51 protein-coding genes and 6 pseudogenes (1 of these 57 cut by a window edge) are annotated in these 55,364 nt (G+C 39.5%); 28 read left to right on the top strand and 29 right to left on the bottom strand.

Annotation, left to right across the window (positions count from 1 at the left end; all coding sequences use genetic code 11):
- The 7 genes and pseudogenes from JCM15074_RS24805 to JCM15074_RS05470 form a co-directional block, all read right to left on the bottom strand.
- Window positions 1-210: pseudogene (locus tag JCM15074_RS24805) on the bottom strand (hypothetical protein); the annotation flags it as partial.
- Window positions 210-1,181 carry a glycosyltransferase family 2 protein gene (locus JCM15074_RS21100; RefSeq protein WP_025820314.1) on the bottom strand — a complete coding sequence of 324 codons (972 nt, stop codon included), beginning with the start codon at window positions 1,179-1,181 and terminating at the stop codon, window positions 210-212. The gene JCM15074_RS21100 and the pseudogene JCM15074_RS24805, both read right to left, overlap by 1 nt.
- 291 nt (window positions 1,182-1,472) lie before the next feature.
- Window positions 1,473-2,420: an oligosaccharide flippase family protein gene (locus JCM15074_RS21095; protein WP_051536824.1), complete on the bottom strand. Its 948-nt coding sequence runs from the start codon at window positions 2,418-2,420 to the stop codon at window positions 1,473-1,475.
- Window positions 2,417-4,375 carry a polysaccharide biosynthesis tyrosine autokinase gene (locus JCM15074_RS21090; protein ID WP_234400165.1) on the bottom strand — a complete coding sequence of 653 codons (1,959 nt, stop codon included), beginning with the start codon at window positions 4,373-4,375 and terminating at the stop codon, window positions 2,417-2,419. The genes JCM15074_RS21095 and JCM15074_RS21090 overlap by 4 nt, the downstream gene beginning before the upstream one ends.
- The gene (locus tag JCM15074_RS24800; RefSeq protein WP_234400164.1) at window positions 4,321-4,599 is read right to left on the bottom strand and encodes a Wzz/FepE/Etk N-terminal domain-containing protein; all 279 of its coding nucleotides are present in this window, start codon (window positions 4,597-4,599) and stop codon (window positions 4,321-4,323) included. The genes JCM15074_RS21090 and JCM15074_RS24800 overlap by 55 nt, the downstream gene beginning before the upstream one ends.
- Before the next feature lie 46 nt (window positions 4,600-4,645).
- Window positions 4,646-5,080, bottom strand: coding sequence for an arsenate reductase/protein-tyrosine-phosphatase family protein (locus JCM15074_RS05475; RefSeq protein ID WP_025820313.1), 435 nt, complete (start codon window positions 5,078-5,080; stop codon window positions 4,646-4,648).
- A 72-nt stretch (window positions 5,081-5,152) separates the two neighbouring features.
- Window positions 5,153-6,373: a polysaccharide export protein gene (locus tag JCM15074_RS05470; protein ID WP_304621825.1), complete on the bottom strand. Its 1,221-nt coding sequence runs from the start codon at window positions 6,371-6,373 to the stop codon at window positions 5,153-5,155.
- A 1,169-nt stretch (window positions 6,374-7,542) separates the two neighbouring features.
- Between JCM15074_RS05470 and asnS the strand changes: the two genes are divergently transcribed.
- Complete coding sequence (gene asnS, locus JCM15074_RS05465; protein ID WP_025820311.1) at window positions 7,543-8,943, top strand: asparagine--tRNA ligase; 1,401 nt, start codon at window positions 7,543-7,545, stop codon at window positions 8,941-8,943.
- A gap of 52 nt (window positions 8,944-8,995) precedes the next feature.
- Here asnS and JCM15074_RS05460 read toward each other — a convergent pair whose 3' ends face one another.
- The 5 genes from JCM15074_RS05460 to JCM15074_RS05440 form a co-directional block, all read right to left on the bottom strand.
- The gene (locus JCM15074_RS05460) at window positions 8,996-9,580 is read right to left on the bottom strand and encodes an ATP-binding cassette domain-containing protein (RefSeq protein ID WP_025820310.1); all 585 of its coding nucleotides are present in this window, start codon (window positions 9,578-9,580) and stop codon (window positions 8,996-8,998) included.
- A gap of 163 nt (window positions 9,581-9,743) precedes the next feature.
- Window positions 9,744-10,490: an ATP-binding cassette domain-containing protein gene (locus JCM15074_RS05455; RefSeq protein ID WP_025820309.1), complete on the bottom strand. Its 747-nt coding sequence runs from the start codon at window positions 10,488-10,490 to the stop codon at window positions 9,744-9,746.
- 15 nt (window positions 10,491-10,505) lie between these two features.
- On the bottom strand, window positions 10,506-11,351 hold the full coding sequence (locus JCM15074_RS05450) for an ABC transporter permease (protein ID WP_025820308.1): 846 nt from the start codon (window positions 11,349-11,351) through the stop codon (window positions 10,506-10,508).
- The gene (locus tag JCM15074_RS05445; protein ID WP_159105272.1) at window positions 11,351-12,379 is read right to left on the bottom strand and encodes an ABC transporter permease; all 1,029 of its coding nucleotides are present in this window, start codon (window positions 12,377-12,379) and stop codon (window positions 11,351-11,353) included. Before JCM15074_RS05445 ends, JCM15074_RS05450 begins: the two co-directional genes overlap by 1 nt.
- Window positions 12,339-13,883 (bottom strand): ABC transporter substrate-binding protein, encoded by a 1,545-nt coding sequence (locus tag JCM15074_RS05440; protein WP_025820306.1) that lies wholly within the window; start codon window positions 13,881-13,883, stop codon window positions 12,339-12,341. Before JCM15074_RS05440 ends, JCM15074_RS05445 begins: the two co-directional genes overlap by 41 nt.
- A gap of 208 nt (window positions 13,884-14,091) precedes the next feature.
- Between JCM15074_RS05440 and nikR the strand changes: the two genes are divergently transcribed.
- From nikR to JCM15074_RS05375, 13 genes and pseudogenes are all read left to right on the top strand, one after another.
- Window positions 14,092-14,520 carry a nickel-responsive transcriptional regulator NikR gene (gene nikR, locus JCM15074_RS21085; protein WP_037469126.1) on the top strand — a complete coding sequence of 143 codons (429 nt, stop codon included), beginning with the start codon at window positions 14,092-14,094 and terminating at the stop codon, window positions 14,518-14,520.
- Window positions 14,521-14,766: 246 nt separating this feature from the next.
- Complete coding sequence (gene hyaA / locus JCM15074_RS05430) at window positions 14,767-15,906, top strand: nickel-dependent hydrogenase small subunit (protein ID WP_025820305.1); 1,140 nt, start codon at window positions 14,767-14,769, stop codon at window positions 15,904-15,906.
- Window positions 15,907-17,609, top strand: a pseudogene (locus JCM15074_RS21080) (nickel-dependent hydrogenase large subunit).
- Window positions 17,610-17,622: 13 nt separating this feature from the next.
- Window positions 17,623-18,309, top strand: coding sequence for a Ni/Fe-hydrogenase, b-type cytochrome subunit (cybH, locus tag JCM15074_RS05420; protein ID WP_025820304.1), 687 nt, complete (start codon window positions 17,623-17,625; stop codon window positions 18,307-18,309).
- Between the two features lie 6 nt (window positions 18,310-18,315).
- Window positions 18,316-18,854: pseudogene (locus JCM15074_RS21075) on the top strand (HyaD/HybD family hydrogenase maturation endopeptidase).
- A gap of 3 nt (window positions 18,855-18,857) precedes the next feature.
- The gene (locus JCM15074_RS05410) at window positions 18,858-20,582 is read left to right on the top strand and encodes a hypothetical protein (RefSeq protein ID WP_025820303.1); all 1,725 of its coding nucleotides are present in this window, start codon (window positions 18,858-18,860) and stop codon (window positions 20,580-20,582) included.
- Window position 20,583: 1 nt separating this feature from the next.
- The gene (gene hypF / locus JCM15074_RS05405) at window positions 20,584-22,881 is read left to right on the top strand and encodes a carbamoyltransferase HypF (protein ID WP_025820302.1); all 2,298 of its coding nucleotides are present in this window, start codon (window positions 20,584-20,586) and stop codon (window positions 22,879-22,881) included.
- A 40-nt stretch (window positions 22,882-22,921) separates the two neighbouring features.
- A complete protein-coding gene (gene hypB / locus JCM15074_RS05400; RefSeq protein WP_025820301.1) occupies window positions 22,922-23,671 on the top strand; it encodes a hydrogenase nickel incorporation protein HypB in 750 nt (249 codons plus the stop codon).
- Entirely contained in the window at window positions 23,671-23,910 is a 240-nt protein-coding gene (locus JCM15074_RS05395; protein WP_025820300.1) for a HypC/HybG/HupF family hydrogenase formation chaperone, read from the top strand. The genes hypB and JCM15074_RS05395 overlap by 1 nt, the downstream gene beginning before the upstream one ends.
- Window positions 23,911-23,914: 4 nt before the next feature.
- Window positions 23,915-25,048 (top strand): hydrogenase formation protein HypD, encoded by a 1,134-nt coding sequence (gene hypD, locus JCM15074_RS05390; RefSeq protein ID WP_025820299.1) that lies wholly within the window; start codon window positions 23,915-23,917, stop codon window positions 25,046-25,048.
- Window positions 25,032-26,045, top strand: a complete 1,014-nt coding sequence (hypE, locus tag JCM15074_RS05385) for a hydrogenase expression/formation protein HypE (protein WP_025820298.1) — start codon at window positions 25,032-25,034, stop codon at window positions 26,043-26,045. The genes hypD and hypE overlap by 17 nt, the downstream gene beginning before the upstream one ends.
- A pseudogene (gene hypA / locus JCM15074_RS21070) lies at window positions 26,045-26,388 on the top strand (hydrogenase/urease nickel incorporation protein HypA). Before hypE ends, hypA begins: the two are co-directional and overlap by 1 nt.
- A 385-nt stretch (window positions 26,389-26,773) precedes the next feature.
- Window positions 26,774-27,088 (top strand): glutaredoxin family protein, encoded by a 315-nt coding sequence (locus tag JCM15074_RS05375; RefSeq protein ID WP_025820297.1) that lies wholly within the window; start codon window positions 26,774-26,776, stop codon window positions 27,086-27,088.
- Window positions 27,089-27,158: 70 nt separating this feature from the next.
- On the opposite strand, the gene JCM15074_RS05370 is transcribed toward JCM15074_RS05375, so the two are convergent.
- From JCM15074_RS05370 to JCM15074_RS05345, 6 genes are all read right to left on the bottom strand, one after another.
- Window positions 27,159-28,820, bottom strand: coding sequence for an ABC transporter permease subunit (locus JCM15074_RS05370; RefSeq protein WP_025820296.1), 1,662 nt, complete (start codon window positions 28,818-28,820; stop codon window positions 27,159-27,161).
- Window positions 28,820-29,821 carry an ABC transporter ATP-binding protein gene (locus tag JCM15074_RS21065; protein ID WP_025820295.1) on the bottom strand — a complete coding sequence of 334 codons (1,002 nt, stop codon included), beginning with the start codon at window positions 29,819-29,821 and terminating at the stop codon, window positions 28,820-28,822. Before JCM15074_RS21065 ends, JCM15074_RS05370 begins: the two co-directional genes overlap by 1 nt.
- Before the next feature lie 16 nt (window positions 29,822-29,837).
- A complete protein-coding gene (locus tag JCM15074_RS05360) occupies window positions 29,838-30,830 on the bottom strand; it encodes a putative 2-aminoethylphosphonate ABC transporter substrate-binding protein (RefSeq protein WP_025820294.1) in 993 nt (330 codons plus the stop codon).
- A gap of 9 nt (window positions 30,831-30,839) precedes the next feature.
- A complete protein-coding gene (locus JCM15074_RS05355; RefSeq protein WP_025820293.1) occupies window positions 30,840-31,310 on the bottom strand; it encodes an adenylyltransferase/cytidyltransferase family protein in 471 nt (156 codons plus the stop codon).
- 229 nt (window positions 31,311-31,539) lie between these two features.
- Window positions 31,540-31,821 carry a peptidylprolyl isomerase gene (locus tag JCM15074_RS05350; RefSeq protein ID WP_025820292.1) on the bottom strand — a complete coding sequence of 94 codons (282 nt, stop codon included), beginning with the start codon at window positions 31,819-31,821 and terminating at the stop codon, window positions 31,540-31,542.
- Between the two features lie 577 nt (window positions 31,822-32,398).
- Window positions 32,399-34,348 (bottom strand): acyltransferase family protein, encoded by a 1,950-nt coding sequence (locus JCM15074_RS05345; protein ID WP_025820291.1) that lies wholly within the window; start codon window positions 34,346-34,348, stop codon window positions 32,399-32,401.
- 232 nt (window positions 34,349-34,580) lie between these two features.
- Between JCM15074_RS05345 and JCM15074_RS05340 the strand changes: the two genes are divergently transcribed.
- From JCM15074_RS05340 to JCM15074_RS05320, 4 genes and pseudogenes are all read left to right on the top strand, one after another.
- Entirely contained in the window at window positions 34,581-35,003 is a 423-nt protein-coding gene (locus JCM15074_RS05340; protein ID WP_025820290.1) for a secondary thiamine-phosphate synthase enzyme YjbQ, read from the top strand.
- 76 nt (window positions 35,004-35,079) lie between these two features.
- Window positions 35,080-35,493: an Ivy family c-type lysozyme inhibitor gene (locus tag JCM15074_RS05335; protein WP_025820289.1), complete on the top strand. Its 414-nt coding sequence runs from the start codon at window positions 35,080-35,082 to the stop codon at window positions 35,491-35,493.
- Window positions 35,494-35,904: 411 nt separating this feature from the next.
- A pseudogene (gene gloA / locus JCM15074_RS21060) lies at window positions 35,905-36,313 on the top strand (lactoylglutathione lyase).
- Window positions 36,314-36,367: 54 nt separating this feature from the next.
- Entirely contained in the window at window positions 36,368-36,796 is a 429-nt protein-coding gene (locus JCM15074_RS05320) for a GNAT family N-acetyltransferase (RefSeq protein ID WP_025820288.1), read from the top strand.
- A 73-nt stretch (window positions 36,797-36,869) separates the two neighbouring features.
- Here JCM15074_RS05320 and JCM15074_RS05315 read toward each other — a convergent pair whose 3' ends face one another.
- The 8 genes from JCM15074_RS05315 to JCM15074_RS05280 all read right to left on the bottom strand — a co-directional run bounded on the left by JCM15074_RS05315 (window position 36,870) and on the right by JCM15074_RS05280 (window position 43,706).
- Complete coding sequence (locus JCM15074_RS05315) at window positions 36,870-37,319, bottom strand: hypothetical protein (protein ID WP_025820287.1); 450 nt, start codon at window positions 37,317-37,319, stop codon at window positions 36,870-36,872.
- A 32-nt stretch (window positions 37,320-37,351) separates the two neighbouring features.
- Entirely contained in the window at window positions 37,352-37,873 is a 522-nt protein-coding gene (locus JCM15074_RS05310) for a hypothetical protein (protein WP_025820286.1), read from the bottom strand.
- Window positions 37,874-38,089: 216 nt separating this feature from the next.
- On the bottom strand, window positions 38,090-39,100 hold the full coding sequence (gene ruvB / locus JCM15074_RS05305) for a Holliday junction branch migration DNA helicase RuvB (RefSeq protein ID WP_025820285.1): 1,011 nt from the start codon (window positions 39,098-39,100) through the stop codon (window positions 38,090-38,092).
- A gap of 8 nt (window positions 39,101-39,108) precedes the next feature.
- Entirely contained in the window at window positions 39,109-39,726 is a 618-nt protein-coding gene (gene ruvA / locus JCM15074_RS05300; protein ID WP_025820284.1) for a Holliday junction branch migration protein RuvA, read from the bottom strand.
- The gene (gene ruvC, locus JCM15074_RS05295; protein WP_025820283.1) at window positions 39,723-40,244 is read right to left on the bottom strand and encodes a crossover junction endodeoxyribonuclease RuvC; all 522 of its coding nucleotides are present in this window, start codon (window positions 40,242-40,244) and stop codon (window positions 39,723-39,725) included. The genes ruvA and ruvC overlap by 4 nt, the downstream gene beginning before the upstream one ends.
- 8 nt (window positions 40,245-40,252) lie before the next feature.
- Window positions 40,253-40,999: a YebC/PmpR family DNA-binding transcriptional regulator gene (locus JCM15074_RS05290; RefSeq protein WP_025820282.1), complete on the bottom strand. Its 747-nt coding sequence runs from the start codon at window positions 40,997-40,999 to the stop codon at window positions 40,253-40,255.
- 74 nt (window positions 41,000-41,073) lie between these two features.
- Complete coding sequence (gene aspS, locus JCM15074_RS05285) at window positions 41,074-42,852, bottom strand: aspartate--tRNA ligase (protein ID WP_025820281.1); 1,779 nt, start codon at window positions 42,850-42,852, stop codon at window positions 41,074-41,076.
- 188 nt (window positions 42,853-43,040) lie between these two features.
- Complete coding sequence (locus tag JCM15074_RS05280) at window positions 43,041-43,706, bottom strand: GGDEF domain-containing protein (RefSeq protein ID WP_025820280.1); 666 nt, start codon at window positions 43,704-43,706, stop codon at window positions 43,041-43,043.
- 170 nt (window positions 43,707-43,876) lie between these two features.
- Between JCM15074_RS05280 and cmoA the strand changes: the two genes are divergently transcribed.
- The 8 genes and pseudogenes from cmoA (at window position 43,877) to trhA (ending at window position 52,389) form a co-directional block, all read left to right on the top strand.
- The gene (gene cmoA, locus JCM15074_RS05275) at window positions 43,877-44,608 is read left to right on the top strand and encodes a carboxy-S-adenosyl-L-methionine synthase CmoA (protein WP_025820279.1); all 732 of its coding nucleotides are present in this window, start codon (window positions 43,877-43,879) and stop codon (window positions 44,606-44,608) included.
- Window positions 44,605-45,597: a tRNA 5-methoxyuridine(34)/uridine 5-oxyacetic acid(34) synthase CmoB gene (gene cmoB, locus JCM15074_RS05270; RefSeq protein ID WP_025820278.1), complete on the top strand. Its 993-nt coding sequence runs from the start codon at window positions 44,605-44,607 to the stop codon at window positions 45,595-45,597. The genes cmoA and cmoB overlap by 4 nt, the downstream gene beginning before the upstream one ends.
- Before the next feature lie 23 nt (window positions 45,598-45,620).
- Window positions 45,621-46,382, top strand: coding sequence for an ATP-dependent zinc protease family protein (locus tag JCM15074_RS05265; protein ID WP_025820277.1), 762 nt, complete (start codon window positions 45,621-45,623; stop codon window positions 46,380-46,382).
- 11 nt (window positions 46,383-46,393) lie between these two features.
- A pseudogene (locus JCM15074_RS21055) lies at window positions 46,394-47,899 on the top strand (inactive transglutaminase family protein).
- Between the two features lie 2 nt (window positions 47,900-47,901).
- Window positions 47,902-48,846, top strand: coding sequence for an alpha-L-glutamate ligase-like protein (locus JCM15074_RS05255; RefSeq protein WP_025820276.1), 945 nt, complete (start codon window positions 47,902-47,904; stop codon window positions 48,844-48,846).
- The gene (locus JCM15074_RS05250) at window positions 48,821-50,533 is read left to right on the top strand and encodes a M3 family metallopeptidase (protein WP_025820275.1); all 1,713 of its coding nucleotides are present in this window, start codon (window positions 48,821-48,823) and stop codon (window positions 50,531-50,533) included. Before JCM15074_RS05255 ends, JCM15074_RS05250 begins: the two co-directional genes overlap by 26 nt.
- Entirely contained in the window at window positions 50,508-51,530 is a 1,023-nt protein-coding gene (locus JCM15074_RS05245; RefSeq protein ID WP_234400169.1) for a DUF3541 domain-containing protein, read from the top strand. The genes JCM15074_RS05250 and JCM15074_RS05245 overlap by 26 nt, the downstream gene beginning before the upstream one ends.
- A gap of 181 nt (window positions 51,531-51,711) precedes the next feature.
- Window positions 51,712-52,389 (top strand): PAQR family membrane homeostasis protein TrhA, encoded by a 678-nt coding sequence (trhA, locus tag JCM15074_RS05240; RefSeq protein WP_025820273.1) that lies wholly within the window; start codon window positions 51,712-51,714, stop codon window positions 52,387-52,389.
- Here trhA and JCM15074_RS05235 read toward each other — a convergent pair.
- Together JCM15074_RS05235 and def are read right to left on the bottom strand one after the other, a co-directional pair.
- Window positions 52,375-52,857 carry a DTW domain-containing protein gene (locus tag JCM15074_RS05235; protein ID WP_025820272.1) on the bottom strand — a complete coding sequence of 161 codons (483 nt, stop codon included), beginning with the start codon at window positions 52,855-52,857 and terminating at the stop codon, window positions 52,375-52,377. The genes trhA and JCM15074_RS05235 overlap by 15 nt on opposite strands.
- A 59-nt stretch (window positions 52,858-52,916) precedes the next feature.
- Window positions 52,917-53,411, bottom strand: coding sequence for a peptide deformylase (gene def / locus JCM15074_RS05230; protein WP_025820271.1), 495 nt, complete (start codon window positions 53,409-53,411; stop codon window positions 52,917-52,919).
- A 158-nt stretch (window positions 53,412-53,569) separates the two neighbouring features.
- Here def and JCM15074_RS05225 point away from each other — a divergent pair, with 158 nt between their 5' ends.
- Window positions 53,570-53,914: an MGMT family protein gene (locus JCM15074_RS05225; protein ID WP_025820270.1), complete on the top strand. Its 345-nt coding sequence runs from the start codon at window positions 53,570-53,572 to the stop codon at window positions 53,912-53,914.
- Between the two features lie 10 nt (window positions 53,915-53,924).
- Window positions 53,925-54,668 carry a DUF3108 domain-containing protein gene (locus JCM15074_RS05220; RefSeq protein WP_373278874.1) on the top strand — a complete coding sequence of 248 codons (744 nt, stop codon included), beginning with the start codon at window positions 53,925-53,927 and terminating at the stop codon, window positions 54,666-54,668.
- Here the strand turns inward: JCM15074_RS05220 and JCM15074_RS05215 are convergent.
- A protein-coding gene (locus JCM15074_RS05215) for a class II glutamine amidotransferase (RefSeq protein WP_025820268.1) crosses the window boundary here: on the bottom strand, window positions 54,657-55,364 show its 3' portion. 63 nt of this gene lie beyond the right edge of the window; 708 of the gene's 771 nt are visible here — the last part of the coding sequence; its start codon lies beyond the right edge, outside the window; the stop codon is at window positions 54,657-54,659. The genes JCM15074_RS05220 and JCM15074_RS05215 overlap by 12 nt on opposite strands.

The raw sequence follows: 55,364 nt of genomic DNA, 5'->3' as shown, positions 1-55,364 counted from the left end.
ATAAAAGATAGGTTCTAATTGCATAAAATTAAAATTATCATTACTATTCTTATATACTGAATAATAATTAACCCAATCTACACCATTTAAAAAATTACCACTTAAAGCAATAAAGAATACAATAGCAGAGGCAATTCCTAAAAATCTAGTTCCATTCCTATCTAAAATAGCAAGAATAACCAATACAATTAAAAAAAAATCCCAATACATTATATTTTCTCAATGTAATACTTTTTTATCTTACTGAATAATATGAAAACCTGTGGAAAAAATACAACCAACAATGCTTTTTTATTATATTTACATAATATTGATTTTACAATTCTTCGCTTAATTAATTTCAAAGAATCTTTAAAGCATTCAGTACAATTATTTTTATCATTAGATGAAATGTAAATATACTTTAAAACAGGAGCCGAACTAATAGTTGCAATACTCCAAAGGTTCCTTTTATATAAACTATTACTTATACTTTCATTAACTCTATTTAGTGCATACATAATATCAGTTATGTCTGATATTTTAGGATTGGATGTAATTGAATTAGGGTTATATCTATAACCAACCAATGGCTCTTTAATGCTCATTAGAACTTCAGCATTCAAATATAAAATGGGAATGGTTGCAATATCTTCAAATCTACGATGCTCAGGAAAATATATATTTTTAAAAAGCGAAGACTTATAAACTCTTGACCAAGCAAACCATTGATTACGTCTAAAAATATTAAGTAACACATCAAAACAACAATTATTAGTTCCATTATTTGAAACAAGCTTTATATAATTATCATTATAATCTAGGTCTTTAACATCATTAAATCTAATCGCATCAAATTCTATAATATCAGAAATATACAATTTTTTTGAAATCACTTTAAAATAATCATCTAACCATATATCATCACCATCTAGAAATGTTATATAATCGCCATGAGATTTTTTTAACCCCACATTTCTAGCATCACTTAACCCACCATTACTTTTATTTATGAGAATTATATTTTTATCAATTATATTACTTATATAATTGGTTATAATATCTTCTGTATGATCCGTAGAACCATCATTAACAATAATTACCTCTACCGTACAATCTACTTGTTTAATAACTGAATCTAAGCAATCGACTATATATTCAGAAACATTATACGCTGCTATTATCACTGAAAGCTTTATCATACTTTTAACCACTCATAAATTATTTTTGTATTAAATAATATTCGTATATATATCAAAAAAGTTAATATTTCTATCATTAAGATCGATAGTGCACCGCCAATTGCACCAAATTTATAAGTTAAGATCGAACATGTGAATATATGAATCAATGCAGCAAATACAGGTAATAATGTATAGGTTTTTTTATAACCTAATGGTAGTAGGATATAATTACCAAAAACAACAGACTGCGTAATCAAAAAAAATAAAGGTGACAATACCTTAAGCACTATAATTGAATTATAGAAACCTTCACCGAGAATTAACCTTATTATTTCTCCTGCAAAGATATAAACCAAAATCGATACAGAAATAGTAATCAAGCCTTGATATAAAAATAATTTTTCTAACAAAAGCAAACGCTTTAACTCTAGATTCAGAGAACAAGTTATTAACCCTTGGATATAAGGCATGCCCCATTATCAAAAATATACCTAACCCCGCTGATTTTAATTTATCTGCACCAGTAAAAAATCCAACTTGTTCAATAGAAGAAAAGGTTTTTATAATTATTGGTGTACTAATCGAATATAAACTTATGGCTAAACCAGCAATATATATTTGATAACTATCTAGATATGATTTTTTTATGTCACAAAATGAAACTTTTACCAAACTAATTATTTTATAACTATAAATCAATATTAATGATATTATTCCAGTTGTAAAATATGAAATTGACTGTAAAAATATCGCTATATCTAAATCCTCAGAGTTTTTTACAAAAACAAATATCCATGGAAGTGTTAATAATTTACCTGAAATACTAGCAACTGTTATTAATTTCATTTTTTCTATTCCTTGAAAAAACCAAATAGGAAACAAAACAGTACCGATAATTTGAAAAGAACTAAATATAATTAAATTTGAAAGATGGGACTCACTCAAGAAGTGATATAAAAAAACTAATAATAACACAAACAAAGATAAAATTGACTTAGCTATTATTGTCTGAAAAAATATCTTAGATATCTTTATATTGTTATTTTTTGCCTCAACGATCCTTTTAGATGCAGATAAATTATATCCAAAGTCAATAAACAAAACTAAATATTGAGTAATTGCAAAAATCAATCCATAATATCCAAATGATTCTACTTGCAATATTTTAGCTAAATATGGGAATGTAACTAATGGAATGATATAATTACTTCCTTGTAATATTAAGAGTGCAAAAATATTTTTACTCAAAATATTCATTTAAAATTTTTCTCATTAGTACAATAACCATACTGATAATAACCATAGCTGCCGTAATAACTGCTAGCTTTACGCTCGACTGCATTTAAAATAAAACCCTTCACCTCAATGCCGTTTTGTTCAAAACGTTGCTTAGTAATTTCAACTTCTTTTAATGCGGTTTGTTCAAAGCGTCCCACAATTAAACTAGTGCCCGCTAATCGGCCGACAATGGCGGCATCGGTTACTGCAAGAATTGGCGGCGTATCGACAACGACCATATCGTAGTGCTTGCTTGCCCACTCAAGTAATTGCGCAAAACGAGGATGCATTAGCAGCTCTGAAGGATTTGGTGGTACAGCACCGCGGCTAATAAAATCTAAGTTATCTACAGAGGTGGTTTTAACCAATTCGGTTAATGGCAATTGACCACTTAAGTAATCAGATAACCCTTGACTGCTACTAAGCCCTAGTTGCTGTTCAATACGGCCCTTACGCATATCTGCATCAATAATGAGGACACGCTGTTCTGCTTTAGCAATCACGGCTGCCATATTAGCTGATACAAATGACTTACCGACAGCAGGACTTGGACCAGAAATCATCAGCACATTATTTTTGGCTTCCATCATGGCGAAATGTAAGCTGGTGCGTAGTCCGCGAAATGCCTCTACCGCTAAATCAGCAGGGTTAACCTTGGCCAGTAGAACTTGTTCAACCTTTGGCTGCCTCATCGTCTTAATCTTTTTAGCAATACTCAGTTGAGTATCAGACAATGGAATTGAAGCATAAACAGGTAAACCAATCACTTCTACTTGCTCTGGACTTTCAATGCCGCGATTAAAAGCTGCTTTTAATAGTGCAATTGCCACGGCTAACATTCCACCGAGTAAAATGGAGATAACCACAATTAATGGCTTTTTAGGTTTAACAGGTGCTGAATATGTTTGAGCACTGTCTAAAATACGCACATTACCGACTGTACTAGCTTTAACAATATTAAGCTCTTGTACTTTATTCAGCAATTGGATATATATTTGCTGATTAACTTGTACATCACGCATTAAACTTAACACTTCACGCTGGGTTTTTGGCAGCTGCTCTACCCGCTTATTTAATTTTGATTTTTCATGAAGTAAGACATTACGTTTATCAAGTAATGCAATATATGCAGGATGATCTTTGGTAAAGCGCTGTGAAATATCACTCTCTTTGAAAGTTAATTCATTTAATTGCGCTTCTAGCTCTACCATTGTTTGCAGTGTTGCTTTAGTTTCTAAATCTAAGTTGACAGATTCATTTGCTTGTCGATATTTATTTAATTGCTCTTCTGCAGTATTTAACTGCTTTTTAATTTCAGGTAGATGACGTTTTAAAAATACTAGGCTATTTTCAGCTTCTGCCGCATTACGCGCCACATTCTGTAATAGATAGTTTTCGCTAATATCATTTAAGATAGCTTGAATTTGTGTAGGGTTAGCCCCCATAAAGGTTAACTGTAAAATACCGGTTTGTTTGCCCCGTTCGCTAATTGATAGATTAGCTTGTAACCATTGAATAGCATTTAAACGACTACGCTTAGCAAGCGTAAAACTATCACCATTTTCAGCATTCAATGAATTAACTAATAATTGGTATTCACCTGTTGCAGTATTGGCTGTCGCTAATTTACCCACTTCTCCGGTTAATATAGGTTCATCTTCACTATTTAATAGTTGATATAGTCCTTTGGTTTGGTCTTTCACGACTAATTCAACTGGATTAATTTCATGCTTTGGTAATTCAAGCTCCTCAACATCAATACTTTGTTGTTGGCCTAATAAACGGGCAATGCCTTTACCCACAATAGGAAAGTAATTGGCAGAGGTTACCGTGGTTAAATTAAGCTGTTCTACCGTTTTGCCCAACACCATACGTGATTTTAAAATCTCGATTTCGGTGGTTGCAGATGACTCTGACGAAAACAGATCCGCCATATCGCCACCAAGGCTGGCATACCTGTTGATTTTTTCTCTACTTGAACTAAGGCATCGGCTTTATAAACAGGTGTGGCGAGTAGTGCATAGCTAACACCTACGATAGCAAACACCATAGTGACAATAATAATCATCCAACGATTATCAATTAAAATGCCAAATAGCTTACCTAAATCGATTACATCATCTTGTGTTTGTGCGGTTTTAGAAACTAAAGCTGTCATAAAAATTATTACTCAACGGAGGTAATATAAATACAAATATCGAACGCTATTGATTAAAGCTTATCAGCCACGCTTGGCATGACTGTTCAATCAATTGATAAGCAAATTCAAACGCTTCTTTACTTTGTTTGTAAGGGTCTGGTATTTCAATCTGCCCTTGCCATTGCCCCAGCAGCATGGTTTTGCCCCTTGCCTCTGGTGCAATGCGGGTGACAGATTCAATATGCTTTTTTTCCATCACTAGAATTAAATCATATTGGCTACATAGTTCACGGGTCAGTTGCTGTGCTTGGTGATCTTGTAAACTGACCCCATTTGTTGCAGCAACTTCTGTTGCCATCGCATTAGCTTCACGCCCGACTAATGCTCCCACACCTGCTGAATCGACAATTAATTGCGGTTTTAATTGTTTTAACAATCTTTCAGCCGTAGGTGAGCGACAAATATTGCCGACACACACCACTAGAATTTTATTGAACATTTATTGCTACTCACTCAGCCAATAGAATTGCCTTTTATTAAGGCATCCATTCTAAAAATAAGATTTTATTTATTACCAATGGCGAATACGTTGTGAACCTTCAGATAACTGATTAAAGCCAGTAATAGTTGGTAATAATTGAGTGATTACACGGTTCCAACGGCTAATAGGTGCGGCGGTTACATACACAACATCGTAGGGTCGCAGTTCAAACTCTGTGCCTAATACTAATGCTGTGGCATCCTGCATATCGAGTTGATAAATATCTGCTAGCATTTGTGGCTGTTTATTGTCTTTTATTGAGGCTTCAACTTTGGCTTTACGAATAACAAAAATACCTGTTGCATCTGCATTTAACTGATCAATACCACCGACTTCACTGAGTGCTTCAGTTAGGCTCATACCAACGCGATCAATTTTTAGGGTTTTAGCATCTTTAACTTCACCCATTACAAACACTTTTTGATTATCGTTTAATGGCACATGCACAATATCGCCATTTTGTAATAAACGGTTTTGAGTCAAATCGCCTTTTTGAATTAAGCCATAAAGCGATATTTGTTGCTCTTTACCATCACGAGTAAGTGAAACACTGCGCCAATCTGCATCTTTACTAATACCGCCTGCTTTATTAACCGCATCTAACAAAGTAAGTGGAATATTACTAATAGGCTGTGCACCTGGCGTTTTAACTTCACCTGTAATATAGGTTTTTTGTGAGCGAAACGCTGCTACATTGACATCGACTTGCGGTGACTCAATATATTTCGCAAGTTTTTTAGCAATAGTGTCACGTACTTGTGTCACTGTTTGACCAGCTACATGGACACGACCAATATAGGGATAGAATATGGTGCCATCTGCATGAACCCAGTTACCCGCTTCTGCACTACTACGGTATGATCCGGCTGGAATGGTTAATTCAGGATGATCCCAAATCGTAATATTTAATACATCACCACTACCAATATGATATTCGTATTGAGTTAATGCTTGCTCAAGTTGCGGGTTAGCTTGGGTAACGGGTTGCTTTGAGTTTTGTTTTAACTGATTAACCAATGTTGGTGTGACTGGGTATACCTTCACTAAATCATCTAATGATGGTTGTTGCTGTTGATTGGCCACTACCACCTTATTACTGGTTGATAAATGGTTACCCGGCATAACGGTACAACCACCTATACTGGCTAGTGCTAGCATGGTAACCAGTAACTTTTTACGCGATGTAAAAATGGGCTTGAATGATACTTGCGACAGGGATAGTACCCCAAAACGTTTTGCTTGTTGCAACAAGAGGAATCTCCAACCAAGGTATTTCAGACTGAAAGGTGTAACTGACTTATAAAACTGTTCGTCAACAGTAATCTAATATAGATATAAGAAGTAATATATTTAAATTTAAAAGTGAGAGGTAGATTTAACTCAACAATGAATAAACGTGATAATTATCACAAATATTTTTATTTAGATATAGCTACCGCACGGAATTGAGGATTTCCGATTTCCAAAACTATTCACAAATAGTTTAGTAAATAAACAAAGAGAATATTTACAATAAATTTTTAGTCAAAATATACGCGGCAATACATAAGCAATATCTTAATTGAGAGTGCCTAATATTATTCACATCCGTAAATTTAATGTAGTTATTTTAGCATAACTAAACATACAATTTGTTTAGTCCTTAATTATGTGCGAGATTATATAGAATATTAGTTCGTTTCACGATATTTCATTTAGTTATTAAAAATAATACCAACGGACTACACACTACATTAAGCACGCAACCCTAGTAACATTTTTAACCAGAACATCACACACACACTCACCAGATTGATTAATTTTGATACACAACATATTTTAAAAAATTTATATCAAGCAGCAATTAACATGATAGAAACAAATACATTTTATTAAAGTTTTAAGAAAATAGAGATCAATCACACTTTATCTTTTACAGATCAATTTAATAAGGGTCATTTTGTACAAATAAATAGCATTACTTACTTATTAATTAGTCGATTTATTCATAACCCCATTATATATTTGATTAATATAACTACACTTATTTATCCCTGCGGTTCATTATTAAGCACATCAAGATTAAAACTCCTAAGATATTACCAGCAATTAGTGATTTGCTAATGTACTGATACATTTTGTCTATTGTTATGACTAATTAGCGATATAAACAATCTTTTTTGCTAGCGTCATACACTTTTTGCGATTGTTATGTTGTTTGAGGACATTTGTAGATACACTGGCTTTTATAGCAAAAAAGGCATAACCTGCCCCTCTTTTGAATACAAAAAGCACACTTCCTCATCTATTTGCTGTTGTTCCGCTTTATACCTTGCAATTTATCGCACATATCCGCATTTTTAGGCTTGTTAAAAGCTGCCAGCAAGGTAATATAACGTCCAAATTTCTTTATAATTGTTTCGTTGGAGAACTAAGCAACAATGAGCATTGCATCTGTCGCTTCTGTATTTAAAGGTGAACATGCGGTTGGTTCGCAAGTCACTGTACGCGGTTGGGTTCGTACTCGCCGTGATTCTAAGGCCGGTATTTCTTTTTTAGCCGTTTATGATGGTTCTTGTTTTGACCCTATTCAGGGCGTAGTGCCAAATAGCTTAGACAATTATAATGAAGAAGTTCTAAAGCTAACTACTGGTTGCTCTGTTGAAATGACTGGTGAGATTGTTGAATCTCCAGGCCAAGGTCAAGCATTTGAAATGCAAGTGACTGCAGTTAAGCTTGTGGGTTTAGTTGATGATCCTGATACTTATCCAATGGCTGCTAAGCGCCACTCTATTGAACATTTACGTGAATTAGCGCACTTACGCCCTCGTACCAACATTATTGGTGCAGTGGCTCGCGTACGTAACTGTTTAGCGCAAGCAATTCATCGTTTCTATCATGAGAATGGTTTTATTTGGGTGTCTACACCTCTTATTACTGCATCTGACTGTGAAGGTGCTGGTGAGATGTTCCGTGTATCAACATTAGATATGGAAAACTTACCGCGTACTGACGCGGGTAAAGTTGACTATGATAAGGATTTCTTCGGTAAAGAAGCATTCTTAACGGTATCTGGTCAGTTAAACGCTGAAACTTATGCTTGTGCCCTTTCTAAAGTTTATACTTTTGGCCCAACATTCCGCGCAGAAAACTCAAACACTAGCCGTCACTTAGCTGAATTCTGGATGGTTGAGCCTGAAGTGGCTTTCGCAACTTTAGATGATGTTGCAGGTCTTGCTGAGCAAATGCTTAAGTATGCATTCAACGCTGTACTTGAAGAGCGTATGGATGACCTTGAGTTCTTCAACCAACGTGTTGATAAGACTGTGATTGAGCGTTTACAACAGTTTGTAAGCAGCGACTTTGCACAGGTTGACTACACTGATGCAGTGACCATTCTTCAGAACTGTGACAAAGTATTTGATTACCCAGTTGAATGGGGTATCGATTTACAATCTGAGCACGAGCGTTACCTTGCTGAAGAGCACTTTAAAGCGCCTGTTGTTGTTAAGAACTATCCGAAAGACATTAAAGCTTTCTACATGCGTCTTAACGAAGATGGTAAAACCGTTGCGGCTATGGACGTATTGGCTCCAGGCATTGGCGAAATCATCGGTGGTTCTCAGCGTGAAGAGCGTTTAGACGTACTTGATATGCGTCTAGCTGAAATGGAACTAAGCAAAGAAGATTACTGGTGGTACCGCGATCTTCGTCGTTACGGCACAGTACCCCATTCAGGTTTCGGTCTAGGTTTCGAGCGTTTAGTGTCTTATGTGACTGGCGTTTCAAACATTCGTGACGTTATCGCATTCCCTCGCGCTCCACGTAGTGCAAGCTTCTAATTAACAGCGTTAATTAATGCGAACAAAAACGCTCCTTTTTAGGAGCGTTTTTTTATGGGAGGGAAGTAATACTCTCACATAAGACTTGCAATAGCTGCTGATCATGTGACACCACTAATAAGCCGATGTGATGCTTTTTAGCGTGTAGCATCAGTGATTGCCAAATCTGTTTTTGAGTGATCATATCCAAATGCGCGGTGATTTCATCACATAACAAAAACTGGGTTGTGGGTAATAATCCTCGAATAATGTTCAACCTTTGTAATTGCCCACCAGATAACTGCTGTGGTCGCCTTTGTAACCACTGTAATTCAATATCAAAATCATCAAACAGCGCTTGGTACTCATTTGCTCCCCACGCTTCATTTAGTGATTGCTCGATGGTTAGTCGCGGATTAAACGCAAACTCAGGTTGCTGAATTAACCACTGTACCGGATTAGCACCAGACTGATATTGAGGTCGATTTAACCGCCCTACTTTTAAAGGAATGATACCGGCTAACGTTTTAATCAGTGTTGTTTTACCGCAACCACTATCACCGCATAAGCCAATCACTTGCCCTTGCTTAATCGCGATATTAGGTAAGGTTATTAAGCTTCCTGCAATATCAATTTGAGCATTTTTTATTTCAAGCATCAACGGCCTCATGGTTACTCTTGTTTGCTTTTATGAAAGTCATTTTTTAACACTGTTTTTATCAACACTATTGTGGGTGTCTTAATAAAAAAGCCTTGTTAAACATACCATTTATTATGGGTGGCTTGATAAAAAGAGCTAATGATATAAGTAGCATGTTCAGTTAGGCCACTTGTTGTTTTGGCGGCGTTATTGACCAGTTTTCGGGTAGTGCTTGCCATAGCGCTTGCGTGTAAGGATGACAGCTATTGCTTTTAATCGCCTGTGGACTGGTTTGCTCAACCATAGTGCCTGCCTTTAATACAATAATGCTATCGGCATAATGCATCACTTGGCGCAGGTTATGGCTGATTAATAAGATGCCCTGCTGTTGTTGCTTGGCTAAATAACTCAAATTGTCATACATCTGCGTTGCAGCGTTATCATCTAAGCCATTGCAGGGTTCATCAGCAATAAGAAAATCGGTTTGTTGGATGGCAGCTTGAGCTAACAAAGCTTTTTTAGCCATTCCACCCGACAATTGATGACAACATAAGCTGCCGATGCTGTCATTGATTTGTAATCTGGCTAAATCTTGCGATGCTAGATATTGTTGCGGTTGGCGATGGTACAGTCTTTGTTTTAAATGACTAAAAACAGTACGCAGTGGATCAAATACACTCGCTGATTGTGCAGCCAGTGCAATTGTGTGTTGGCTCACTGCACCATGACCAGATTGATGGGCACGGCCGACAATGCTAAATCCTGTTGGGGCATCGCCAAGTAACGCTTGTGCTAACAGACTTTTACCTGCGCCGCTTTCGCCAATAATGGCAACGATTTCGCCTTTGGCTAAAGCAAAAGATAATGGCGTAACAATATAGTCACCAGAGGTATTATCCATCACTCCAAATTGCTCTACTTTTAACATTGAGCGCTCCATAAACTAGCCTGATACCTTTGCCGTTGCACATCTATAGCCTTGATTAACTCGCCTTGCAAATGACCACATCAATAATAGTAAGCCTAATAATAATACGCCCGGTAATACAGCTAACCACCAATAGCCTAATAAAAGGTATTGATTTGCTTGAGCTAACAAGCCGCCAATTGAAGGCTCCGTTGGGTTTAATCCAAAACCTAAAAAGGTTAATGCCGCCATATGGGTTAATGCGTGTGGCAACATAATTAATAACGCCATTAATAACTGCGGCATAATATAAGGCAATAAGTGCCGACGCATGACGACCAAACGTGAATGGCCAAATTGCTGTGCTAATTGATAATAAGGGGCATGGGTGGTGGTTTTCATTTCATAAATGAGTAGACGAGTCAGTTTTGGCCAATGGCTCAACACTAATGCCATTAACAAGCCAAATTGTTGACCACCAAACGCCAGTGATAACAACAATAACAGCAATAAATGCGGTAATGACATAAATAAGTCAATCATAAACTCGACGATTGCCTGCCACAGACGATTAATTTGCGCCAAACTGGCCAGTAATAATGACAACAGACCACTGAGTAATACGGCTGATACGCCGATATAAAGGCTGACGATCAATGAATGTAGCGATCTGGCTAACATATCGCGCCCCAGCCAATCTGTACCAAATGGGTGCTGCCAACTTGGGGCTAAATTTTTACTGAGTAACGAAATGCTATCGGCCGTTACAGGCCAAAATAGTGCTGCCAGTAAAATCAGAATAATCAATGCCAGTTGCCAATACTTTTGGCAATATTCGCGGCAAAAATCCCACACACAATGTGGAGCCATTAATTGATTCATTAATGCACTCCCTTTGGCAACAATTGATAACTGAATAAACGGCCGAAATTACTGCTAATAAATACAATCACAGCAAACAAAATACTGATTGCCAATAATAATGCGGTGTCATTTGCCATCGCGGCATTAACTAATGTTGAGCCTAATCCCGGAATATTAAATACCGTTTCAATCATCATAGTGCCACCTAACAACTCCGCAATGGCGGCAAACTGCAACACCACTGCGGGTAACATACTATTAGCAAGCACATGAAACTTAATGGTTTGCCATGGTTGCTGACCATGTAATTGGCTGTATTTAACGTAATCGCTATTAAGTACATCAATCACTTTTTCATGGGTATGCAGTGCAATGGGCGCCATATAAATCAACACTAGGCTGATTAATGGCAGTGCAATATGCATCAATAAACTTGCCATTGATTGCTGTGTCCATAACACCCCAAGCGGCGCAGCGCAGCAGCTTGGAAACCAATGTAATTTAATCGCAAAAATTGCCACCATCACCATCGCCAGCCAAAATGGCGGAATAATGGTTAATGTGAGCGTTAGCCGATGTAAGCCCTTCGCCCACCATGAATGCTGTTTGATAGCCGTCGCTAAGCCGATTAAATAACCGCAAATTAAGGCACATAACCAAGCTGAAAAGACCAATATCAGCGACAAGCCCATACGCTCGCTGATGACTTGGCTGACCTCTTGATGATAGAGATTTGAAAACCCTAAATGGCCTTGTATGGCTTGGCTAAACCAGTGCCAAAACTGTTGAGGCAGTGATTGATTAAATCCTAACTGATTAATCAGTTGCTGTTTTTGTTCACCTGAAACCGCAGATAAATTACCGCCCAAATAAGCGGTAATAGGATCTAATGGCGACATGGCGATTAATGCATAGATTAATACCACTAGTGCCATTAATAGCAACAATAGACGCACTGTAATCAATGCGCCATGTTTCAGCATCTGCATGCTATTTGGTTTCATATTAATGGCAAGTCCAGCGCCAATCGGTAATGTTATCGACAATTGGCCAGCCGTGACCATGAGGTTCTATACCCGGCTTGGCGAGATCTAAACATGGATTAGCGGCATAAAGATGCTGCAAGTTAACCAACCATAACCATGGATGATCTTGCGCAATCTGTTTTTCAGCTGCTTGCCAATAAGGTAATGATTGTTGCCATGTTGTCGATTGCTGCGCTTTATCTAATGCCTGATCAACCACCTTATTGTGGTAATAACCTGCATTATAAAAATCTTGGCCTTGGTAACGGCTATGGTAGGTATAAAGCACTTCTGTCGCGCTATGGCTACCAAAACCAAATAACACGGGATTGGCGTGCATCACTTTGCTGATCTGCTCCCAACTTTCACCATGGGTTGTCATTTGAATCCCCAATGGTTTAAGCATTTGCGCAACGGTTAATGCTAATTGCTCACGGATACTGTCGCCTGACTTGTAATAAAGATCTAACTTGGCTTGTAGTTTTCCTTTAGTGAGTACGCCATCTTTAACCTGCCAGCCCGCTTTAGCAAGAATAGCTTGCGCCTTTTGCAGTTTTTGCGCCGCCGTTAACTTTGATGCTGGGTAACTAATGCCCCAAGGTAAACCATCCGCAATTGAATAAGCGGGTTGAGCGTAACCATCAAGTAGTTGATCCACCAACATAGCGCGATTAATCACTAACTCAGCTGCTTGTCTAATGGCTGGATCAGCGGTGACATCATTACCAATATTATGACCATTTGATTTCACCATTGGCCATGCTACGCCACGGTTATCAACACTTTGTACTCGCCATAGTTTATAAGGTGCAGGTAATTGCAATGCATATCTTGGTGGTAATGCGGCTAAATCAAGTTGCCCTGCTAATAACTGCGCAAAACGAGTATCTTCACCACTAAATACAAATATAAGCTGCTTGAATTCAGGTTTATGGCCGTAGTAGTAAGGGTTAATTTTTAAAATTAGCTGCTGACCTTTGTCCCATCTTACAAATTGATATGGGCCACTGCCGATTGGATGTTGGCCGTACTCTTTACCATAAGCGTGTTTTGGCACAATCGCTAAATTGGCTAAATTATCAATAAAGGTAATATCAGGTTGTTTCAGGGTAAATTGAATCGTTAACGGATTAATGGCCTGAACATCGGCTAAATTGGTTAAATCATGCAGCGTCACCGCATGTTTGGCTTGATTAAAGGTAAAAACCACATCTGTTGCAGTAAGTGGTTTGCCATCACTAAACTTAATATTGGGCTTTAAATTAACGGTCCATACCAAACGGTTATCTGAAAGTTGCCACTTGGCGGCTAAGTCACCAGTAAAATGTATATCACCGGTACGAGTTAATAACGATGATTGAATAAGCGGATTATTAAATTTACCCCAACCTAGAATAGGATCAAAGCCTGTATCAGGCGCTGCTGCAATAGAAATTGTTAAGTGATTAGGGATTGAACTGGCAAAACTGCTAAATGAACAAAAACTTAAGTAACATGCCACTAAAACTATGTACAATCTAGACATGAATGTAACCAAATAAAATATGATGCCAGTAATACTACTTTCACAAAAGTAATACTGCAATCAAGTATAAATAGTTCATGGATAAATATGCATTTTTTTGAATGGACGATGATCTACATCACAAACACCTTTTGTTTATGACTCTAAATTTAATATAGAGATAACAAATTGATATTGAATTTTGCACTTTCAGATAACTTGAGGGTATATGACTGATTTAACAAAGAAAGCAAATAACGCAGATGAGACGATCCGCTTTACCGTTTCACTGCCTAAATCTTTATTTGATGAAATGGAAGTGGATTTAACCAACAAAGGTTATGGTTCACGATCTGAATATATTAGAGATCTTTATCGTGCCCGCTTAATTGATCAGCAATGGGACAACAGTAAACAAGACGTAGTTGGCGTATTAACCTTGGTTTTTGACCATCATCAACGTGGTCTTGCTGAAAAACTGATTGAGATCCAACATAACCACTTGATACAAGTGTTATGTAGTACTCATGTGCATATAGACCACCATAATTGCTTGGAAACAATTATCATCAAAGGTAATCCTAGCAGTGTTAATTCACTGGTAAATCAGATATCCGTCTTAAAAGGAGTAAAATCTGCACGCCTAAGCCGAGCATAATTACCAATAATTACAATATCTAATATACAAAACAGCAAAATAAACCAGATGGACATTTTGTCCACATTAAAAAATAACTGAGATACATCTCACAAATTCTTCTACACTCTTTGCATTTATTCACAAAATAGAAAAGTAAGGTGATCTAGATCACATTTGAATATGACTTTGCAAAGTAAACTTTGCAGGTATTTGTATCATTGCATCCCGTAATGGTACCTCACGTGACTTTAACAAGGTTGGCCCATGGATACACATGCAGCCCTTTATGAGCAAGGACTTGCGCGAATTGCTAGTTTACGTAAATTAGCACCACGTAAATCAAAAACACTACAACAAGTTATGGAAGATCACGGCATAACCCGTCGTGACTTTATGAAATGGAGTGCTTCAATTTCTGCAATGCTTGCATTGCCATTACCGTTCAGTACTTTAGTGGCGGAAGCTGCTGAAGTCGCAGACCGAGTACCATTGCTCTGGATTCAGTTAGCTGAATGTACTGGTTGTTCAGAATCATTATTACGTGCTTCAACGCCCGATGTTAGCACCCTAATCTTTGATTATGTGTCATTAGAATACCAAGAAACATTAATGGCAGCTGCCGGTTGGCAAGCAGAAGAAAATTTAGAAAATGCCATGCGTGATAACCATGGTAAATACTTATTAGCCTTTGAAGGTGCTGTACCGACTGCCAATAATGGTGCGTTTCTAACTGTTGGCTGTAAAGGCCATACTGGTCTTGAAATTGCGAAGAAAGCAGCAGAAGGCGCTGCCGCAATTATCTCTGTTGGTACATGTGCTGCATTTGGTGGCGTTCAAGCTGCCGCACCTAACCCAACAGGTGCCCAAGGTATTCATACCATTGTCGACCGTCCAGTAATCAACTTAGGTGGTTGCCCACCAAGTGAAGTCAACATTGTTGGTACATTAATGTACTTCATCATGTTTGGTAAATTACCAGCGCTTGATATGTTTAACCGTCCTAAGTGGGCTTATGGCGCTCGCGTGCATGATAACTGTGAACGTCGTGGTCACTTTGATGCTGGTGAATTCGTTGAAGAATTTGGCGACCAAGCAGCTAAAGATGGTTATTGCTTATATAAAGTGGGTTGTAAAGGTCCATACACATATAACAACTGCCCTACTGAACGTTTTAACGCTCATACAAGCTGGCCTGTACTTGCAGGACACGGCTGTATTGGTTGTTCTGAGCCTGATTTCTGGGACACCATGCGTGACTTTGAAAAGCCACTTGGACAACAAATACTTCACGGTTTAGACGCTGATGCGGATACCGTTGGCGCAGTAATTTTAGGTGTAACCGCTGTAGGTATCGGCGCGCACGCAATCGGTAGCATTTTTGCTGGCAAGCACGAGGACAAATAGATGACTAAACGCGTAGTTATTGACCCGATCACCCGTATCGAAGGCCATCTTCGCATTGAAGTTGAAGTTGACGAGAACAACGTCATCAGTAAGGCTTGGGCTTCTTCTACCCTATTTCGCGGTTTAGAGATTATTCTAAAAGGCCGTACCCCAATGGACGTTGGTTTATTAGTTCAACGTATTTGTGGTGTATGTACTTTCTCTCACTACCTTTGCGGTACTAAAGCTGTTGAAGATGCGATTGGCGCACAGGTACCATTAAACGCACAATACTTGCGTTCAATGATGCTTGATGCACTTCACATTCACGACCATATCGTTCATTTCTATCTTTTACATGGTCTTGACTGGATTGACGTAGTATCTGCACTAAGTGCTGATCCTGCTAAAGCCGCTCAAGTGGCAATGAAGTATTCAGACACCCCTTACAATGTAGGTGAAGGTGATCTTCGTGCTGTACAAGAGAAAGTTCAAAAGCTAGTTGCAACAGGTAAGCTTGGCCCATTTGCTAACGCATACTGGGGTAACAAGACTTACAAGTTCACACCAGAACAGAACTTGATTGGTGTTGCTCACTATTTAGAAGCACTTAAAATTCAGCGTACTGCTGCAGAAATGATGGCGATTTGGGGCGGTAAAAACCCACATCCACAATCAATCGTTGTGGGTGGTATCACTTCTGTACGCGACATGCTTAGCCCTGCTCGTTTACAAGAATGGGCACAAAAGCACGCTAACGTACAAGACTTCGTTGTTCGCGCTTATCAAGCTGACCTTAAAATGGCGGCCGATGCGTATAAGACTGAGCCAAGTGTTCTTGGCGGCGTTAACGTTAAAAACTTCATGGCAATTGATGAGTTTTTAATTAGCGAAAACAAGTACCTATTTAAAGGCGGCGTTATTCGCAATGGTGACCTAAGCAAGATTGAGCCTGTTAACCCAGACTTAATTGAAGAAGACGTTACTCACGCTTGGTACAACGCTGACAAACCACAACATCCATTTGATGGTACTACGATTCCTGAACATACTCCGTTTGTTAAACGCGACACTGTTTATGGCGAATTACCAACAGTTGATGGTGCAGGTAAATACTCTTGGGTTAAATCACCACGTTACAATGGCGAGCCTGTAGAAGTAGGTCCATTAGCTGCAATGTTAGTGAACTATGGTCACGGCACACCAGAAGTGTTGAAGCGGTTAATGACTTCTTAGGCGCAACTGGCCTACCAACTGAAGCGTTATTCACCACCCTTGGTCGTACTGCAGCTCGTATGCTTCACGCATTGGTATTGTCTCGTCATGCTGACCAAACTTTCCAATCATTGTTGACCAATATCCAATCTGACGAAACCACTTATATCGCACCAACTATTGATCCTGATAAGGAATACAAAGGTTACGGTATGATTGAAGCACCACGCGGTCTATTAAGCCACTGGTTACGCATCAAAGGCGGTTTAGTTGAAAACTACCAAGCGGTAGTACCAACCACTTGGAACGCAGGTCCAATGGATGGTAATGGTAAAGTTGGCCCATACGAGGCTTCATTAGTTGGCTTAAAGATTGAAGATCCAACCAAGCCACTTGAAGTTATACGTGTTATTCACTCATTTGACCCATGCATGGCGTGTGCTGTACACGTAATGGATTATAAAGGCCAATCTTTAAGTGAGTTCCGTATCGATCCCAACGCATTGTAATTAAGGGGTTATCATGACAAAAGAAACGATGTTGTATACCAGAGATTTAATCTTCTCGGCCATCATTCGTGTCTGTCACTGGTTACGTGCGCTGTCGATCGTGGCTTTGGTTATCACAGGCTTTTATATTGCTTGGCCGTTTTTAGTCGCGCCGCAAAGCTCAGATGTGCTAGTACAAGGCTGGATCCGTATGGCACATGAGATCTTTGGCTTTATTCTAGTAGCGGTAACATTGGCGCGTGCTTATCTGTTCTTCTTTAGTAAGAACAACATTGAGCGCCGTTCAATTAAAGATGTGATCAGCCCTAAAGCTTGGTTTACCCAACTTAAAGCATACCTTTGGATGGGTAAAGCACCTCATTCAGGCGCATATGGCCCGCTACAGTTCGTTACCTATATGGGTATCTCTGTAGCAGCGTTCTTTATGTGTGTGACGGGTTTGGTGCTATACGCTAACGTATACCACTTAGGCTTAGGTGGCTTGCTATGGGAACCTTCAGCATGGATCACCCAAATGATGGGCGGTTTAGCTGTTGTGCGCTTATGGCACCACTACATTACATGGGTATTTATCATCTTCGTACTTATCCACGTATATATGGCTGTTTGGATGGGCATTCGCTTTAAACATAACTCAGTCGATTCTATCGTATCTGGTTATGACTACCATCCACATCATGATGAGCATGAAGGAAAATAATACTTAATGAAGATATTGCTATTAGGTATTGGCAATGTCCTGTACGCCGACGAAGGAGTCGGCGTGCATTTTGTCAACTACATTACCGAAAACTACCGACTAAGCCACCCAGAACATCAAGTTGATTTGATGGACGGTGGCACTTTAGCTCAAGGCCTTACCCCCATTCTTTGTCAATATGATCATCTTTTGGTTGTCGATACCGTAAACGCTGCTGGCGTTGAACCTGGCCAAGTGTATTATTTTGATTTTGACAATGCCCCGCCAGAGATTGATTGGCAAGGCAGCGCCCATGAAGTTGAGATGCTACAAACCTTAACTATGATGGAAATGGTGGGTGATCGTCCAAAACTTATGTGTTAGGGATTACTCCGACCGTGCTTGAGCCTATGCATTTAGGCTTAACCAGTAAGATTAATGCTGCTATTCCAACCATGGAAAAGGTATTTTTCAAACATATGGATAGCTTGGGAATAAGCTATGAACGTGTTGCTAACATTGATATTAATGAATTAATTCCAGACTCTTATAAACGTGGTAGCTAATTAATGAAGCTGATCCGATTTGAATTTACTTGTGCAAGACAAGTGCCCTTTTACGCCCATCTATGTAACCAATATTTGGCTTACCCTGATGCTGAAATCAGCATAGGTTATCTGCATAATTGTTACTTTATAGAAGCTTTGGGCAATCAAGCTACACTGGAATTCTTGGCCGACAAAATCGCCCAAGAATTTCTTGTTTCTAGCTGGTTAACTGACAGCAAGATTACCCTGATTGAACAACGTGCAGGTTCCACTACCCCATTACAGCATGGCGCAGTAGAACTTGAGTTTTGCCAGCAGTGTCATGACCATTTTGCAGATAATCAATCTGCCAACTTCGGTGATATTAATTATCATTGTGACAGCTGCCATGGCGAGCAGTATCAGCAAGGGATCACCTTTACTGATATTCAAGCTTGGGCAAAAACCTTGCTCGATGATGGTGCTGTGGTCTTTAATCTAGGCGCACTCACTTATAAATTCAGTCGCTCAGCTTTATCTTTTGAGCACTACCAAAGACAACAAGTATTGATCTGTAACCCAAATCGTTTAAATGCGCATTTTGCGGTTTATGATCATCATGTGTTGGCACTATCAAGCATGGAAAAACCACGCTTAACCGTGCGTCCATGTATTGAACACAGCGAATTATCTTTACCACTTTACGATATCTGTTTTAGCTATAACCGCGTTATCACGATTTTTGCTGAACTATTACGCCAACGCGGCGTGGATTACTTGTACTATTGCGCCGATCAACTACCAATGCATTTAACTTGGATTGATGGTCAATGGAGTGAATTAAATCAATTACAAGCAAATACCATTAGCCATGATATTGAAGCCGATGAGCCGCTGCATGACAGTGCGACCATTAGCCAACGTAATGCCAGTTGGAAAAAAGGTAAAATTCATTTTACTGAATCCAATCAAGCTGGAGATGTTCACCCAGATTACCACGCCATTTGTGCGATGCATGCGGGTAACATTGAAGCAAAACAAAATAAAAACAGTGCTGTTTTATACTTTAATCAGGCATCACAAGGCCAAATTGCGACGCTGGATAAAAGCAAAGAGACAGAGCTGTTTTTTGGCTTACCCAGCCTGCCAAGCAATGGCTATGAAATCTATCATCAACTAGAACAATCACCACAGCAAAGTGTATTAGAGAAATACAAAGCTCGATTTGCTGATGATTACAATGCGCTGCTTGATTTAAAGCTGAGCGGTAATACTAACAATTTAAGCAGTTTATTTGCTGTTGCCGCCGTTATTTTAGGTCTGCATCATAGCGATTACCCAAGCAATACCGATTATTTACGTGACAGCCTATTAGCTTGCTCAATGAAAAATAAAGGGCATAACTCGCAACGTATCGACTTCCCGCTTACCCGTGGTGAAGCCCATCGTAGCCTAAACTGGTGTAAAACCTTAGGCAGTATGATGAGTTTTAGATTGGCGAGTAATGAAGATATTAGTACCAAATTAGCCTTTGGTATGTTTGATTCTTTAGCTGATTATTTAGCTAACTGGATTGAACATCTTGACGGTAATATCGGCGTCAAAAATGTGGTATTAGCAGGTGATGAATTTGCTAACGATATTTTTGCCCACCGCTTATCACTGCGTTTGGGTAAAAACTACCCATTGACGGTTAATCGTCAACTTGCCATTGATAGCACTAATTTATGTGCAGGCGCACTGTATCTGAAAATGCGTCGTCGTTAATATGCAAGATACCAGTCCAAACCATAATACCGAACTCAAACGGGTACGGCTTATCGTTAACGGGATTGTACAAGGGGTCGGATTTCGGCCCTTTATCTACCGCCTAGCCTGTGAATTCAACCTCACAGGCTTTGTGCTAAATAATCCCCAAGGCGTAATTGTTGAATTTCAAGGTCAAACAGAGGCGCTCGATAGCTGTTTACAGGCGTTGCCATTACAGCTGCCACCGTTAGCGCGCGTTGACCATATTGAACAGCAATGCCTTGCTGTAATAGATACAGAAACAGACTTTAGCATTCATGCCAGTAGCCATAGCCAACAAGCCATTGCCGTCATTAGCACTGACAAATCATGCTGCCAAGATTGCGTTAATGATATTAATCATCCCCAAAGCCGATTTTTTGGATACCCGTTCACCAATTGTACCAATTGCGGCCCAAGATATACCATTATCAATAGCTTACCTTATGATCGCCCCGCTACGGCAATGGCTGATTTTATGATGTGCAGTGAATGCCAAGCGGCATATGATAATCCGCTAGATAGACGTTACCATGCACAGCCAATTAGTTGTCCAAACTGCGGCCCACAGTTACGTTTATTAACGGCAACGGGTGAATTAGTTGCAAACAAGGAAGCGGCATTAAGCCAAACCGTCAATGCCATTAAACAGGGTAAAATTGTTGCCATAAAAGGGTTGGGCGGTTTTCATTTAGTGTGCGATGCCAGCAACAACCAAGCGGTTGCCCTATTACGTCAGCGTAAGCATCGGCCGCATAAACCATTGGCAATTATGGTGGCAGATGTTAAGCAAGCAAAACAATATGCCCAAGCAACAGATAATGAGTGGAAACTGCTTGCCAGCCAAGAGCGCCCTATTGTTTTACTGAATAAATCAAACCAATGTGACACGCTATTAAGTGAACACGTTGCGCCTAATATCAACAAAATAGGCATATTCCTGCCTTATACGCCGCTGCATCAATTACTGTTTAACCAGCTTGATTGTCCGATAGTGGCCACTAGCGCCAATATTTCTGGTGAACCGATTATTGCAGCAAGCGAACAGATCATCAGCAAGTTAGGATCTGTGGTGGATCTGATCTTAGATCACAACCGCCCTATCATTAATCCATGTGATGATAGCTTGGTACAATTGATTGATGATGAACTGTTAGTGATCCGCCTTGCCCGTGGTTACGCGCCATTAACGCTACCGCTGGTACAAAAACTGCCTAAAACCTATTTAGCCGTTGGTGCTCAACAGAAAAATACCGTGGCGCTCGGCTTTGATAAACAATTATTAATTAGTCCCTATATAGGCGACCTATTTACCATTGGCAGTGAGCAACGTTTTCAGCAAACCATTACGCTCTTGCAAGAGTTATATCAGTTACAGGCAGAGCAAGTGATTAGCGATTGTCATCCAGACTATTTTTCTAGCCAATTTGCGCAAAGCCAAGGTGTAGCAAACCAACAAGTACAGCACCACTACGCCCATGTATTAGCGGTGATGGCGATGCAACAATATCGCGATAACGTGATTGGGATCAGCTTTGATGGCACGGGTTTAGGTGATGATGGTACGTTATGGGGCGGTGAAGCATTACTGGCCGATGTACATGGTTACCAACGGCTGGCACATTTGACGCCGTTTAAATTAATCGGTCGTCAACAAGCGATAAAAGAGCCGCTGCGAATTGTATTATCACTGCTACTGCAGCATTACTCGTTAGCCGAAATTGAGCAATTACAATTAAGCTGTTTTAAGCAAGTACCAAAGCTTAAATTAACCCAACTGACTCAGTTATGGCAGCTGCCACAATGCATTAGTAGCAGTTCAATGGGACGAGTATTTGATGCCGTTGCAGTATTACTGGGGTTAATTGAACAAAATCAGTTTGAAGGCCAAGCCGGCATGTTATTGGCACAAGCAGCATATCAAGCAGATAGCCCTTATTCATTTGAATTAACCTTAGTCAATGACCAATGGCAACTGCATCGCTTATTTAAACAAATTGTCGATATCGTAAGTAGCCAACCGCTGACAGACACTGTGATTGCCAATATTGCCGCAGGATTTATGCAAGCCATCGCCCATGCAGTAGTGACCTTAGCGCAACAACACGCCGAGTTACCGATTGTGTTATGTGGCGGCGTACTGCAAAACGAATATCTATTAAGCTGCTGTAACCAGCAACTTAAACAAGCAGGAATTAACAGACTATACCAACAAACGCTACCGCTAAATGACAGTAGCATTGCCCTTGGGCAGCTTTGGTATAGCATACATAATTGATTGAAAAGCAATAATTTGCTTTAACCTTTGGAGACAAACCATGTGTAAAGATTGCGGTTGTTCATTGCCACGTCACGGACATGATCATCATCATGGCCACCACCACGAACTGAACAGCAACCCACAACTTAATGATGTTAAGACATTGTCGGTTATCCATAAGATTTTAGATAAAAATGATGTTGAAGCGGGCCATAACCGTGAACATTTTGAAGCACAAAATATTACGGCAATTAACCTAATGAGCAGCCCTGGTAGCGGCAAAACCACCTTGCTTGAGCATCTGCATCAATACACACCGCTTAAATATGCGGTAATTGAAGGTGATTTAGAAACCTCACGCGATGCCGACCGTTTAACCGCTCAAGGCGTACAGGCTTATCAAATCCAAACAGGTTCTGCTTGTCACCTAGATGCCTTTATGGTGCATGGTGCACTGCATCACGTTGAACTCGCCGATCTGGATATCTGTTTTGTTGAAAACGTCGGTAACCTTGTTTGTCCTGCCAGCTATGATGTGGGTACCCATAAAAATATCGTATTGTTATCAATACCTGAAGGCGATGACAAAATTGAAAAATACCCAGTGATGTTCCGTAAGGCAGACCTTGTATTAGTCACTAAATGCGATCTTATGCCTTACTTTGATTTCAGCATGGATGAAGCGCGTGCGCAGCTTAAAAAGCTTAATCCAAATGTCGAAATTATGGAGATTTCAGTGAAAGATCCACAAACTCTTGCGCCGTTATGCCAATGGCTTGCAGACAACCAAGTAAAAGGTAACAACTAATGTGTTTATCTATTCCATCACAAGTCGTTGAATTACACGATGAAGACAATAGCGTAACGGTTGACACCTTAGGAGTTAAGCGCCGCGTTAGTCGTCATTTGATCACCGATGAATTACTGATTGGCGATTATGTGCTGATCCATATCGGCTTCGTGATGAATAAAATCGATAAACAAGATGCGTTAGAAAGTATTGAACTTTATCGTGAAATTATCGAAAAAATGGATGCACAAGAGTAAACCTATGTTAGAGCTAAAACAGCTATACGAAGATTTTCGTGATCCAAAAATTATTGCCAAGCTTGCTGAAGAAATTAAAGCTCATGCGGCCTTAGTTGATGACAAAATCAATATCATGGAAGTGTGTGGAGGTCATACCCACACCATTATGAAGTTTGGTCTAAAACAGTTATTGCCTGACAATATCGAGTTTATTCATGGCCCCGGTTGCCCTGTGTGCATTATGCCGAAAGAGCGTATTGACCATGCCGCAGCGCTAGCAAGCCAAGACAATGTGATTTTGGTGACCCTAGGCGATATGATCCGTGTGCCCGGTTCAAAAGGTAGTTTGGCGCAATTTAGAGCCAAAGGCTGTGATATTCGCCCTATCTATGATCCGCTTGATACGCTTAAGATTGCACAGGAAAATCCTACTAAAACAGTGGTATTTTTTGCCATTGGTTTTGAAACCTCAACGCCAATGACCGCCATTTTGTTGAAACAAGCTGAAGCATTAAAAATCGATAATTTGCTGTTTCATATCAATCACGTATTAGTCCCACCTGCAGTTGATGCCGTGATGGCTGATCCTGCGGTAAAAGTGAACGCCTTTATTGGGCCATCTCATGTTAGTGTGATTCAAGGCAGTGAAATTTACCGCCCTATCGTTGATGATTACCACACACCAGTGGTGGTATCAGGTTTTGAACCTGTCGATGTGATGGAATCAATTCTACGGATCACTAAACAAAAAGCACAAGGCATTGCCGAATTAGATAATCAATACTCGCGGGCGGTATCACCACAGGGCAATCTTGCTGCACAGCAAGCTGTAAACGATTGCTTTATGGTTAGACCTTCATTTCGCTGGCGTGGTTTAGGCCCGATTGAAAACTCGGCATTAAAGTTACGCCCTGAATTCAGCCACCGTGATGCCGAAGTGGTATTTGCCGATATTCTTCCCACAGCTGAAATTGATGATCATAAAGCGTGTCAATGCGGTGATATTCTCCGCGGCTTAGCCAAACCACAAGATTGCAAAGTCTTTGGTCGCGGTTGTACCCCACAAACGCCACTTGGCAGCTGTATGGTGAGCTCAGAAGGCGCATGTAATGCCTACTATCGTTATCAAGGTGTAGTAAATGTCAGAAATGTCTAAAAAAAGTATCCAACTAAGCCATGGCGGCGGCGGACAAGAGATGAATAAGCTGATTAAAGGCTTATTTTTTAAAGCGTTCGACAACAGCATTTTACGCCAAGAGGAAGATGCTGCGGTATTAAGCTTTAATGGTAAAACAGCTTTTACCACTGACTCATTCACCGTGTCACCGCTGTTTTTTGCTGGCGGTAATATTGGGCACCTTGCTATTGCAGGTACAGTAAACGATCTCGCCATGATGGGCGCAGAACCTCAATACTTAAGCTGCAGCGTGATTATTGAAGAAGGTTTTGAGTTCGATAAGCTTAAAACCATTGTTGATAGCATGGCCAATGAGCTAAAAACCAGTGGTGCCAAGATTGTATGTGGCGATACCAAAGTGGTACCTAAAGGTTGCGCTGACGGGATTTTTATCAATACCACAGGTATTGGCGAAATCAAGCAAGCTGATATTTCAATTCATAATATTAAAGCTGACGATGTGATTATTGTTAGCCGCGATATTGGTCGCCATGGTGCAACCATTCTAATGAGCCGTGAAGGTTTATCATTAGAATCCGATCTAAGCTCTGACTGCACGACCCTTTGGCCAGCGGTAAAAATATTAATCGATAACGATATTGATATTCATGCCATGCGTGATGCAACACGTGGCGGTTTGGCCGCAGTGTTAAATGAATGGGCACAAGCTTCAAACGTGGGCATTAGCGTTAATGAAGCTGATATTCCAGTTTGTGATGAAGTCAAAGGTTTATGTGAGTTATATGGCTTTGAACCGTTTGATCTTGCTAATGAAGGCACCTTCATTTTAGCGGTCAGTCAAGCACAAGCAGCAAGCGTGATTAGTCTATTACAGCAATTTGATTTCTGCCCGCAAGCCGCAATCATTGGCACAGTGAGCGATGAACATGCAGGCAAAGTGATCTTAAATACCCCTTGGGGCAGTAGCCGTTATTTAGATTTGCCACAAGGTGAATTGCTACCAAGGATCTGCTAATGCACGAATATTCAATTGTGAGCTCTTTGATTGAACAATGTGAACAACATGCCCGTGAGCAACACTCGACTAAAATCACCCGTGTAGCGATTAAAGTAGGTGTGCTTAGTGGTGTTGAACCTGAACTATTAAAAACCGCATTTGAAACCTTCAAGCTTGAAGCGTCTGCCATGATGCCGTGTTAGAGATGAATATTCAGCCATTGATTATCGCTTGTCATCAATGTGGCGTCACCTCCACCTTGGACGAGCGCACTGTTGTTTGCCCTAATTGCCAAAGCACAGACACTCGCGTACTCGATGGCGAAGATATGATGCTAATGCAGTTGGAGTTAGAGCAATAAAGCTCAGCATATTATGCTCTTCTATAAAACGGCAGCGTTTATCTATAAATAAACGCTGCCGTTTTTTATTAATCAAAATCAAAGATCTATACACAATAAAATAAGGAATATTATCAATAATATCTAAAGACTTAAAAAATACGTGTATACAGATAAAATGAATAATTTAATTTTATTTACCCCGCAATACGCACTCTTGATCATCTCAACAGCCCTTTTATCAAGAATGAACAAGCCTTGCTAAAGTGCTATATCGTTGTTAGCTTGTTATAAAATCTAAATAAAGTAGCGTTTTAATTCCTTTTAAATCAAAACTGATTATAGAGTTAAACTGAAGTCACGCTAATAGACTGTTCACTTTTCAACAAAGAATAGGTTATGGCTAATGAAAAAATTAATCTTTGTGGCTTTACTTGTACTTATAATCCAGAAATGGGATGTCATTACAGCTAAGCCCATCACCCCCAATTCACAGGTTGAACTATATACAACCTCATGGTGTCAATACTGCAAGAAAGCAAGAGGTTTTTTACAGGACAAAGGTGTTAAATACACTGAGTATGACATAGAGAAATCAGCTATAGGGCGACATAAGTACAACCAAATAGGCGGCAGTGGCATACCCGTATTAGTCATTAACGGTGAAATTATCCGAGGTTATGACTCGACAAAAATCCTCAAAGCATTAACAAAAACATGATTTAAGACTGACTAATATTGTCACCATAGTTTGGGTAAAGATAACGTCTTAAATGCTGATAATAAAACAGTTACAAAATACGAGTTGATTTACCTAATAACTGAATCAAAAACATATGCGTCCCTTTTACGCATAACGCAGTTAACAATAATACCGTACCCATTGCTGAGGCTGCTGCAATATTGCCTGCATCATCCATATTTAAAATAACAACAGAAGCTAATACTGTATGCGTACCATACAAAAATACCACTGCAGAAACGGTTGTTAATGCATTCACAAATAGATAAAAGAAAATATCTAATATACTCAACTTTGATAGTGGCACAATCACTCGCATAACGGTTTGCCATTGCGGCACAGATAACGAACATCCCACTCGCTCATAATTAGCATCCAGTCGCGTTAATGTGTTATTAAAAGTCAGGTACGCTACTGAAAACAGATGCGCTATGCTATTAAATGCCAAAATAACAAATGTCCCTTGTAGCGTGTTTAACCATGAGTCAGGTCGATTAAAAGCAAAAATATAGGCTAAACCTAACACGGTACCAGGAATGCTCAACGGTAATAATGCTAATAAACGCATAAAACCACTTAAGTAAATTGATGTATCTACTCTTGTAGTAAGATAACTGCTCGCAAAGGTGATGAATGTGCCCAATATTGCAACCAAACTTGCTAAAATCAATGAATTCCAATAGGGCTGCCAGCCATATCCAAACGCATCAAAGTCATAATTTGCCAGAGTAAAGCTAAAATCATAGGGCCAATAAGCAATCAATGAGCCCCACACGACGACACCAATAACGGCAATAATCAATAGACATGGTAACCAGCAAACAAGTGTAAATACCCAATCTCTGACAGGTGATTTATCCACGGTCTGATAAATTTGGTTATTGGCTAAGCGAGCTTGTTTTTTACGTGCCCAGCTATCAACAGCAAACGCAATACAGGTCGGTATCACTAGAATTAAACTGATAGTCGCCCCCATTGAGAAGTTCTGCTGGCCAATGACTTGTTTGTATATCTCTGTCGCCAGCATGGAGTAATTCCCTGCCAACACCTTTGCAATACCAAAGTCTGTCATGGTTAATGTAAACACCACAAAACAAGCGCTAATGATGCCGTAAATACTATTGGCTAACGTGACAGTGACAAACTGACGCCAAGCCCCTGCTCCTAGCGTACTTGCTGCTTGATATAAACGAACATCCACACCACGCAATGTAGTAACGAGCATTAATACCGCATGAGGTAAGGTAAAAATAATCCCGCCTAAAATAACCCCAACTGGGCCATACAAATTAAAATCAGTTAAATAGCTTGAGATAATGCCTTGACCACCAAACAAGTAAATCAATCCAAGACAGGGAAATATCGAAGGGACAAACAGTGGTATTTGGATTAACGCTTGTAACCATGATTTACCCAATAACTGGCTACGGACTAAACCATATGCCAAAGTAAACGCAGTTGATACACTCACCAACGTCACAATAACACTGACAAATACAGAGTGACTTAATGCAGAAACCAAACCTACATCTGCAAAGTAACTGCTAAAGTTGCTCAAGCCGATATATTGACCATTATTGTCAGTCACACTGCGAACAAGCAATTGCGCAACGGGAATAAGCACGCCATTCCATAAAAATAGCAAAGGCAAAAGTAACAACAAACCAGCGAGATAACGGCTTTGATTACACTTAAAATGAACAGATAACATTAGAATAAACACCACGCCAACATTGGAATGGTGATCGCTAATAATGTTTGATTTGCTAATCCATCATGATTGAATTGATGACAACTGACATCGGCATAAACGATTGTTGTTTGATCGCTGAGCAACAATTCTAGTCGATAAAATGCCCCTAACAGTTGATAGCCTTGTAACCGTGCTACCAAAGTATATTCTTGTGCTAACGCTAATTCTGTAGCAAGTTGCACTTTGACTTGTTCATAGCGAACACCAATAGTCTTATTAGCATTCCATTGCGGCAGCTGTAATATGTTCATGCTACCAACAAACTCAGCAACAAAGCGGCTGGTGGGATTAAAATATAACGCTTGAGGCACTCCCACCTGCTCAATACGGCCATCATTCATCACCACAATTCGGTCAGCCAGTGCCATCGCCTCTTCTTGGTCATGAGTGACCATAATCACGGTTATACCAAGCTTACGCTGCAACTGCTTTAACTCATGTCGCAATTGCACTCTCACTTTGGCATCAAGCGCTGACAAGGGTTCATCCAGCAGTAATAATTGTGGACGATTGGCAATTGCACGGGCCAGTGCAACCCGTTGTTGCTGGCCGCCAGAAAGCTCTAGCGGAAAGCGCTGCGCAATATGGGTTAATCCGATTAAATTAAGCAGTTCATCAATACGGTCACTGATTCTAGCTGTGGTCCACTCTTTACCACGCAAACCATAACTGATATTTTGCGAAACGGTAAGATTAGGGAATAACGCATAGTTTTGAAAAACCACACCGAAATTTCGCTTAGCTGGGGTTAAATAAGTAATATCTTCATTAACACAGCTCACTTTCCCCATATCAGGGTAATTTAAGCCTGCAATAATGTTTAATAATGAGGTTTTACCACAGCCAGAAGGCCCTAAAAAGCAGATAAACTCACCTTGTGTAATCGACAAAGAAATACCGTGCAAAGCACGGTATTGTTGGTAATCTTTGACGACATGTTCAATCGTTAAAAAGCTCACGCATCTCTCACTCTATTTAATTAGCTAATTCGTATTTTTGACGCCATTGTTCAATTAATTGTGAGCGATGCTCTGCAGCCCAAGCTAAATCATTATCAATCATGGCCTGATAGCTTTTTTTGCCTGCAGCTGACATAAAAGATTCACGCGCAGTAATACCAGAGAATTTTACACCGAGCTTAGCAACATCATCAGAACTTACCCAATCTAATAGCTTTTGTGCCGCTTGCAGATGCTGAGTGCCTTTGATAATAGCAGCCGCTTCCATCTCCCAGCCGATACCACCTGCAGGAAGCACTACATCGATAGGTGCACGGCGCTTGATTAAATTATCGGCAAAAGATGAAGATGAGATGCCAATAGCTACTTCTCCTTGAGCCGCCATGCTGCAGGGCTTAGTACCAGAATGGGTATACATCTTGATGTTTTTATTGAGACCATCCATATAAGCCCAAGCTTTTGGCTCTCCCCACATTTGGATCCATGCAGTAAGATTCATAAAACCAGAACCCGATGACGCAGGGTTTGGGGCTGCAATTAGGCCTTTATAGATGGGATTAGTTAAATCTTGCCATGTTTTAGGAGATGGCAAATTATGTTTTTTCATTACAAACTTATTAATGCATAAACCTGTCGCCCATGCATCCATTCCGACCCAATGTGGATTTGAATTATTGTCACGCATTTTAGTTGATAACAACTCATAGCCCATCGGCTTATAGCTTTGTAGTAATCCCTCCTTTTTTAAAATTAATAGACTACTGGCGCCAACACCAAATGCGACATCAGCTTTAGGCGCTGCTTTTTCAGCTAATAATTTGGCAGTAATCACCCCTGTAGAGTCACGAACCCAATTGATTTCTATCTCAGGATTGATTTTCTCGAAAGCCGATTTATATGAAGCTAACCTATCGTTTTCAATTGAGGTGTAAACCGCCAATTGAGTGTTAGCAAAAGAACTAGTACTGGCTATTGCCATGCAGCAGCTGATAAACAAAATCCGTTTCATTTAATCTCACTAATCTAATTTGAATTCATTTTTTATAGTATTGATTAACATATGAGCTATCTTCTCTGACGGCCCTTTATTACCACTTAAATTAATATCAACCAAACTGTCGAGTACGCGCTCACGTAGTTCAGAGCTACTCACCCCTTTGGTTCGCGGGAAAATAACTAATTTATCTTCAGGTATATGGTTAACATTGTCACATCCATGAACAAGCAAATCTATATGGTGTTCGATGAGAAAATCATTATCAATCAGCCAATTACATGGTACAACCTCATCAACATAGCGAACACTTTCAAGTATTTCTTTACGTTCTTGATAGTTAAGCTCCGCGGTATACCCCTTTTTTGAGCGAATCTCATCATCTGTGGTTAATGCCACTACCACATAACCCATTTCATGAGCTTGTTTTAACAAGCGAATATGGCCGTGATGTAATAAAGTAGCCGACATATCGACCATAATTCTTTTTTTCATACTAACTCAACTCAGTGATTTTGTTGATAATAACTAAAATAGTAAAAACAGCCAGAGACACAAATCACAAGTTTTATACATATACGCAACATTCGGGAGTAATTAGTCTATAACGACTATTCATCCATCGAGGATTAAGCGAAGTAGAAAGTGAGCTTAATTGCAACATAAAAAGTGGGCTGATTATCACTAATCAGCCCACTCAAATTTTTCTTTATCACAAAGGATATTAAGTGCGGTACAGCACCTTAACTACATGCCATCCAAACTTGGTTTTCACCAGTTGTGGTACAAGGATTTCGCCAGTAAAACAGGCTTTATCAAACTGAGGTACCATTTGACCTTGTCTAAACTCACCTAAATCGCCACCATTTTTGCCTGATGGACAAGTAGAATGCTTTTTAGCCAGCATATGAAACTTACCGCCATTATTAAGCTGCTTAATAATGTCTTCAGCTTGCTCTTTGTGTTTCACTAAAATATGTAGTGCTGCCGCAGTACGTGGAGCCATAATTTTTTAATCTCAAATATCAAATTTTGCACAGCCAATCGAAAGAAAAGCCTGCATTTGTCTATAATGCGAGGATTATATCCCCAAACAACCTGAAGTTGCTATTTTCAATATCAATTAGCTAATTGTAGAGAGCTTTACTTTAACTAGCATTTATAGCATTTTGTCCAATGACTCAAATCGATATAGCTGAACTTATTATCTGCGTTTTAAGTAATGTATTTATTATGCGTGTCTTAATAAGTTTTACTACTATTACCTAATCTTACCTAAGCTAAATCAGAATTAGTTTAGCTCATATTTACTACACCCCATCTTCGCGCCAACAATATATTAACAAAGTTGCCGACATCAGTGTGAGTGGATTTTTAATTTTTAATAGTAACATCATGACAATCTGCATTACCCAATCTCTATACTATCAACTATGCCAGACAGTAACCTATTCTCAAACACTCTTTATCTAGTAAAAAATGGTATTATGTCTAACTCAGTGCAGTTATGATTCATTACTTATTTTGAGTTTTTAGAGTAAAATCACACTAATCGACAAAACCAGAACATAAATCATATGAGTTTAATTTCGTTCTTCTTTCTTACGAAAAATTGGTTTAAACATCGGTAACAATAGTCCATTCCCTGTTATTGATAAGTGGTCAGCATCTGAATAAACAGATTTACCAGAAAAAGACCCTATACACACATCTTTATTACATAAATATTTAGATACATCTAATATTTTAGAGCCACAAAGTTCACTTGTTTCATTAATGATTTTTAATGATGACTTATTTCGTGATAAATAATCCTTTACATCTAATTCAACATCCACATCAGTTCTACCAGAAATTATATTTTTAGCAAGTTTATTTGGCACATTATAATACATTTCAGGTATTGGAGTTGTAATATAAACTCTATTTGTTGATGATAGTTCACATATTGTTTTTTTATAAAAAAATAAAAAATCATTAAGTAGCTCATTGTTTCCCTCAACATGCTTTTTATTAAAGTACACAATTGGCTCTTTAGTTCTCTTAATTATTTCTGATTGACCATATAGATATACTGACATTCTATTAATAACGAAAACAGGAATCCCTTTATACCTATCCTTTATTTCATTCAAGTTAAATTTATTACTATTACTACAATTATAAACACCATAGTTATCACTTTTAACATCTAATATAAAAGGGCATGCAGCTCTAGAATATACAACAATTCCATCTTCATCTAAGTTAATATTTTTTGTGATACTTGGCAATAAAGCGTTAGCATGACTATCACCAACAACAATAGCTTTAATATTGCTTTTATTTCCAATAATACATGAACCTTTATTATATGGCTCCGCCCACCCAGATATACAACCATAATTATTTACATCATACTTATAATTTAAAGCAGAAATCACTCTAACATCGACCCGATCTGCAAAACCATGTTCAATAAAAACAAAAGAAGACGTTAGCCCAACCATCACTGCCATCCACAATGATTTAACCATTAGAATTGGTTTAAATGAGATGTCAGATAGTACTGGGAACTTTATGTTTTCAATATACTTGTAACTACAAAACCCTAATGCGACAGATAAAGGTATCCCAACCCATTCCCAATTAGTCATATAAAAATAATATCCAAATACAACAATTGGCCAATGCCATAGGTAAATAGAATAAGACCATAAACCTATTTTTTGCATCACAATGTTATCAGTAATTACACTATCGTTACGATTTGCAATAATCACTAAATAAGTACCCAATACTGGAATTAATGCCAAATATCCCGGCCATAGGTTATCTTTAGATATAAAAGTATATGAAACTAAAATTAATGCGATGCCTAACCATTCAAGATATTTTTTTATCGAGTCTTTTATATTCTGTAATGGATAAAGGAATGCAAGCCCCCCCATCATCATTTCCCATGCGCGAGTCGGCAATAAGAAATATGATGCATTAGGCATTTTATAGGTAGCATAAGCGCTAAAGATAAAACTGATTACCGTCGTTACAACTAGTAGACGCTTAATGTTGTTTAGAGACATACATTTTTTCAGTAACAACAATACCACTGGGTAAATCATGTAGAATTGCCACTCTACAGACAACGACCATGTATGCAATAGCCACTTACTATGTGATGCAGCATCAAAATAACCCGATTCTCGCCAGTAAATAATGTTAGACAAAAAGCCCATGCTACTCGCGACATGCTTTCCTAATGCGCGGTAATCTAATGGCGTCAGATAAAACCAGCCAAAAACTAATAAAGCCAAGCAGACAACTGATAATGCAGGAATGATCCGGTTAGCGCGGGCTACGTAGAAATTGATAACAGAAAAGTTATTGTTCTCTAACCCCCGGAAGATAATTCCTGTCATCAAGAAACCAGAAATTACAAAGAATACATCAACCCCAGCAAAGCCGCCAGGAACCCATGATGGATTAAAGTGAAATAGTACAACAGCGATTACGGCTATGGCTCTGAGGCCATTAATATCTTTCCGAAATTTCACACAACATACCAAATTTATTACACAAAATTGCGCAGTATCTTACAACCTATCACACTCATTTTATGTGACTCATTACAAGTTAATGCTATAGGAATAAATCCATACGACTTAACTGCACTAAAAATATGCAGGCTTTTAGTTCATAAATAATGAAAACAATAAACTAAAACTTTTGCCTATATTTATTGCTAACAAGTAAAATGACATTAATTGTTCTATACAGGTAGATGCTATGTGGTTACAAAAACAAATTTCGCTAACGCCGAAAATTCGCGGTTTTCATCTGATTGATAATGAAATACTTCGCCAATTACCCGAGCTTAATAATATCAACGTTGGTTTGCTTCATATTTTAATTAAGCACACATCGGCATCAATCAGCATTAATGAAAATGCCGATCCCAGTGTGCGAGTGGACTTTGAATCCTTCATTAACCGATTAGTCCCTGAACGAGCGCCCTACTTCACTCATACCTATGAAGGTGATGATGATATGCCTGCACATTTAAAAGCGAGTTTATTGGGTTGCCAACTCACGTTACCAATAAGCAATGGTCAACTCCAGTTAGGCACTTGGCAAGGAATCTATTTAGGCGAACATAGGGATTATGGTGGCAGTCGTAAATTATTGATCACTATCAATGGTCAAGATTAACGATAAATCATTGGGTTGAATGAAATGTCTCAACTATAATGCTCACAATTTCAAATTGAACTGATTAAGGAATAGCGTGAAAAAAATCATTTTAGTCTGTTCACTCGCATTAGCCTTGTCTGCTTGTGCAGACCATACGCAAAGTAAAATAAGCGAACCAACCTTGTCGATGCTAACGAGTGCACCAGCATGGATTAACAATACTAAAACTAATATCGTCACGGCTCCAATGGCTGATATTGTTGATGGTAACACCACATTCACTGCGACTAATTTTTGTAAACCGCATGATTGTGCTAGCGATTTTATGATCCGTATTAGTAACCCACAAACTAAACAAGAATACTCATTAGTCGTGCATGTTAAAGATACTGATGCAGCGATTCTAACACCAAGCAAATATGCTTCTTATCTCTATCTAGGTAACCCTAGCGAGCATATCAAATCTCTACTACAACAGGTGCTGAAGCAAAACCCTAACTGGAAGTAGTCAGCTTAGCATGCAAAAAAGCCGCATAATGCGGCTTTTTTTACAATTGTGAGTTGTTTAATTTGCGGTTATTAGTACATGCTCACAAAAAATGCTGCAAAAAAAACGGCAATAACGGCAGTGGTTCCAAGTGCCATTTTAAGTTCAATCGACATTAGTAAAGCTCCCTATTAAAAACTGATCCTATTATCACGTTCAAAATTAAAAAAACTAATCTCTAATATTCAAATTGTGATCTAGATTCAACATATATTGATTAAACTTTGACATTGATATGTATCATAATTTTTCTGTGATCAGAGCAACATTTTTATTATCTGTTTTTCCGATTGTGATTTCCTTGGCTTAATACTTCTGCATCGCATAACTTCAGTTTATAATCCAATTACTTATTAAAATGAGATTATATCAATGGCTCAAATCCTACATACCATGTTCCGTGTAACTGATCTTAAACGTAGTGTCGACTTTTATACAAGTGCTTGGCATGAAACTGCTAAGAACTTCTGAAAATGAGCAGTATAAATATACCCTTGCATTTGTCGGTTATGGTGAAGAATCACAAGGTCATGCAGTAATTGAACTGACCTACAACTGGGAAACCCATGCATATGATATGGGTACTGCTTTTGGTCATATCGCTATCGGCGAAGATGATATTTATGCTCGTTGCGCTGCAATTGAAGCTGCAGGCGGCAAAATCACTCGTCAGCCGGGACCTGTAGCCGGTGGCTCAACTGAAATTGCGTTTGTTGAAGATCCTGATGGTTATAAAATCGAATTTATCCAAATGAGTTCTGCTGAAAAAGGCTTAGGCTAGCCATCAATCGCTAAGCCGAGTGAGCTCGGCTTAGCCTGCGCTAGTAAAAATATTATGACACATCAATCAGCTATCACCTTTCAATGGCTTGCTCCTGAACAATTCAATCAAGTTAAGGCTTTTTATAAACAATATATGAAACAAGCCATGCCTAACAGTAAAGAGCGAATTGCCGTGCTTACTGAGCAGCAGGCCATTGTTGCCGCAGTCAAACTACGTCATTTAGGGCAATACTCTTTCGTGACCGGTTTGATTGTTCAACCAGAGAAGCAAGGTCAAGGACTTGGCCACCAATTAATGGCCGCCATCACGCCGCAACTGATTGCTCATCAATGTTTTATTTTTGCGGTATCAGACTTACAACGATTTTATCAGCAACATCATTTCAGTTTATGTTTGCACGTGCCGAATGAAATTAAGCAACAATTTTTAAAATATCGAGCTAAGCAAGCAGATCTACAATTACTCCAATATCAGCCTTAATACTATTGAGGGCATAAAAATACCCGCACAATGGCGGGTATCATGATTAACTCAAATAATCTAAGCTGCAGTATTATCTTGAATACTCAAACATAATACCTTGTTTAGCGGTTCCCAATTGCTGTTGTATCACTGAACTTTCAAGCTCGATAACAACCCCGTGTTCAGGTGCAATTGGTGTAGCTTCATCTTCAGCTAACTTATATTCAATCATATGGCCTTTGGTTCTATTAACCACTTCACCATCGATAGCATATTCAACAATGATACCTTGGGTTACAGTAGCTTGATGCGAACTCAGCGCATATTGAGCCAGAATATCAGCTTGCTCGACTGCTGAAAGTGGCTTACGTGCTTCAATTAATTTAACCTTACTGACTTGCTGTACCAATGACGCACCATACTGCACTACAGCACCAGCGGCTGAATCTTGATTTAATTGAATTGATTGAGGATTTGCAAATTCAACTAAAATTGGATCATCACTGCTATCCCGCGCTGAGTTACGACCAAATACAATCAATATGGGATCATCACTGCTGTCACGTGCAGAATTTAAACCAAACTCAACCAGATTGGGTCATCACTGCTGTCACGCCCTGACTTTAAACCAAACTCAACTAAAATTGGATCATCGCTGCTATCACGCGCTGAGTTACGACCAAATACAATCAGAATTGGATCATCACTGCTATCGCGTGCAGAATTTAAACCAAACTCAACCAAAATGGGATCATCGCTGCTGTCACGTGCAGAATTTAAACCAAACTCAACCAAAATTGGGTCATCACTGCTATCACGTGCTGAGTTACGACCAAATACAATCAATATGGGATCATCACTACTATCACGCGCTGAATTTAAACCGAACTCAACCAGAATTGGGTCATCACTGCTATCACGCGCTGACTTATGACCAAATACAATCAATATTGGATCATCACTGCTGTCACGTGCAATACTATTATGGTACTGACTTATATCACTATTCATCGTTACTGATGAAGCAAACGATAATGCAGGGATACAGGCTGCGACAGCAAGCGCCGCTAGCGTTAACTTACGAGCTTTTTTCATGGTTCATCCTTGGTTTTGTTATCATTATTTTTGACAAAAACTATTCAATTGTCGCAAATAAGTTTCACAAGAATGCCGATTTTGATCACAATTTAGCCACATCAAGATTATTGACCAAATTAAAATCGTGCTCTAGTTAAGCCGTTGGCTAAAAACAAGTTAAGCGATTTTTTTAGCTTGCATCGTTCATAAAAAAAGCGCCATAGGCGCTTTTTATTAATCTGGTCGAGTTAAACTGAAGTGCTGATAGGCTCTATCCGTCGCAATACGTCCTCTTGGAGTTCGTTGAATAAAGCCTTGTTGTATTAAAAAGGGTTCTAATACATCTTCAATGGTTTCACGCTCTTCACCGATAGCCGCAGCAAGGTTATCTAACCCTACGGGGCCTCCCATAAATTTGTCGATAATGGCGAGCAACAATTTACGGTCCATATAGTCGAAACCTTCACCATCAACATCAAGCATATCCAGTGCTTTTTCGGCCACCTCTTGGTTAACTGCACCATCAAACTTAACTTCAGCAAAATCGCGCACACGACGTAATAAACGGTTGGCAATACGCGGTGTGCCACGTGAACGACAAGCAATTTCACGTGAACCTTGTTCATCAAGTTCAAGTTCCATCACATTGGCAGAGCGACTCACAATCTTACTGAGATCATTAACGTTATAGAATTCTAGTCTTAATGGAATACCAAAACGCGCTCGCAGTGGTGATGTTAGTGCCCCCGCTCGAGTTGTGGCACCAATTAAGGTAAATGGAGGTAAATCCAGTTTGATCGATCGTGCAGCTGGGCCTTCACCAATCATAATATCTAATTGGTAATCTTCCATTGCTGGGTAAAGGATCTCTTCAACGACTGGACTTAAACGATGGATTTCATCAATAAATAGCACATCACCCGGTTCAAGGTTCGTCAGCAAAGCGGCTAAGTCACCTGCTTTTTCAAGCACCGGGCCAGATGTCGACTTAATATTCACTTCCATTTCATTAGCAACAATCATCGCTAATGTGGTTTTACCTAAACCCGGAGGACCATAGATCAACATATGATCCAAAGCTTCGCCGCGCTTTTTTGCCGCCTCAATAAAAATCTTTAATTGTGCCCGAGCATCATCTTGACCAGTATACTCGTCCAACATTTTTGGGCGCATCGCGCGATCAATGACTTCATCTTGATGAGATGCCGTCATTTGCGGTTGCACTAGGCGATCAGCTTCAATCATACAAAACCTTATAGCATTGATTTAAGAGATAATTTAATTAACTCTTCAGATGAAATACCATCAACATAAGCTGCTGATACTGCTTTACTGGCTTGTGCGGGTTTATAGCCTAATGAGAGTAATGCAGCAATGGCATCTTCTTCTGCAGTATTAACTACAGGAGCTGGCGTATAATTAGACTGCAATACAAATTCACGTTCTGAACCTGCAGAAGCTTCCATTAAGCCTTTTAGCTTATCGCGCATTTCAACCAATAAACGTTCTGCTGTTTTTTTACCGACACCCGGCAATTTAACTAAGGTAGCAACGTCATCACGTTCAACACAACCGACAAACTCTGCAGCAGTCATACCGGAAAGAATGGTTAACGCCAATTTAGGGCCAACACCATTGGTTTTAATCAAGAGTCTAAACAACGCACGCTCTTGTTTCGTAATAAAACCATAAAGTAATTGTGCATCTTCACGCACGACAAAATGGATATGAACAATAGCAGTCTCATTTAACCCTGGTAGTTCATAAAAACTGGTCATAGGCATTTGAACTTCATAACCTACGCCATTTACATCTATAAGTACTTCAGGAGCTTGTTTTTCAACGACCACTCCTTGTAAACGTCCAATCATCGATATCGTCCATATGTACGGGTTGTCGCACGCCCGCCTAATGCCACTAAACTCTGACAAGTATGATAATGACATACAGCTACGCCTAATGCATCTGCCGCATCGGCCTGTGGTGCACCCGGTAACTTTAAAATTTGCTGGATCATATGCTGAACTTGCGCTTTTTGCGCTCGTCCCGTACCCACTACCGCACTTTTAATTTGAGTTGCAGTATATTCAAATACGGGTAAGTCAGCTGTCGTTGCCGCCACAATTGCAGCGCCGCGGGCTTGACCAAGCTTCAATGCGGAGTCCGCGTTTTTAGCCATAAAAACACGCTCAATAGCAAACTGATCAGGCTGATACTGACGGATGATTTCGGATAAACCTTGATAAATTTGCTTTAAGCGGAGAGGAAGCTCATCAGCAGCGGTGCGAATGCAACCGCTGCCTAAATATATTTGGTGTCGGCCTTGGCATTGGATCACACCATACCCGGTGATCCTCGACCCGGGGTCAACACCTAAAATGATGGTCATAGAAATTCCTAATCTAGGCTTTCCATGATTTCATCTGAAATTTCAGCGTTATGATAAACTTCTTGAACATCGTCGTGATCTTCTAAGTTATCAATTAAACGCATAAATTTCGGTGCAGTATCTGCATCTAAATCAGCTTTAGTTGAAGGAACCATTGTCACTTCAGCATTAACTGACTCAAAACCAGCTGCATCTAGCGCATCTTTAACCGCACCAAAATCGACTGGTGATGTGTAAACATCGATAGATGTGTCATCATTAGTGACGACATCTTCAGCACCAGCTTCTAGCGCTGCATCCATAATCGCGTCTTCATCAGTGCCTTCAGCATATGAAATCACTCCACGCTTTTCGAATAGGTAAGATACCGAACCATCAGTACCTAAATTACCACCCGACTTAGTAAACGCATTACGTACCGCTGATACTGTACGGTTACGGTTATCAGTCATGGTTTCAACCATCACTGCAGTTCCGCCTGGGCCATAGCCTTCATAAATGATGGTTTCTAATACTTGACCGTCCATTTCACCAGCGCCACGCTTAATTGCGCGTTCAACTGTGTCACGGGTCATGTTGTTTGATAATGCTTTATCGATTGCAGCACGAAGACGTGGATTTGAATCTGCATCAGAACCGCCTTCACGAGCAGCTACTGTTAATTCACGAATAAATTTTGTAAAAAGCTTACCGCGCTTAGCATCCTGTGCCGCTTTACGGTGCTTAATGTTGGCCCATTTACTATGACCTGCCATATCCTTCTCCCCTAATTGAGGCTTATCAAAAAACAGGCCGAGTATCACTCGGCCTAATCTAGAACTCTTTTTGCTTATTCAGCTTTAGGCTGTTCGGTTTTTAAGACGCCGATACCTAAATCTTGTAACTGAGCTGGGTTAGCATGACCCGGAGCATTCGTTAGTGGACATGCCGCAGTAGTAGTTTTCGGGAATGCCATCACATCACGAATTGAAGATGAGCCAGTCATCAACATCACCATACGGTCTAGACCGAACGCAAGACCCGCGTGCGGTGGTGTACCATAACGTAGTGCTTCTAGTAGGAAGCCAAACTTCTCTTTCGCTTCTTCATCGCTGATACCAAGAATACGGAATACCGTTGCTTGCATCTCTTGATTGTGGATACGTACTGAACCACCACCTAGCTCACAACCGTTTAATACCATATCGTAAGCATCAGAAATCGCTGCAACAGGATCGGCTTCTAGCTGCTCAGGTGTAATGCCTGTTGGCGCAGTGAATGGATGGTGAACCGCATGGAAACCACCATCAATCTTTTCAAACATTGGGAAATCAATTACCCAAAGTGGACGCCACTGACCTTGTAGTAAGTTAAAGTCTTCACCTAACTTAAGACGAAGTGCGCCCATTGCTTCAGCCACTGTAGTTGACTTATCAGCACCAAATAGAATGATGTCGCCTGATTGTGCGTTAGTGCGCGCAAATAGCTCATTAACGATATCAGCAGTTAGGAACTTAGCCACTGGAGACTGAACACCTTCAATACCAAGACTAGCATCGTTAACCTTCATCCACGCTAAGCCTTTCGCACCATAAATGCCTACAAACTTAGTGTATTCGTCGATTTGCTTACGAGATAGTGAAGCGCCACCAGGTACACAGATAACCGCGACACGGCCTTCGGCATCATTTGCCGGCTCTTGGAAGACTTTAAAATCTACATCTGCAAGTAAGTCTGCAACGTCTACTAATTCAAGCGGGTTACGTAAATCTGGCTTATCTGAGCCGAAACGACGCATCGCTTCTGCATAAGTCATTTTAGGGAACTCACCTAATTCAACACCAAGTAGCTCATTGAATAAACCGCGAACCATAGTTTCAGTCTTGTCCATCACCTGTGCTGAAGACAGGAATGATGTTTCAATATCGATCTGCGTAAATTCAGGTTGACGATCAGCACGTAAATCTTCATCACGGAAACATTTAACGATTTGATAGTAACGGTCAAAACCAGACATCATCAACAACTGCTTAAATAGCTGTGGTGACTGTGGTAATGCGAAAAATTGACCTTTATAAGTACGGCTTGGTACTAAATAGTCACGTGCACCTTCTGGTGTCGCTTTGGTCAAAATTGGCGTTTCAATATCAAGGAAGCCTTCACCGTCTAAGAAACGACGTACAGCACTGGTCACTTTAGCGCGGAAAATTAAGCGCTGTGCCATTTCAGGACGACGTAAATCTAAGTAGCGATACTTTAAACGTTGCTCTTCGCTGTTATTTTGGAAGTTATCCATGCTTAATGGCAATGGATCTGCGCTATTGATGATCGTTAATGCTGTGCCTAAGATTTCAATTTCGCCAGTTTTCATTTGGCTATTAACTTGGCTATCTGGGCGAGCACGAACTAGACCTTTTACCTGTACGCAGAATTCGCTACGTAGTGATGATGCAACATCAAACACTTCTGGTAAGTCTGGATCGTAGACGACTTGAACCAAGCCTTCACGGTCACGAAGATCTAAAAAAACAACGCCACCAAGGTCACGGCTACGGTTAACCCAACCTACTAAAGTAACTTCTTGTCCCACGTGAGACTTGTTTACGTCTCCACAATAATGACTGCGCATCTAACTCTATCCTTTAATCCGAAATCGGTGCTCTGGAAATTTTAAAACGAGATTAATCGGCATTATAGAGAATTAATGCCAATTACCAAAGTAATTCAATATTAGTCGGTGAAGTATCAATCAGTTTTACAGCAATAACTAGTCACAATCGGCTCAACTCACCTTGATTGGCTATTTTTACAACAAGATTAGGGTTGTAAGCGACTAATCTCATTTCCTGATTGAGTTTGTTTATGTAATAAATTTTGCTCTGCTTGACTCAGTAATGCAATGGCCTCTGCCCCATCTTTGGGATAATGCACTAAAGACATACTAAAACTGATGTTTTGCTCGGAAAACTGATGCACAAAATTGTCATTGAGCATTTTAAATAGATTATCAGCGACTAACTCACCATTATCATACGAAGATACGTTTGTTAATAACACGACAAACCTATCATTTTTGATACGGCTAATGCTGTCAGTCGCACGGATCTGTTGATTCATGGTTTTAGCAAGGTCACTCAACACCGCCTCCATTTGTGAAGCAGATAACTGCGTTGACCAAAAGTCAGCTTGGTTAATACCAAACATGACCATCGTAAACTTTTGCTGTTGCCGAGAGTGGCTTGATAATATTTGGCTTAATCTGTCATCAAATAGTATTTTATTCGGTAAACCCGTCGTGGAGTCATACAAGGCTATCGTTGCGGGTTTATCTTTTAATGCATCTAATGCTAATAATCGTAAGTGGCGTCGATGGATTTGATAGACAACAATCAGGCTCAGGCTAATAAGAAGAAACCATAATGAAATAACCACCAAACTTTGGTGGGTCATGCTGTCAATAAAATTAAACCACTTATCTATCACGTTATAGTGCCACCATCAAAATATCACCCTCTAAATGAAACTATATTGTATGGATATTGTTAACATTTCTATCTAATTTACAAGATTAAAGTAAATCTGTCGCTAAAACCTTGCTGGTATAGATGCAGATTAGCTAAAATGCCCCGTTAATTTCCAATATTTATTCATCTATGAACTCATCTCAAGATAAAATTTACGCCACGGCCAGCGATCAAATCACTGATTTTAAATTTGATGATAGAGTCGCCGGGGTATTCAGTGACATGATCCGTCGCTCAGTACCTGGATATACCCAAATTATTGCTACTATTGGTGACTTTGCCGACCAATACGTAAAACCTAATTCTAATGTCTATGATTTAGGCTGCTCTCTTGGCTCTGCGACTCTAGCCATTAGACGTCAAATAGAACAACGTCAATGCAATATTATTGCTGTCGATAACAGCGATGCCATGATTGAGCGTTGCCAAGCTAATTTAAATGCTTATGTCAGTGATACCCAAGTCGACCTTGTTTGTGGTGATATTCGCGATATCAGCATCACCAATGCATCAATGGTTGTACTAAACTTTACCCTACAGTTTTTACCACCAGAAGATCGTGATTTACTGCTAAAAAAAATCTATCAAGGTCTAAATCCTGGTGGCATTTTAGTGTTATCAGAAAAACTCAGATTTGATGATGAACACATTCAACAACTGCTCGATACTCATCATTTAAACTTTAAACGTGCTAATGGCTATAGTGAATTAGAGATAAGCCAAAAAAGAAGTGCTTTAGAAAATGTAATGAAACCTGATACTATCGAACAACATTACCAACGTTTTCAGAATCAAGGCTTTAACCATTATAGCTTGTGGTTCCAATGTTTTAATTTCGCATCAATGGTGGCCATCAAGTGATCAGTTTTAGCTCTTTTTACAAACAAATTGCAGATTCAAATTTACAACATTGGTTGGAAACTTTACCCGCAATTTTAGGCCAATGGCAACGTGACAATAAGCACGGCAACCTGCCTAAATGGGAAAAAGTATTAAATAAATTAAACTATCCTGCACCTGATGTATTTGATATCGAAAATAGCGTTACCATTGGTAGTGGTGAACAGCTAGCTGTTGGTGAAAAGCAGAAGTTAGAAAATTTACTGCAAATATTTCACCCTTGGCGCAAAGGCCCTTTCCATATTCACGGCATTCATATTGATACAGAATGGCGCTCAGATTGGAAATGGGATCGCGTTGCCCCACATATCAGCCCACTAAAGAACCGTACTGTACTCGATGTCGGTTGCGGCAGTGGCTACCATATGTGGCGTATGCTTGGTTCAGGCGCTAAACGTGTGGTTGGTATTGACCCATCACCACTTTTTTTATGTCAATTTGAAGCGGTTAAACGCCTAGCGGGTAATGAACAACCGGTTCATCTACTACCACTTGGCATTGAAGAACTACCGCCTTTAGATGCATTCGATACCGTATTTTCAATGGGAGTACTTTATCACCGCCGCTCTCCAATCGACCACATCATGCAACTACGTGATCAACTGCGTACGGGTGGTGAGTTGGTATTAGAAACCCTCGTCATTGATGGTGATGAAAATGCCGTTTTGGTACCAGAAGATCGCTATGGCAAAATGAATAACGTCTGGTTTTTGCCTTCAGTTGCAGCACTGATGTTGTGGCTTAAGAAATGTGACTTTATTAATATTCGTTGTGTAGATCTTGATGTTACCTCATTAGCCGAACAGCGAAGTACACCATGGATGCGCAACGAGTCACTCGTCGAAAATCTTGACCCAAATGATATGAGTAAGACAATTGAGGGACACCCTGCGCCTAAGCGTGCCACAATTATTGCCACTAAAAATCAACCTAACCATGATTTGATCTAGCTAAATAGTAAACAGGAAGCACTATGTCAAAGTCGATGATCGCCGTTGCAATGTTAACCACAACCCTAACTGGCTGTGTTTTAACAGAGCAACAACAAAAACTACCAAGTCCAGTAAATGTAGAACAACTGGATTCTAGTCTGGCACAACAGAAGCAACAAATTTTAGCTGAGGTCGGTCAAGCAAATAGCCAGCAAGCAACACAGCTGACTCAATTGAGCCAACAATTGCAAAAAATTGAGCGTGATTTAAAAAAAATAAATCAACCTGTTAAAGAAAAACTGGTTAAGGTGCCAACGGAATGCCCGCCATCACCATTGGGTGAAAAGTTTATTCTTGGCCAAGTTGAACAAGTTTACATTGATGAACTTAAAAGTAGTTTTGAGACACGAATTGACACTGGTGCTGAATCCTCTTCACTTGATGCTCATAATATCCAAGTTTTTGAGCGCGATGGTAAAGACTGGGTAAAATTTGATGTTTATACACAAGGCAAAGATAAAGATCCAAAAACCTTTGAGTCTGAAGTCACTCGTTTTGTGCGCATCAAACAGAATGCCGACCAAAAAGATGACCGTCGACCAGTTATCCATGCCCATTTACAAATAGGTAAATATACTGCTGAAACTGACCTGAACTTAACCGATCGAAGTCATTTAGACTATCCATTACTGTTAGGTCGTAAGTTTATGCAAGATATTGCGGTTGTCGACGTTGGACGTAGTTTTATCCACGGTAAACAACCTATTGTAACAACTCCTCAAACAACTACTTCAGCTAAGTAATTGGAGCGATAATGCAATCTAAAAGACCGTTTTATATCTTAGTTGCCCTATTATTTATTGTGGGTATTAGTGCCAGCATTTATCGTGGCATCGAACACAATGTGCCTTTTTTACCGGGTAAACAAGTTCAAAGCTGGGCAATTGATGCCAAAATTAGCTTCCAAGGTACAGGTGAGCCTGCTGAAATTTCATTTGCACTACCACAAGATCCAGCCTTTGAAATTTTAGCTGAAAATACCACCTCTCCAGGTTATGGATTAAGTATCACTGACGAACACCATGAGCGTCGCGCGGTATGGTCCACTCGAGAGGCTCAAGGTAAGCAAGATCTATACTATAAAGTCACCTTGATCCCAACCGGTCAAAGTGATTTAAATACCGATACTGTGCCAGCGACACCAGTCCCTTATATTTGGCCTGCCACTGAAAAAGTAGCAGCAGAGCAAGTTATTGCTGAAGTCTGGTCACGAAGTGCTTCTAATATCTCTTACGCTCAACAATTAATGAAAGCATTAACTGCGCAAGATCGTAGTCAAAATGTTGAGCTATTGCTGTCTTCAAATAAACCAAGCACTTTATTTATGAACATGCTGCATGCCAAAGGTATTCCTGCACGGATCGTAAATGGTTTATATCTAGAAGATCAGCGTCGTCATCAAGAATTAGTGCCTTTTGTTGAGGTTTACCAAGATAATCAATGGCATCTATTCAACCCAGCAACGGGTGAACAAGGCCGACCTGACAACCTACTATTATGGGAACGTGACGGTCAGTCGGTATTAGATGTGATTGGTGGTGTTAACTCACAAGCCAGTTTCTCTATGCTCCAAGATACTCGCTCTGCATTAGCGACTTCTATTGATTTAATAAAAAGTCAAAGTAAGTTTTGACTTCTCGTTGTATCAATTGCCTATTGAAGAACAAAGTTTATTCAAAGGTATCTTATTAATCCCAATCGGTGTGTTAGTTGTAGTATTCCTGCGAGTCATTGTAGGTCTTAAAACATCTGGTACCTTTATGCCAGTGCTAATTGCACTCGCTTTTATTCAAACGACCCTACTTACAGGTTTAGTTGGCTTCTTACTGATTGTCTCTTTTGGTTGATGATCCGCTCTTATCTATCACGGCTTAACCTCTTGCTCATATCACGAATATCAGCAGTAATTATTGTGGTTATCGGTATTATTGGCCTGTTTACTGTGTTGTCTTATAAATTTGGTTTAAGTGAAGGTTTAACCATTACTTTCTTCCCAATGATTATTTTGGCATGGACAATTGAGCGTATGTCGATTTTATGGGAAGAGGAAGGTGCTAAAGAAGTCGTCGTACAAGGTGGTGGCAGCCTATTTGTAGCAACACTGGCTTACTTAGCCATGAGTACTAGCTGGATTCAATATTGGGTATTTAACTTCTTAGGTATTCACTTGGTGATTTTAGCCATGGTACTACTCATGGGCCAATATACAGGCTACCGTTTACTGGAACTAAAACGCTTCAAGCCTTTGGCGGGAGAGTAAATATGATGTTTGCTCTGCCTTCGCAATTACGTCGTAATGGCGTGTTAAATATGAACAAACGTAATATTGATTATATTTCACGCTATAACCCACGTAAATTCTATAAACGCGTTGACGACAAGCTAACCACAAAACAGTTAGCGTTAGACAATAATATTGCAGTACCTGATCTAATTGGTGTCATACATGAGCAACATCAAATTGCATCAATTACGCTAATGGTACGAGGCCGGACGGGTTTTGTGATTAAACCGTCTAAGGGCTCTGGTGGTAAAGGGATTCTGGTTATTACGAAAGTTGTAGATGACCGTTATTTCAAACCAAATGGTAATGAAGTTACCCCGTCAGAACTTGATCGCCACGTTTCAAATATTCTCAGTGGTTTATTCTCATTAGGCGGTAAACCTGATGTTGCTATTGTTGAAGGATTAATTGAGTTTGACCCTGTATTTGATGGCTATAGCTATGAAGGCGTACCCGATATCCGTCTTATCGTCTTTAAAGGCTATCCCGTCATGGGGATGTTACGACTATCAACCAGTGCCTCTGATGGCAAGGCCAACTTACATCAGGGGGCGGTTGGTGTTGGTGTTGATATTGCGACAGGTAAAGGCTTGCATGCGGTGCAGTTTGACAGCCCAATTGAATTTCACCCAGACACAGGTAAGAAGCTAATTGACATAGTCGTCCCCCACTGGGATACATTATTACATACCGCGTCTAAAGCTTATGAAATGTGTGAAATGGGCTATTTAGGCACAGATATGGTACTTGACCAGTCAAAAGGCCCTTTACTATTAGAGCTAAATGCAAGACCCGGACTGGCAATCCAAATCGCCAATGGCAAAGGTCTATTACCTCGTCTACAACATGTTGAATCGATTAAAGGTCCAACCGCAACAGTGGAAGAACGCGTAGCTTATGCTAAAGCGAATTTTGCTGGCTAGCTGTTTTAGCTTAATCAACATCTCAGCCCAAGCGGAGCCTATCTCTCCCCTTGGGCTGTTTACCGAGCAATGTTTGTCGTTTGCGCCAAAGTTAACGGCTCTATTTGATGTCAATAACAGCATCGAAATTCAAGCACAGCAACTAGAACAGACCCTCATTGGCTTACACAATCTCAATGATAGAATTAGCTATTATCGTAGTTTGTCTCTGTCTCTGCCCCAACAAGAAGGTTTATTACAATGCCAACTGCATATTGCAGATGAAATGGCCGATGTCTTAAATTCAAATGGACTACAACAGTTCATTGCTAATGGTCGCAATAACCGTAACCGTGACATCAATAAACTAGCTCAGCGCTGGCTGCAACTGACACAATTAAAATTCGACCAAACTCAAAAATCCCAGTTACATACATCTCAAGCAACGACCAAACAAAATCTCAATAATCAAGATCTCAGCTTAACCTTTAATAATCCCCAATGTCGCATTGAAAATAGTAATAATAAAGCCCAAGCATTTGATCAAAATATTGCCTTATATTTACTTAAACAAACCAATGCGGATTGTCGTCGTCAGGTATGGTTAGCGTTTCAAGCTCGCGCTGTAGTTAAAAATAAACAACCAATAGAAAATATTATTAATTTGCGACAACAGCATGCTAAACAAACAGGCTTTGCCAACTTTGCTATACAACAATTAAGCATGCAGCAACTCAATACTCCTGAGCTGGTACAACAGTTTCTGGACAGCCAAACCCATAAATTAACCACGACACCATGGGACATAGGCCAAGATATAAAAGCATTGAGTCACCCTAAATTTAAACTTAATCAACACCAGCTACTTAATAGCAGCCAACAACTCTTAAATAATTTTGGACTCTCATTTGAACAGGTGACGAATCATACACTGCGGGTTTACCTTGATCAGCGCCTATTAGGCAATATTAGCTTATTTGATAGTAATAAAATTCGCATGGCTAAGCTTAAGCAAACCGTTGTAGGTGTGCAATTTGGTCAAATTGCACTGTCTTTGCCTAAACAATTTAAACATGGACGACAGATTGAACAATATAGTGACGCTCTTGCTCAAGCCATTGTTAGCTTAGCGCGAGGTGGGCATTATTATCTCAATAACAGTTTAGGTGATACACAAGATTCGAGTCACATTGCAGAGCTGTGGCTCAGTCAATATATCAATTATCAGTTACAACAAGAGTACCAACTGCCTAACAATCCTCGATTAGCCTATATCCAAGCTTATCAACAACAATTAAACGTTTTTAGAGCTAAAGTTGCACTTAACGTTTATCAAAACTTACCCGATTACATACTTGAAGCCGCATTTAGACAAAGTTTTTCTGGCACTTGGCCAATGCCCCAAGCCTATCGTTATAGTTATAATGCGATCGCATTCGATGGCCCACTTTTTTATCAAGCTCTATGGCAACAAGCATTAGCAGATCTGTTGTTTCAACATAGTCAACAATGCCACGACGCTTTACGTTTTTTTACATTACTGATCGTCAATGAACAACAAGACTCCCTCACTACGCAATTACAACAATTACTTGGCGGAAATATCACACCAGCATCGCTTATCAGGAGGATTACTCATGCGCAGCATAAATACCCTATCACTTGCCCTGTTAACCACATTAATGAGCGCTACAGTTCAAGCAAATGATACCGAGGTTGTTTATCATGGGATTAAGCAAAATTTAGAGCAGCATTTATATCAGCTGCCACCGCGAATACAAGGCCATTATGGTATAAGAATGTACCGTATGACAGGTGATGCACAATATGCCAATGCTGCTTTAATCGACTTATATGCGGTAACGAATGCACAGCAATTTTATGCATGCCAAATCAATACGCCGGGCTTTATTACTAAGCAATCACAACTGACGATTTCGCAGCTTGGTAAAGGCCCTAGAGCAAAAGCACGTAAAAAAGCACTCGCCCCCTTTCCTGAATTTATCTTTGCAAGTGATCTACTGCTTCGATATGCCAGCCGAATTAATGAGTTTGATTTAACTGGCCCATGTAACGAGCAGATGTTGGCCTATTTAAAAAAGACTGATTTAACCAAGCCATTAACTGATCCTGCCATGATCAAAGCCTGGGCGGCGCAGCTGATTAATTATGTCTATTGGGCCAAACAACTTGGTGTAGGTGACTATATTGAACAATATACGCAAGCCTTTAAAAAAACCTATCCAAGTCAAGAAGATAACCAGCTAACTAAAGCCCAATTTAGAAATAAGCTTTATGGCATGACTCACTTTGTATTTGCCGCCAGTGAATATTACCAACAGCCTGTAGATGCAAAACAGTTCGCATGGATTTTAGATTATTTTGAACAAAATATTGACCGCATATTAGCAGATGCCACCGATGATATTGTGGCAGAGGTTGGTATTAGTTTCTTGCTTGCCAATCAAGCAGACAACCCCGTTGTCGCTAAAACTCAGGCATTTATCACTAACTCATATGATCCTAATATCCGTTTTATCCCCTCTCCTAGAGGCAATCCAAGTTTAGCCATGGGAGAACATCGAAATGTATTAGCGATGATGTTACTCAATTGGCCAGAAAAACTGCATCAAGGACCGCTACTTGGTGAGCTTAAAGCCACTAAAAACAACTTGCCAAAGGATGTTGAGAGAAAACAACAGTAACCCAAATACTCTAAAAAGTTTACACGCAAATAAATTAAATATCATAACTCATTGATAAAAACACTGAATAATGCGACAACGTATACCCACACCAATTTAAGCTTACAGCTGTACGCTTATTGGTGCATTGTTAATTATTAACTGATATGCTGACCGTAATTAAGAGTTTAAGGATTTTAAAATGTCAGTTGTTCCTGTCAAACAACCCATCGATATACACTGTAAAATGTGTACTTATACCGTTGCAGAAGAAATTGCTAATGCGGTGAGTCATGGTATTGGCGTGATCGCCGGTATTATCGGGTTAATCTTAATGTTGCAAAAAGGCATATCAAACCAGCTTAACGACATTCAACTTGCTGGTATTACGATTTATGGCTTAAGTATCATCACCCTATTTTTATGTTCAACGCTGTACCATAGTGCAACTAACCCAGCCTTAAAATACAAACTAAAAATTGCTGACCATTGTGCAATATATCTACTCATAGCTGGAACTTACACACCACTGATGCTGATTGCACTGAGCCAAACAAGTGCGACAGTGGTGCTTATTTCAATTTGGTCACTTGCCGTTATTGGCATTATATGCAAAACGCTTTTTATCCATAAATTCAAAAAAATGAGCCTAGTACTCTATCTCGGAATGGGCTGGTTATGTATTACGGTCATGCATGATTTAATTACACATATGAGTCAACTGGGCTTTTATCTGTTACTGATTGGCGGTCTGTTTTATAGTGCAGGTGTCATTTTTTACGTGGTTAAAAAAATCCCTTATAACCACGCAATCTGGCATTTATTTGTACTTGCAGGTGCAGTAAGCCATTTCTTATGTATTTATCTAACTGTTATTTAACGCTAAGAACGCACTTGCCAATTGCTGCGCTTGCGACTCTCTATGATCAAGCCGTAGCAATAACTCAATACATTCTGCGCTGCATAGTCCACCTTCAATTTGATTGCGTCTTTTACTATATGAAGAAGGCGTAATCTGGTTAAAACTACAAGTATTAGCTTGTTTCAAATAAGCACTTTGGCGATACATTTTTCGTGCTTCTTGCCAAGTTGCATCTAACAGCACAACCACCTCTGGTAGCTCAACAGCATCATCATCAAGCAACCGATGCGGAGTGATCTGTTCTGTCGTCTCAGGAAACAATAACCACGCCTTTTGTTCTGCAAAAGCCTTAACTAATTCAACATCAGGCTTAGTGCGAGACCACACTAGCTTACGACATATGTCAGGAAAGAGTTTCAATGCAAGTTGCCCGGTATTAGTAGGCCTGTCACACTCTCGCTCATGGGTTAATAAAATAATCTGCATCAAATTTCCATAAAAAAATACCCAGCTTAGCTGGGCATTTTATAACATCAGTCTTAATATTACTTACGCATCTTACGCACTTTATTCAGTGCCATTTGCTGTTTCATCATTGATAAGTGTTCGATAAACACTTTACCACGTAGATGATCAATTTCATGTTGTAGCACAATCGCTAAGAAATCATCAGTTTCAACTTCAACAGGATTACCTTCGCGGTCAAGTGCTGTCACTTTAACTTTTTCAAAACGTTTTACTTTTGAACGATAACCAGGAATTGATAAGCAGCCTTCCTCACCAATATACTCACCTGTAGCTTCAACGATTTCAGGGTTTATATAAGCCACTGGCGAATCACGTTCTTCAGATAAATCAATAATGATAATCGCGTGCTCACTGCCCACTTGAGTTGCCGCTAAACCAATGCCATCTTCAGTTACATACATGGTTTCAATTAAGTCGTCGATAAAGCCTTGAACAGCGGCTACATCTTCAACTGGTTTTGCTGGACGCTTTAAACGTTCATCAGGAATAGTTAAAATATCTAATACAGCCATGATGGCAATAACTCTCTTACTTAAATAATGGCTGCTATTATGACTGATTCATTTATAAATCGCTAATAGAGGTTATCGATTATTACAAGCGAATGGCTTAAACGCTTAAAAATGTTTCATACTTGATGGTATTACTTTTAATTGGAATAAAAAAATAAGTGAAAAAGATTGATAAACAAATATGTCACGTGGTCAAGCTGATCCCTTATGGCCAAGTTTCATCTTATGGCCGCATTGCTGATTTAGCGGGATTTCCGCGCCGAGCAAGACAAGTTTCTAAATCGTTACAGCACGCTAATCAAAATGGATTAACCGATATTCCGTGGCACCGAGTGGTTAATTCACAAGGCAAAATTGCTTTTCCTAAGCAACATCCATTATATTTAAAGCAGATTGCCTTATTAAAACAAGAAGGTATCAGCGTGAACCATGGCAAGGTGCAATTGTCTCAATACTTATGGCAAGCTGATATCGCGACACTTGTTCTTTCTTTACCTTATTAAGGAGTTTTCCTTGTTGATACGTTTTTTATCCGTTTGTATCGCCTCAATAAGCTTTATTGCTACTGCATCCGCCAATGAAGTTATTTCTGCTATCACGCCTCAAACTGCCACTTATGAAGTTGATTATGGCAGCATTAATTTAGGTGAAGCGACTTATAAGCTTACCCGTGACGGTAATCATTTCACCTACACCTTAGACAGTAAATTAAGTTTGCTTATTTTATCTGATGATCGCCAACTCAAAAGTGAATTTACCTTAGATGGTGATCACTTAAAACCACAGCGTTTTACTCAAAATAGACAAGGCACCGGCCGCGATTTCAGTGAACAAACTGCATTTGCTACAGCTCAGGGTAAAGTTTATACCCGCTATAAAGACGAACGAGGTGAGTATGATTACAGCCTGAATTTATTTGACCCTTTGATGGCACAATTGCAATTTAGACTGGATATGCAAGCTGATAAAAAAGATCTGCATTTTAAAATCATTAAAGAAAATGAAGTTGACGAGTATAAATTCAAAGTCATTGGTAAAGAACGTCTAACCATTGACAGTGGTACATATGACACCGTAAAAATTGAAGTTATACGCAAAAGTAAAAAGCGCCAAACCTTCTTTTGGATGGCACCTAAATTAGGTTATTTGCCCATTCGCTTAACTCATTATGAAAAAGGCAGCAAGCAACTTGATATCAAATTGCTTAGCTACCAATATCAGCAACCCCAACAAACAGCGGTGAGTCTACAACAATAAGCCTTGTTTAAATAAACACCATTGGCCCGGTGTTAAGATCTGCCACTGTTCATTATTGGTTAACGGTCTTGTTGCTATCACTGTCACCACGTCATTCGGCGTGGTTTCTTTTTGAAAATCTATCACCACATCGGTATCAATTAAGGTCGCTTTGCCAAAAGGCGCTTTACGGGTGATATAGCATAAGTTATTAGAGCAAAAACTTAATAAATACTCGCCATCGGTAATAATCATATTAAACACACCTAACGCTCTAATCTGTTCAGCTAAGGTCGCAATATAATTAAAAACAGCTTTCATATCAGTAGGTTTTTCATCACCAAACTGTTTTACAACACAATCTAAAATCCAACAAAATGCGGCTTCACTATCAGTATCGCCTACAGGATAAAAGCGGGTAGTAACAAACTTCTGTTCATAATCACTTAGTTGACCATTATGCGCATAGGTCCAATAACAACCCCATAATTCGCGAGTGAATGGATGGGTATTTTCTAAAGCGACCGCACCGCGATTAGCTTGACGGATATGACTTACCACCACTTCACTTTTAATCGGGTATGATTGGATTAATTGTGCCACCATCGATTCACAACTGGGTTTAGAATCTTTAAAGGTACGGCTGCCCTTCCCTTCATAAAAAGTAATCCCCCAACCATCAGTGTGAGGTCCTGTCACTCCGCCGCGCTGAGCTAG

The organism is Shewanella marina JCM 15074 (assembly GCF_000614975.1).
Classification (GTDB): domain Bacteria; phylum Pseudomonadota; class Gammaproteobacteria; order Enterobacterales; family Shewanellaceae; genus Shewanella; species Shewanella marina.
This window is presented reverse-complemented; position numbering and strand designations above follow the sequence as displayed.

Bases quoted from the DNA above. Each gene is read 5' to 3' on its own strand.
- JCM15074_RS21100 (WP_025820314.1), bottom strand. From the start codon at position 1,181: ATGATAAAGCTTTCAGTGATAATAGCAGCGTATAATGTTTCTGAATAT.
- JCM15074_RS21095 (WP_051536824.1), bottom strand. From the start codon at position 2,420: ATGAATATTTTGAGTAAAAATATTTTTGCACTCTTAATATTACAAGGA.
- JCM15074_RS21090 (WP_234400165.1), bottom strand. From the start codon at position 4,375: ATGGCGGATCTGTTTTCGTCAGAGTCATCTGCAACCACCGAAATCGAG.
- JCM15074_RS24800 (WP_234400164.1), bottom strand. From the start codon at position 4,599: ATGACAGCTTTAGTTTCTAAAACCGCACAAACACAAGATGATGTAATC.
- JCM15074_RS05475 (WP_025820313.1), bottom strand. From the start codon at position 5,080: ATGTTCAATAAAATTCTAGTGGTGTGTGTCGGCAATATTTGTCGCTCA.
- asnS (WP_025820311.1), top strand. From the start codon at position 7,543: ATGAGCATTGCATCTGTCGCTTCTGTATTTAAAGGTGAACATGCGGTT.
- JCM15074_RS05460 (WP_025820310.1), bottom strand. From the start codon at position 9,580: ATGCTTGAAATAAAAAATGCTCAAATTGATATTGCAGGAAGCTTAATA.
- JCM15074_RS05455 (WP_025820309.1), bottom strand. From the start codon at position 10,490: ATGTTAAAAGTAGAGCAATTTGGAGTGATGGATAATACCTCTGGTGAC.
- JCM15074_RS05450 (WP_025820308.1), bottom strand. From the start codon at position 11,351: ATGAATCAATTAATGGCTCCACATTGTGTGTGGGATTTTTGCCGCGAA.
- JCM15074_RS05440 (WP_025820306.1), bottom strand. From the start codon at position 13,883: ATGTCTAGATTGTACATAGTTTTAGTGGCATGTTACTTAAGTTTTTGT.
- nikR (WP_037469126.1), top strand. From the start codon at position 14,092: ATGACTGATTTAACAAAGAAAGCAAATAACGCAGATGAGACGATCCGC.
- hyaA (WP_025820305.1), top strand. From the start codon at position 14,767: ATGGATACACATGCAGCCCTTTATGAGCAAGGACTTGCGCGAATTGCT.
- cybH (WP_025820304.1), top strand. From the start codon at position 17,623: ATGACAAAAGAAACGATGTTGTATACCAGAGATTTAATCTTCTCGGCC.
- JCM15074_RS05410 (WP_025820303.1), top strand. From the start codon at position 18,858: ATGAAGCTGATCCGATTTGAATTTACTTGTGCAAGACAAGTGCCCTTT.
- hypF (WP_025820302.1), top strand. From the start codon at position 20,584: ATGCAAGATACCAGTCCAAACCATAATACCGAACTCAAACGGGTACGG.
- hypB (WP_025820301.1), top strand. From the start codon at position 22,922: ATGTGTAAAGATTGCGGTTGTTCATTGCCACGTCACGGACATGATCAT.
- JCM15074_RS05395 (WP_025820300.1), top strand. From the start codon at position 23,671: ATGTGTTTATCTATTCCATCACAAGTCGTTGAATTACACGATGAAGAC.
- hypD (WP_025820299.1), top strand. From the start codon at position 23,915: ATGTTAGAGCTAAAACAGCTATACGAAGATTTTCGTGATCCAAAAATT.
- hypE (WP_025820298.1), top strand. From the start codon at position 25,032: ATGTCAGAAATGTCTAAAAAAAGTATCCAACTAAGCCATGGCGGCGGC.
- JCM15074_RS05375 (WP_025820297.1), top strand. From the start codon at position 26,774: ATGAAAAAATTAATCTTTGTGGCTTTACTTGTACTTATAATCCAGAAA.
- JCM15074_RS05370 (WP_025820296.1), bottom strand. From the start codon at position 28,820: ATGTTATCTGTTCATTTTAAGTGTAATCAAAGCCGTTATCTCGCTGGT.
- JCM15074_RS05360 (WP_025820294.1), bottom strand. From the start codon at position 30,830: ATGAAACGGATTTTGTTTATCAGCTGCTGCATGGCAATAGCCAGTACT.
- JCM15074_RS05355 (WP_025820293.1), bottom strand. From the start codon at position 31,310: ATGAAAAAAAGAATTATGGTCGATATGTCGGCTACTTTATTACATCAC.
- JCM15074_RS05350 (WP_025820292.1), bottom strand. From the start codon at position 31,821: ATGGCTCCACGTACTGCGGCAGCACTACATATTTTAGTGAAACACAAA.
- JCM15074_RS05340 (WP_025820290.1), top strand. From the start codon at position 34,581: ATGTGGTTACAAAAACAAATTTCGCTAACGCCGAAAATTCGCGGTTTT.
- JCM15074_RS05320 (WP_025820288.1), top strand. From the start codon at position 36,368: ATGACACATCAATCAGCTATCACCTTTCAATGGCTTGCTCCTGAACAA.
- JCM15074_RS05310 (WP_025820286.1), bottom strand. From the start codon at position 37,873: ATGAAAAAAGCTCGTAAGTTAACGCTAGCGGCGCTTGCTGTCGCAGCC.
- ruvB (WP_025820285.1), bottom strand. From the start codon at position 39,100: ATGATTGAAGCTGATCGCCTAGTGCAACCGCAAATGACGGCATCTCAT.
- ruvA (WP_025820284.1), bottom strand. From the start codon at position 39,726: ATGATTGGACGTTTACAAGGAGTGGTCGTTGAAAAACAAGCTCCTGAA.
- ruvC (WP_025820283.1), bottom strand. From the start codon at position 40,244: ATGACCATCATTTTAGGTGTTGACCCCGGGTCGAGGATCACCGGGTAT.
- JCM15074_RS05290 (WP_025820282.1), bottom strand. From the start codon at position 40,999: ATGGCAGGTCATAGTAAATGGGCCAACATTAAGCACCGTAAAGCGGCA.
- aspS (WP_025820281.1), bottom strand. From the start codon at position 42,852: ATGCGCAGTCATTATTGTGGAGACGTAAACAAGTCTCACGTGGGACAA.
- cmoA (WP_025820279.1), top strand. From the start codon at position 43,877: ATGAACTCATCTCAAGATAAAATTTACGCCACGGCCAGCGATCAAATC.
- JCM15074_RS05265 (WP_025820277.1), top strand. From the start codon at position 45,621: ATGTCAAAGTCGATGATCGCCGTTGCAATGTTAACCACAACCCTAACT.
- JCM15074_RS05255 (WP_025820276.1), top strand. From the start codon at position 47,902: ATGATGTTTGCTCTGCCTTCGCAATTACGTCGTAATGGCGTGTTAAAT.
- JCM15074_RS05250 (WP_025820275.1), top strand. From the start codon at position 48,821: ATGCTAAAGCGAATTTTGCTGGCTAGCTGTTTTAGCTTAATCAACATC.
- JCM15074_RS05245 (WP_234400169.1), top strand. From the start codon at position 50,508: ATGAGCGCTACAGTTCAAGCAAATGATACCGAGGTTGTTTATCATGGG.
- trhA (WP_025820273.1), top strand. From the start codon at position 51,712: ATGTCAGTTGTTCCTGTCAAACAACCCATCGATATACACTGTAAAATG.
- JCM15074_RS05235 (WP_025820272.1), bottom strand. From the start codon at position 52,857: ATGCAGATTATTTTATTAACCCATGAGCGAGAGTGTGACAGGCCTACT.
- def (WP_025820271.1), bottom strand. From the start codon at position 53,411: ATGGCTGTATTAGATATTTTAACTATTCCTGATGAACGTTTAAAGCGT.